This is a genomic window from Massilia jejuensis (genome assembly GCF_042656795.1).
GTDB classification, from domain to species: Bacteria; Pseudomonadota; Gammaproteobacteria; order Burkholderiales; family Burkholderiaceae_D; genus Telluria; species Telluria jejuensis.
This window is the reverse complement of record NZ_JBHSMS010000023.1, coordinates 230,687-284,580: the sequence shown is the minus strand read 5'-3', so window position 1 is coordinate 284,580 and position 53,894 is coordinate 230,687. Positions and strand designations below refer to the sequence as shown.

Sequence of the window (53,894 nt, the reverse complement as noted above, 5' to 3'; positions counted from 1 at the left end):
CCATCTCGGCCACCGTCGGCACGTCATGCATCAGGCCCACGCCCTGGCCCGCGCCCCAGATATCGCGCCAGGCCTTGGCTTTCGAGCCGCCGTCGCCGAAGCTCATCTTGCTCTTGTCCGATTCCGGCAGCGCCTCCGGATCCAGGCCCGCGTTGACGATCGATTTCTTCAGGTAGTTGCCGTGCACGCCCGTGAACAAATTCGTGTAGACCACGTCGGCCGCGCTCGACTCGACGATCGCGTCGCGGTATTCGTCGCTGACGTTCGATTCTTTCGTGGCCAGCCAGCGCGAGCCGATGTAGGCGAAATCGGCGCCCATGGCCTGGGCGGCCAGGATGGCGTCGCCGGTGGCGATCGATCCCGACAGGGCGATCGGACCGTCGAAGAATTTACGCACTTCGCCCACCAGTGCAAATGGCGACAGGGCGCCGGCATGGCCGCCGGCGCCGGCCGCCACCAGGATCAGGCCGTCGACGCCGGCTTCCAGCGCCTTCTGCGCGTGGCGGATCGAGACCACGTCGTGCAGCACGATGCCGCCATAGCTGTGCACGGCATCGAGCATCGCTTTCGGCGGCGCGCGCAGGGAAGAGATAATGATCGGCACCTGGTGCTGCACGCAGACGTCGACATCGTGCTCGAGGCGCGTGTTCGAGGCGTGCACGATCTGGTTCACGGCGATCGGGCCGATCTTCGCGCCCGGGTTGGCGGCGGCGTAGTCGGCCAGTTCCTTCTGCAGGTCGGTCAGCCAGGTATCGAGCAGCTCGGCCGGGCGGGCATTCAGGGCCGGGAAGGATCCGACGATCCCCGCCTTGCACTGGGCCGCGACGAGGGCCGGACCGCTGGCGATGAACATCGGCGAGGCGATCACGGGTAAGGAAAGGTCTTGCAGTACGGTTGGCAGCGTCATGGGCGGCTTTCGGCGTGGATTGATCGGCGTCGTCGATTATAGGGTCAAAAAAGCACGATCGTGCTAGATCGATGGCTCTAAATTCACCGGTCGACGAGATAATCGCCCTCGATGCCGGCGGCCTGGGCGCGGACCAGGGCGGCGATGGCCCAGTTGGCGAGGCTGAGATAGGGGTCGCGTACCGGTTCCGAGGCGCCGCCGTGCGACGCTGCGTCGAACGCGCGCTCATTGGCCATGGACGCCATGTCGATGCAGCGCATGGCGCTGCCCACCACCGGAATGGCTGCCAGCAGCCCCGGCACTTCCTGCAACCGGATCCGCTGGCGTTCGAGCAGCAGGAACTTGACCAGCACCTTGACCGCATTTTCCGCATTGCGCCTGGGGTCGGCCGCCAAGTAATCGAGCCGCGAATAAGCACGCCGCAAGGCTCCGGCCACATCGGCAAACATCCGCCCATGCCCGGGAATGACCACCCGCGCATCGAGCGCGGCGATCAGGTCGAGCGTCGCGCGCGCCTCGAGGAAACCGGATTCGCCGTCGAGCTCCGGAAAAATCACGCCAAAGCCATTTTCCCAGAGCGCATCGCCCGAAATCAAGATGCCCTCGGCTGGACAAAACAGCAACAAGGCATGCGGATCGTGCCCGGGCGCGCCCAGCACCTCCCATGCCATCGCGCCCAGCTCCAGCCTTTGCCCTGGCTGCAACAGCGCATCGAAGCTGAAGCGTGTGCATTGCTGGCCGGTCGCGCGGAAAGAGAGCGCTTCCTCGTCCCAGGCGGCGACCTTGCCGGCCTCCAGCCTCGGGATGGCCGTATGGCAGCCGTACGCGGCCTGCAGAGCGGCATTCCCGCCGCAATGGTCCGAATGCAAATGGGTATTCAAAAGGCGATCCAGCGGCTGGCTGCCAAGCGCGTGGCGCACCAGCGCCAGCGTTTGCGGCGCGTGCGTCAGGTAGCCGCTGTCGACCAGCGCCGTCTCGCTGCCTGTAAACAAAACATTGTTCGAAGACAGCCAGCCGCGCTCGAACAGGCGCATCGTGGCGGGCAGGCGCGGCGCCAGGTCAGCCAAAATCGAGGTCCGCTTCACGGCGCCGGATGTCAAGCCAGATCGCGCGCTTGAGCTCGTCGCCGGCACTGCCCCAGGCAACGATCTCGTCGATCGTGCGCAGGCAGCCGCGGCACAGGCCCGTTGTCTGGTCCATCTCGCACAGGTTGATGCAGGGCGAAGGGACCGGGGTTTGCAGTTCGGGCGGCGCCAGGTTCATGCCGCCTCTCCATGCGCCTGACGCTTATCCGCAACACGCCGATTGAAGCGTTCGACATCGATCACGCAGCGCTCGTGGGTGCCCTCGCAGACGCGTTCCCGCTCGTCCCAGGCTTGTACCTCGAAGCGCACGCGCCGGCCCTGGACCTCGGTCACCTCGCCCTCGATGCGCAGCGTCATGCCGGGCGGCGTCGGCGCCAGGTGCCGGAAACTGACCATCGTGCCCAGGCTCTGTTCGCGCGGCCAGTCGAGGAAAGGACGCATCCCGTGCACGCAGGCCAGTTCCATCATGCCGACCAGGTAGCCGGTGGCCAGCACCTCGGGCATGTCGAGGCAGAACGCGGTGTCGTGGTAGAGCTGGGGAACGGTGGCGCGCGCGGGCACCGTGTACTGCCACGCGAAGCGCAAGCCGGGTTGTAATTCTGGACTCATGGAGAAAGAGATTACCCGATTCAATCAAATCGCGCTTGACCTTGGAACCCAAGCGCGTAGACTTGGCGTTCTGCGAAACCATCCATGTGGATGGTAAGAGGATGGTTTGAAAGGATGGTGTAAGCAATGCGGAGCCAAATGATGACTGTTAACGAAGTCAAACCGAAGCTGGCTGACACGGAAAAGATCACGATCAACCTGGGCATGATCGACCTGGGCCAGATCGACCTGCTGGTCAGCGAAGGGTTTTACAGCAACCGTACCGACCTGATCCGCACGGCCATCCGCAATCAGCTCAATACGCACGCGGACGTGGTCCGGCAAACCGTTGCCCGCCGCAGCCTGGTGCTGGGGTTGCACCATTATTCCCGGGCCGACCTGGAAGCGGCGCAGCAAGCCGGTATCCGCCTGCAGATCCAGGTGCTCGGCATGGCCAGCATCGCCAGCGACGTCACGGTCGAACTGGCCCTGGCCACCATCGAATCGATTTCGGTCCTCGGCGCGCTGCATGCAAGCACCGCCATCAAGGCCGCATTGGCAGAGCGCATCAAATAAGCGCACAAAAAGGAAGCCAAATGAAACTGAATTTAAATATGAACAACAAACTATTCGCGCAAATGCGTGCCGCTAGCCGCAACCTGGTCAAGAAGCCCCCGCTCGACACCAACAAGGTGATCCAGGACGCGCTGAAGAACGCCTCGGCCATGACGCAGGCGGCGCAAGCCCAGATGAGCGGCTTCTCGCAAGCCAATGGCATGCAGCACCTGCGCACGCCGTCGGAGGTGCCGGACATGCTCGCCGAACTGAGCCGCACCTTCGGCCATGGCGGCGCCGCCGCCAACGAGCCGGCCGTGCTGCTGCCCGGTACCTTCAGCGACGGCAGCTTCAGCAACCGCGCCGGTACCCGCAGCTATAAGCTGTATGTGCCGAGCTCCTATCAGGCAGACAAGCCGGCAGCCCTGGTCGTGATGCTGCATGGCTGCACCCAGGATCCGGACGATTTTGCCAGCGGCACGCAAATGAACGCGCTGGCCGAGGAGACCGGCTGCCTCGTCGTGTATCCGGCACAATCGCGCCAGGCCAATTCCTCGCGCTGCTGGAACTGGTTCAGCGACGTCGACCAGAAGCGTGACCAGGGCGAGCCTTCGATCATCGCCGGCATCACGCGCGAGATCATGGACCGGCACAGCATCGACCCGGCCCAGGTGTATGTGGCCGGCCTGTCGGCCGGCGGCGCCATGGCCACCATCATGGGCACGCTCTACCCGGAGCTGTACGCGGCCGTCGGCGTGCACTCGGGCCTGCCTTACGCCTCGGCCCACGACCTGCCCTCGGCCCTGGCCGCCATGCAGGGCCAGCTCCAGCGCCAGAACAAGCCCGGCAAGGCGATCCCGATCATCGTCTTCCACGGCGACCAGGACCATACCGTGCACCCGACCAATGGCGACGAGCTGATGGTGCATGCGCGCGACGCCGCCGCGATCATGGCGGTCGAGCCGGGCCGGGTGCCGGACGGCCATACCTACACCCGCACCATGCACAAGCATGCCGACGGCAAGGTCCATGGCGAGCACTGGGTCATCCACGGTGCAGGCCATGCCTGGTCGGGCGGCAGCGCCCGCGGCAGCTATACCGACGGCAAGGGACCGGATGCGAGCCGCGAAATGCTGCGCTTTTTCGCCACGCACCGTTGAGCGGCCACCGGCGGCGCTCGGACGCCGCTGCCGGCGCCGCTCAAGCGCCGACCTGTTTTTCGCCAGGCAGGTCGGCGGTCGCGGCAATATGCGCGCGCAGGCAGGCCGGGCACCAGCAGGCGGCATGCGCACCCGGCAGCGGCACCACGGCAGGCAGTTCGGTGCACCAGCACGGTCCTGGCGCAGCATCGGCCATGGCACAGCCAAAGGCGGCGCCGCAACGGCTGCATTGGCTCATGGCGCAGCCTTGCGACAGCAATTATTCGTCATGTGTAATATCGTAGTGGCATTCATCGGCAGCGATCCTGACCCGGTCACACGATAAAATACAACAAATGCGACCCAGAATGCCTACAAGGGCGCCCGTGTTGCCTGTAAAATCTCCGCCACATTCATTTCGGACTCCCCATGAACGCTCACGTGACCAGCTTGAAAACCGAGGAACCATCGAGTGACCTGACCGCGGTTTCGCCGCAGATCAAGGCGCAGATCCTGGCCGAGGCGCTTCCTTATATCCGCAACTTCCATGGCAAGACGATTGTCATCAAGTACGGCGGCAATGCCATGACCGACGAACGCCTGAAGCACGGCTTCGCGCGCGACGTCATCCTGCTGAAACTGGTCGGCATGAACCCGGTCGTGGTGCACGGCGGCGGTCCCCAGATCGACAACGCCCTGAAGAAAATCGGCAAGCAGGGCAGCTTCGTGCAGGGCATGCGCATCACCGACGAAGAAACCATGGAAGTGGTCGAGTGGGTACTGGGCGGCGAAGTGCAGCAGGACATCGTCATGCTGATCAACCACTACGGCGGCCAGGCTGTCGGCCTGACCGGCAAGGACGGCGGCCTGATCCGCGCACGCAAGATGAGCATGCCGGACAAGGAAAAGCCGGGCGAATTCGTCGACATCGGTTTTGTCGGCGAAATCGAGGCGATCAATCCGGCGGTCGTCAAGGCGCTGCAGGACGACGCCTTCATTCCGATTATCTCTCCGATCGGCTTTGGCCAGGACGGGCAAGCCTATAACATCAATGCCGACGTCGTGGCCGGCAAGATCGCGGAAATCCTGAAGGCGGAAAAACTGATCATGATGACCAACATCGCCGGCGTGCAGGACAAGGCCGGCAATCTGGTGACGGACTTGTCGGCGCGTGAAATCGACGAGATGTTCGAAGACGGCACGATCTCGGGCGGCATGCTGCCGAAGATCTCGTCGGCGCTCGACGCGGCGAAGTCCGGCGTGAACACCGTGCACATCATCGATGGCCGCATCGAGCACTCTTTGTTGCTGGAAGTCTTGACCGAACAGGCTTTTGGCACTATGATCCGCTCGCACTAAATAAATCTCGTGGCGGCGTCCATGCCGCCATGCCAGTACCGCCCTTTTAGCTCAGTGGTAGAGCACTCCCTTGGTAAGGGAGAGGCCACGTGTTCAATCCACGTAAAGGGCACCATCTCCCCCGCAGCGCACTGGCCTCAATATATCCGTTCCACCTGCATGCCGCGCTGGCGCAACAGCACCGGTACGCCGCCCTTTCCCAGCAAGTGCATCAAGCCGATCGCGGCCACCGCATTGTCGTCGCGCGCCAGCAGCGCGGCCAGTCGTTCGGCCATCGGCCCGTTGCGTTCGTCCAGCACGATCTCGCGCACGAACTTGCCGCTGACGCTGTCGTCGCTGTCGATGCGCGCGGCGATGCGCTCGAGCGCCTGCCGGTCGGCGCGCTCGTAGGCCTCGAACAGTTCGCGCGCCTCGCGCAGCTGGCGCCCCGACGCCATGTGGGCCAGGGTTTCTTCGAGCAGGTCCCATTGCATCGCGAGCGGCAGCCGGTCCAGCAGCGCCGCCTGGTACTCGCTTGACTCCAGCTCGGCGATGCGGGCCTTGCCGCGCGCCAGGCCGGCCAGGTGCGCATCCACGCCGAAGGCCGGGTCGTAGCCCAGTCGGGCCAGGTCGCGCACCGTCAGCATCGTCGCCAACATCCAGGGTTTCAACTGCATCACGGCGGCCAGGTCGACACCTTGCTGCTTCAAGGCCGCCTCCAGGCGCCGGCGTCGCTCGCCGGGCAGGCCCGCATAGCCCGGGCTGCCGGCCGCGAACACGCCATGCCGGGCAAAAGCTGCCTGCACGGCGCCGGGGTCGCGCGCCGTATCGACTTCCAGCGCCAGCGTGGGCGCGGCCGCGACGGCCTTGGCGATGTGCGGCTCGAGCGGGTAGTAGTCGGGTTTGCCCGCGTGGATGGTTCCATACAGGTACAAGGTATGGCCATGGCCGCTGACCTTGAACAGCGCACCGCGTTCGGCGGCCAGCACCTGGCACGCCATGAGAGCGAAGCTGAAGAAGGCCACTATAATCGGACGTCGCATCCATCTCTCCTGTTCAGTAAAAAAACCGTGCCACATCCTATCCCCGCCTCTCCGGTCTGGCTATTTGACCTCGATAACACCCTGCACGACGCATCGCACGCGATTTTCCCGGCCATCAGCGCCAACATGAACACGTATATCGCGCGCGTGCTCGACGATGGCGTGACGCCGGTGACCCGGGCCCAGGTCGATGCCGCGCGCCTGGGCTACTGGAAGAAATATGGCGCCACCCTGCTCGGCATGATGCGCCACCACGGGGTCATCGCGGCCGATTTCCTGCGCGAGACGCACCAGCTGCACGACTTGCGCGCGATGATGCGCGCCGAGACCGGCCTGGGCCGGCTGCTGCAGCGCCTGCCCGGCAAGAAAATCCTGTTGACGAATGCGCCGCGCGCGTATTCGACGCATGTGATGCGCCACCTGAACCTGGGGCGCCATTTCGCACACCACATCGCGATCGAGCAGATGCAGGTGCACGGCCGGCTGCGCCCGAAACCGTCGAAGCTGATGCTCGCTCGCCTGCTGCGCCGCCATGGCGTGGCCGCGCGCGATTGCATCCTGGTCGAGGACACGCTGGCGAACCTGAAGAGCGCCAAGCAGCTGGGCCTGCGCACCGTGTGGGTGACGCAATACCTGCGCCGCAGCCACCCTGGCGCGCCGGTGCCGGCCCGGCCGCGCATGCTGATTTCTCCTCACTACGTCGATGTCAAAGTAAAATCCGTGCGGCAGTTGCCGAAGCGGCTGCAGCGGCTCTGCCCATCTACCTGATGACTCGACCAATTCTTCTTTCGGAATCCCATGGCAAGCACCAAGCCAGGCCAGCGTAAGTTGCAAATCCTCCAGGCCCTGGCGGCCATGCTCGAGCAGCCGAAAGGTGAAAAAATCACCACCGCCGCGCTGGCGGCGCGCCTGTCCGTGTCGGAAGCGGCGCTCTACCGCCACTTCGCCAGCAAGGCGCAGATGTTCGAGGGGCTGATCGAGTCCATCGAGGCCAGCGTGTTCGGCGTCATCAACCAGATCACGGACCGGGAAGAACGCGGCCTCGACCAGCTGCAGGCGATCCTGCAGATGCTGCTCGCCTTTGCCGCGAACAATCCGGGCATGACGCGCGTATTGATCGGCGACGCGCTGGTGGGCGAGGATGAACGCCTGCAACTGCGCATGAACAGTTTTTATGACCGCGTCGAGCTGGCCTGCAAGGGCGCCCTGCGCCTGGCCGCCAGCCAGGGCCACGGCATCGAGGACGACGTCGCCGCGCGCGCCAGCCTGCTGGTCAGTTATGTGACCGGACGCTGGCACCGCTACGCCAAGAGCGGCTTTCGCCAGCACCCCGCCGACGCGACGGGCGTACAATTGTCGCTCCTGTTGGCCGCCTGACGTTCACCATGCACAGTGTCTTTGCACTGCTCGACGATGCGAGCGCGGAAGGTCACGCGCAGGCACGCTCGCGCCTGTACACGGGCCATGCCGGCACCCTCGCCTGCCTCGACGGCGCCGGCTGGGAAGGCGTGCTGCAGGCGCTGCAGGACGCCCTGGCCCGCGGCCTGTACGCCGTGCCCCTGCTGACCTACGAGCTCGGGGCGCACCTGCTCGGCATCCCGAGCAAGCCCCTGCCCGGGCCGCTGGCCCAGGTGCTGCTGTTCGAGCGCTGCGAACTGCTCGGCGCCGACGAGGCCCGGGCCTGGGTCACGGCGCGCGCGGCCCATGACTCGCCGGCCGGCGTGGCCGGCATCCACGCCAGTGTCGACCAGGCGCGTTTCGTGGACGCCATCGACCGCATCCGCGACTACATCGCCGCCGGCGACACCTACCAGGTCAATTACACCTACCGCCTGCGCTTCGACGCCTTCGGTTCGGTGTTCGCCTTGTACGCGCGCCTGCGCGCGCGCCAGCCGGTGCCCTACGGCGCCCTGGTCGGCCTGCCCGACGGCGGCGCGCTGCTGTCGTTCTCGCCGGAGCTGTTCGTGCGGCATGCGGGAGAGACCCTGCTGGCGCGCCCGATGAAGGGCACCGCGCCGGCCAGCGACGACCCGGACACCGATGCCGCGCGCGCCGCCGCGCTCGCGCACGACCCCAAGAACCGGGCCGAGAACCTGATGATCGTCGACCTGCTGCGCAACGATCTCGGGCGCGTGGCGCAGACCGGCAGCGTCACCGTCCCGAAACTGTTCGAGGTCACGCGCTTCGGCGCCGTGCTGCAGATGACCTCCACGGTGCAGGCACGCTTGCGCGACGACGCGACCCTGGCCGAGGTGTTCGCGGCCCTCTACCCGTGCGGCTCGATCACGGGCGCGCCCAAGCGCAGAACGATGGAAATCATCGATGAACTCGAACCCGACCCGCGCGGCATCTATACGGGCGCGATCGGCTGGTTCGATCCGCCGGGCGATGGGCGCGCCTTCGGCGACTTTTGCCTGTCGGTGCCGATCCGTACGCTGGCGCTGGCGCCGGGAGAGGGCGTGCGCCGCGGCGAGCTCGGAGTCGGCGCCGGCATCGTCTTCGACAGCGACCCGGTGGGCGAGTTTGCCGAATGCCAGCTGAAAGCGCGGTTCCTGACCGGGCTGCCGAACGAGTTCGACCTGTTCGAGACGATCAAGGCCTCGTGGCACGACGGTCCGCGCCACCTCGACCTGCACTTGGCGAGAATGGGCGCGTCGGCCGCCTACTTCGGCCGGCCCTTCGACGCGGCGGCGGCGCGCACGCTGGTCGTCGACGCCTGCCTTGCCCTGCCGCCGCAGGCGGGCGTGCACCGCCTGCGCCTGGCGCTGGCGGCAAACGGCGGCCTGACCGCCACGTCGGCCCCGCTGGCGCCCTTGCACGCGCCGGTGCGCGTGGTTCTGGCCGACACGCCGACGCAGTCGAACGACGTCTTCCTGCGCCATAAGACGTCGATCCGGTCGCGCTACGACGCGGCCTGGCGCGCGGCCGAAGCGGCAGGCGCCTTCGACGCCCTGTTCTTCAACGAGCGCGGGGAATTGACGGAAGGGGGACGCAGCAACGTGTTCGTGCGCCTGGAGGGCCGCTGGTATACGCCACCGCTGTCCTGCGGCCTGCTGCCGGGCGTGATGCGTACGATCATGCTGGGCGCGCCGGGCTGGGATGCGCAGGAACGCGTGATCACGCGCGCGATGCTCGAACGCGCCGAAGGCGTCGTGGTGTGCAATGCGCTGCGCGGGCCGCTGCTGGCGATCGTGGAAAAGCGCGGCGGCGGGAACTGAAGCGGCCGCGGCGCCCGAGGTCTACAGCGCCGCTTCGATCTTGCCGAGCAGTTGCGCGTCTTCCGGCGTGATCTTGCTCGGGAAGTGCTCGATCACCTTGCCGTCGCGGCCGATCAGGTATTTCGTGAAATTCCACTTCGGCTCCTTGCCGGTTTGCTGCGCCAGCGCCGCATGCAGCGGGTTGGCCTTGGCACCGGTCACGGGCGTGGGTGCGAACATCGGGAACTTCACGCCATAGGTGTTGTAGCACAGGTCGGCGATTTCCTTGGTGCTGGCCGCTTCCTGTTTAAAATCGTTCGACGGGAAGCCGAGGACCACCAGGCCGCGCGGGCCGTATTTCGCGTACAGCTTTTCCAGGCCCTCGTACTGCTTGGTGTAACCGCAGTAGCTGGCCGTGTTCACGACCAGCACCACCTTGCCGGCGTACTGGCACAGGTCCTGCGGCGCTTCGTCCTGCAAGCGTCTGAAACTTTGTTTCAGCAGGGCCGGACAGGCGGCCGGGGCCGCGCTTGCGGCGGCCTGCGGGCGCGGCGGCGCCACCGCGGTCGGCTGGGCATGGACCGAGGCCACGGCGGCCAGCAGGGAAAGGGACAAGACGGTTTTCAGCATGATGGGTCCAGGTTGGATCAGCCGTTGAGCTGGCGGTGTTCGATTTTCAGGCAGTGGTTCATCACGACATCCAGGCCGGCGGCGCGGGCCATGTCGGCGGCGGCCTGGTGCTCGATCTCGAGCTGCATCCACAGGCAGCCGGCGCGCACCGCGATGGCATCGCGCGCAATGGGCGGAATGTCCTGCGACTTGCGAAAGCAATCGACGATGTCGATGCGCTGGCCGCTCGGGGCCAGGGCGTCGGCCGCTTCCTGCAAGGTGGCGTGGACGCGCTCGCCGAGGATCTCCTGGCCGGCATAGGCCGGGTTCACCGGCAGGATGCGGTAGCCTTGACCCTGCAGGTATTCGGCCACGCCGAAGCTGGGCCGCTCGGGCTTGGCGGAGAGGCCGACGACGGCGATGGTTTTGCTGTCTTGCAGGATTTGGGCAATCGTTCTCATGGTCGCATGGAGGTAGCTGGTCTTGCTAGCTTAACAGGTTTGTTTGCCGCGCCGGGTTTGCGTGAACCCGCCCGCCTGTGAAAAGATGGCGCTTTCCCTTGTTGCGGACTCCTCCATGAAAATCGCGCCGCGCGCCGGGCCAGGCGATCCCATCGCGGGCGCGACATCGCCTACGCGGGCCGGTCGCGCACATCGCCAGCCACCGCGACCATGCGGACAAGACCGTGTGGCCGGGAGCGCACCTGTACCGCTACGTGCAGAGCGGATATTTCCACAAGCAAGTCGCGCTGCGCTTGCGACAGCAGCCAGCGGCGCGCCGGACGCGTCCATAAAAAAAGGCAGGGCCGCAGCCCTGCCTTTCTTGCTCACCGCTTGAAGAATCAGCGACCGCGCGAACGCAAGCGCTGGATCGCCGCCAGCTGGGCAATCGCCGAGGCCAGTTCGGCCTGCGCTTTCGCGTAGTCGATCTTCGACTCCTGCGACTGCATCAGTTCTTCGGCCGCCTGCTTGGCCGCGGTCGCTTTCGCTTCGTCCAGGTCGCCGCCGCGGATGGCGGTGTCGGCCAGGACCGTCACGCCGTTCGGCTGCACTTCGAGGATACCGCCGGCCACGAAGACGAACTCTTCGCCGCCGTCGGCCTTCTCGATGCGTACCGCACCCGGGCGGATGCGCGTGATCAGCGGGGTGTGCTTCGGGTAGATACCCAGCTCGCCCGCTTCTCCCGGCAACGCGACGAAGGTTGCTTCTCCGGAGAAGATTTGCGCTTCCGCCGAGACCACGTCAACGTGAATTGTGTTTGCCATGTGTGTCCTTCAGGTTGAAGACGCCGACTTAGGCAGCCAGTTTCTTGGCTTTTTCGACCGCTTCTTCGATGGTGCCGACCATGTAGAACGCTTGCTCCGGCAGGTGGTCCAGTTCGCCCGATGCGATCATCTTGAAGCCCTTGATCGTGTCTTTCAGCGAAACGTACTTGCCCGGCGCGCCCGTAAACACTTCAGCGACGTGGAATGGCTGCGACAGGAAACGCTGCATCTTGCGAGCACGTGCAACCAGCAGCTTGTCTTCCGGCGCCAGTTCGTCCATACCCAGAATGGCGATGATGTCGCGCAGTTCCTTGTAGCGCTGCAGGGTGCCCTGGACGGCGCGCGCGGTGTCGTAGTGTTCCTGGCCGACGACGAGCGGGTCGAGCTGGCGCGAGGTCGAGTCGAGCGGGTCGACCGCAGGGTAGATACCGAGCGAGGCGATGTCACGCGACAGAACGACGGTCGAATCGAGGTGGGCGAAGGTGGTCGCCGGCGACGGGTCGGTCAAGTCATCGGCAGGGACGTAGACGGCCTGGATCGAGGTGATCGAACCGGTCTTGGTCGAGGTGATGCGCTCTTGCAGGCGGCCCATCTCTTCGGCCAGGGTAGGCTGGTAACCCACCGCCGACGGCATACGGCCCAGCAGTGCCGAGACTTCGGTACCGGCCAGGGTGAAGCGGTAAATGTTGTCGACGAAGAACAGAACGTCTTTACCCTCATCGCGGAAGGCTTCGGCCATGGTCAGGCCGGTCAGCGCGACGCGAAGGCGGTTGCCTGGCGGTTCGTTCATCTGGCCGTAGACCATCGCGACTTTCGAGTTTTCAGGCGTTTCCAGGTCGACGACCTTGGCGTCCGCCATCTCGTGGTAGAAGTCGTTGCCTTCGCGGGTACGCTCACCGACGCCGGCGAACACGGACAGACCCGAGTGCGCCTTGGCGATGTTGTTGATCAGTTCCATCATGTTGACGGTCTTGCCGACGCCGGCGCCGCCGAACAGGCCGACCTTGCCGCCCTTGGCGAACGGGCAGACCAGGTCGATGACCTTGATGCCGGTTTCGAGCAGGTCTTGCGATGGCGACAGCTCATCGTAGGCAGGCGCGGTGCGGTGGATCGATGCCATGCGCGCGTTGCTGACCGGGCCGCATTCGTCGATCGGATTGCCCAGCACGTCCATGATGCGGCCGAGCGTTGCGACGCCGACCGGCACCATGATCGGGGCGCCGGTGTTCTGGATCATCATGCCGCGACGCAGGCCTTCGGAGCTGCCCAGCGCAATGGTACGGACGATGCCGTCGCCGAGCTGCTGTTGTACTTCCAGGGTCAGTTCGGAGCCTGCCATTTTCAGTGCGTCGAAAACTTTCGGCATGGCGTTACGCGGGAATTCCACGTCAACCACTGCGCCGATACACTGAACGATTTTGCCATCAGCCATGTTCGTTCCTTCAGATATGATTAAATTCTTATTTAGACCGCTGCCGCACCGGCGACGATCTCGGAGAGTTCTTTGGTAATCGCTGCCTGGCGGGTCTTGTTATAGATCAGCTTCAGCTCGCCGATGACACTGCCTGCGTTGTCGCTTGCCGCTTTCATCGCGACCATGCGCGCCGACTGCTCGGACGCCAGGTTTTCCGCGACGGCCTGGTAGACCAGGGCCTCGACATAACGCACCAGCAGCTCGTCGATCACGACTTGCGGTTCCGGTTCGTAGATGTAATCCCACGAAATCGATCCGGTTTCCGCTTCCAGGTGCTTGGCCGGCAACGGGAGCAGCTGTTCGATCACCGGTTCCTGCTTCATCGTGTTGATGAACTTGGTGTAGCACAGGTAGACGGCGTCGAGTTGGCCATCCTGGTATGCGTCGAGCATGACCTTGATCGGGCCGATCAGCTTGTCCAGGTGCGGGGTGTCGCCGATTTGCGTCGCATGCGACACGATCGGCACGCCGACGCGGTTCAGGAAGCCGAGGCCCTTGTTGCCGATGGCAACAGCCTCGATACGGCTGCCCGCTGCGTCGAATTCCTTCGACTTGAGCGTCACCTGGCGCAGGATGTTGGTGTTCATGCCGCCGCACAGACCCTTGTCGGTCGTGACGACGATGAAGCCGACAGCTTTTGCCTGCACGTGCTTGGCTTGTGCCATGAACACGTGCGTGTACTCCGGGTTTGCGCCGGCCAGATTGGCGGTGATGTTCCGGATTTTTTCACTGTAGGGACGGGCGGCGCGCATCCGGTCCTGCGCCTTGCGCATTTTCGATGCGGCGACCATTTCCATCGCCTTGGTGATCTTCTTCGTATTCTCTACGCTCTTGATCTTGCCACGAATCTCTTTGCCTACTGCCATGAGTCCTTACTCCTTCCGGTATCCGGCACTGCATTCAACGATGCAGTGCCGGACTATCCATTTTTATTTAAAATGCGCCGGATTTTTTGAAATCAGCAATGGCGGCGGCGAGTGCTGCTTCGGCGTCCTTGTCCAGTTGCTTGGTTTCTTCGATCTTCGACAGGAGCGCAGCCTGCTTGGTCTTCAGGTAGCCGTGCAGGCCAGCTTCGAACGGCAGCACTTTCTTGACTTCGATGTCGTCGAAGTAGCCCTTGTTGACGGCGAACAGCGATGCAGCCATCAGCGAGATCGGCAGCGGCGAGTATTGCGGCTGCTTGAGCAGCTCGGTCACGCGCGCGCCACGGTCGAGCTGCTTGCGGGTCGATTCGTCCAGGTCCGATGCGAACTGCGCGAACGCGGCGAGCTCACGGTACTGCGCCAGGTCGGTACGGATACCGCCCGACAGGTTCTTGATGACCTTGGTCTGGGCGGCGCCACCGACGCGCGACACCGAAATACCGGCGTTGATCGCGGGACGGATACCGGCGTTGAACAGCGAGGTCTCCAGGAAGATCTGGCCGTCGGTAATCGAAATGACGTTGGTCGGCACGAAGGCCGAGACGTCGCCCGCTTGCGTTTCGATGATCGGCAGCGCGGTCAGCGAGCCGGTCTTGCCGGTGACTTCGCCGTTGGTGAAGTGCGACACGTAGTCGGCGTTCACGCGTGCCGCGCGTTCGAGCAGGCGGCTGTGCAGGTAGAACACGTCGCCCGGGTAAGCTTCGCGGCCCGGTGGACGGCGCAGCAGCAGCGAAATCTGGCGGTAGGCGACAGCCTGCTTCGACAGATCGTCGTACACGATCAGGGCGTCCTGGCCGCGGTCGCGGAAGTATTCACCCATCGCGCAGCCGGAATAGGCCGAGATGTATTGCATGGCGGCCGATTCCGATGCGGAAGCGGCGACGACGATCGTGTATTCCATCGCGCCGTGCTGCTCGAGCGAGCGCACGATGTTCTTGATCGTCGAGGCCTTCTGGCCGATCGCGACATACACGCAGGTCACGTTCTGGCCGCGCTGGTTGATGATCGCATCGACGGCCACGGCCGACTTGCCGGTCTGGCGGTCGCCGATGATCAGCTCGCGCTGGCCACGGCCGATCGGCACCATCGCATCGATCGACTTGATGCCGGTCTGCATCGGCTGCGAGACCGATTCGCGCGCAATGACGCCTGGCGCGATCTTTTCGATCGGGGCGGTCAAGGTGGTGGCGATCGGACCCTTGCCGTCGATCGGCTGGCCGAGGGCGTTGACCACGCGGCCACGCAGTTCGGGACCGATCGGCACTTCCAGGATGCGGCCGGTGGTCTTGACGATGTCGCCTTCCGAGATGTGCTCGTATGCACCCAGGATGACCGAACCGACCGAGTCGCGCTCGAGGTTCATGGCCAGGCCGAAGGTGTTGCCCGGGAATTCCAGCATCTCGCCCTGCATCACGTCCGACAGACCGTGGATCCGGCAGATACCGTCGGCGACGGAAATCACCGTGCCTTGATTGCGAACGTCAGCCGAACCTTCGAGGCCCTGGATGCGGCTCTTGATCAGTTCGCTGATTTCAGATGAATTAAGTTGCATGAGTGCTAACTCCTAATAGTTTCTTGATGCGTAGGCAAGGACTGAGATGCCGGCCAGACGTGAAAGTTCGGGTGCGCCGTGCGCTTACGCGACCAGGGCAGCGTGCATCTGCTGCAGCTTGGCGCGTACCGAGGTATCGAGCACTTCATCACCGACCAGCACGCGCACGCCACCGATCAGCGACGGGTCGACGGTGACGGTCGGGTTCAGCTTGCGGCCAAATTTCTTTTCCAGCGCAGCGACCAGCCCGGCCACCTGGGCATCGCTCAGGGCAAACGCGCTGGCGATGTCCGCATCGGCGGCACCGAGCTGGGTATTTTTGAGCACCTGGAACTGCGCGCCGATTTGCGGCAGCAGCGCGATCCGGCCATTTTCAGCCAGCATCGTCAGGAAGTTCGTTGCCTCCGGGGTGACCGGCGCCTTGACCAGCGAGGCCAGGGCGGCGACCAGGTCGGGAGCGGCCAGGTTCGGGTTGGCGGCAAACGCCTGCACATCAGGGTTGGCCCCGACTTGTGCCAGTTCGGACACCAGTTCGGACCAGGCTGCCATGTCGCCTTGTTGGGCGACACGGAACAGCGCTTCGGCGTAGGGACGGGCGACGGTTGCGAGTTCGGCCATGATTACAGCTCGGTCGAGAGTTGCGACAGCAGGGCGGCGTGCGCTTCTGCGTTCACTTCGCGCTTGAGGATCTGCTCGGCGCCTTGCACTGCCAGGGCAGCGACCTGGCCACGCAGTTCTTCGCGCACGCGCGTCACTTGCTGCTCGGCGTCGGCGCGGGCGGCGGCGACGATCCGGGCGGCTTCCTCGGCGGCCGTCTTCTTGGCGTCGTCGATGATCATCTGGGCACGCTTTTCGGCGTCGGCAATGCGCTTCTGGCCTTCGTCGCGGGCACCGGCCAGTTCGGCCTGCACGCGCTTTTCGGCGGCAGCCAGGTCGGCCTTGCCACGGTCGGCGGCGGCCAGCCCATTGGCGATCTTCTCGGCGCGCTCGTCGAGCGCTTTCATCAGCGGAGGCCACACGAATTTCATCGTGAACATCGCGAGGATGAAGAAGACAGCGAACTGGGCAAACAGAGTTGCGTTAAGGTTCACGGTATTTTCCTTCTCACAAAAACGGATGCCGAACCGCGATGGTTCGGCCCTTCATTACCTGAAATGCGTTGTCTTAGCCGGCGACGAACGGGTTCGCGAAAGCGAACAGCATGGCGATACCGACGCCGATCAGGAATGCCGCGTCGATCAGGCCGGCCAGCAGGAACATCTTGGTTTGCAGGGTGTTCATCAGTTCTGGCTGACGTGCAGAAGCTTCGAGGTATTTACCGCCCATGATAGCGATACCGATACAAGCACCGATAGCACCCAGGCCGATGATCAAACCGCAAGCCAGTGCAACAAAAGAAAGGTCAGTCATGATTACTCCAAAAAGTGAATTTAAAAAAAGCTAGATTAAAAACTACTACTTCGTTACTACTACTATTCTGTTCGATGCTAGCTGCGCCGATCAGTGGCCTTCGTGGGCCTGACCGAGGTACACCAGCGTCAGCATCATGAAGATGAATGCCTGCAGGAATACGATCAGGATGTGGAAGATCGCCCAGATCGAGCCGGCAATCACGTGGCCGACGAAACCGAAGACGGTTGCCGCCGAGCCAAGCAAGGCGATCAAGAGGAACAGCAGCTCACCGGCAAACATGTTGCCGAACAGTCGCATACCGAGCGACACCATTTTTGCTGCGTATTCGATGATGTTCAGGAGCAGGTTGAACGGCGCCATGTAGATGCCGAACGGGGCTGCGAACAGTTCGTGGATCCAGCCGCCGAAGCCCTTGATCTTGATGCCGTAGTAAATCATCAGGACCAGCACGCCGAGCGAGATGCCGATGGTGCCGTTCAGGTCGGCGGTCGGCACGACGCGGTGATACGGGAACACGTGCTCGACGCCAAGCCATTTGAAGGCTTCCGAGAACAGGTCGACCGGCAGGAAGTCCAGCGAGTTCATCAGGGCAACCCAGACGAACACGGTCAGGGCTGCCGGGGCGATGAAACTGCGGTCACCGTGGACGATGGACTTGGCCTGGTTGTCGACCATCTCCACGACGATCTCGACGGCAGCCTGGAAACGGCCGGGCACGCCGGCAGTGGCGCGGCGCGCGGCCGTCCACATGAGCAGGCAACCGATCACGCCCATCAGGACCGACCAGAAGATGGTGTCATAGTGGAGGATCGAAAAATCGACCGGTCCATTCTGGTGATGGTTCGACAGGTGACCCAGGTGGTGCTTGATGTACTCTGATGCGGTGGGCGCGTGATTTGCTGCGCCTTCTACGGTTGTCGTCATATCAGTGCCTAAATAGTAAGAATATGTAACTTTTCAGCGACACGACGAACCCGGCGATCAGCGCCAGCCAGTTCAGGTCGTGGTACAGCGTGGCGGTCATCCATAACAGGGCAACCGTCAGGGCAATCTTAATAAATTCCCAGATGAAAAACGTTGCAGGATTAGCCCCGCCCGCCTTTTGCGCGCTGGCGAACAGCCGCGCCGCCATGATGCCGTTGGGCACGACACAACAAATTCCACCGAGTACCGCCGAGAACATCGCAGCCCATCCCCCCAACAGGGCGGCGAGCACGCCGACGACTGCTGTTGCAATTAATTGCAGGGAGACCAGGCGCAACATTTTTATTCTTCTGCCTTGGCCATTTGTAACGAGTTACGGTGTGGTAATTACATGAATCAGCGGGATTATAAGTTCGTTAGTGCATCGGAGTCAAACAATTCCGGCTGTGTTCGGTGTAGGACAGTAGCGCGAAATGTCACACAAATATTGTGTTAAACGCTGATTTTCGCGGTAGTTCGCGGCAAGAGATACAGACGTGGTGACATGGATGACGCCGCCGAATGCGACGGCAGCCGCGTTTTTATGTTGTATTGGAGGAAACGCCCGGCTTGCTGCTATGCGCCGGTTTTATTGCTCGCCGAGCCACATGGACGGCTTGGAGGCTGCTCGGTTTTGGTGCGCGCAGCGGCCCTGCTGGAGGCCATTGTCCACCGGCTGCCCACAGCGTGCACACCCGCTGTCGACATGCTTGTCCACAGGTTTATCCACGGTTCGTTGACCCGATAGCGCCTGCTGTGGCCGGTGTTGCAGGGTGGAGATTGCGGGCGAAGCCCTTGGGCGCCTGCTTTTGAAGCCGGGTGCCGCGATCGCGGCCGGGGAGAGTGAGGACGCGCGTCCGGCGTCGCAGCGTCTTGCCCCCCCTTTTCCACAAGCACCCACATCGATGCGCACAGCCTTGTCCACACGCTTATCCACGGCAGGCAGGCCTTGCGAGGCTCACGCGCGCAATCGCGCCAGCACGCCTTCGAGAATATCGAGATCGGCAAAGTCGATGATCATCTGGCCCTTGCCCTTCGCCCCCATCTTGAATGCGACCGGCGTGGCCAGCTTGTCCGACAGTTCCTCTTCCAGGCGCACGATATCTCCCGGCTTGTCCTTGGCGCGCGGCGCGTTGGCGGAACTGGCCTGCTCCTCCAGTGCACGCGCCACCAGTTTTTCGGTCTCGCGTACCGACAGGCGTTTGGCGACGACGTGGTTGGCGAGCGCAATCTGGCTGGCATTGTCCACTGACAACAGTGCGCGCGCATGGCCCATGTCGATGTCGCCCGCCATCAGCATGGTCTGCACGGGCTGCGCCAGGTTCACCAGGCGCAGCAGGTTCGATACCGCGCTGCGCGACCGGCCGACGGCGGTGGCGGCCTGTTCGTGGGTGAAATCGAAATCCGAGATCAGGCGCGCGATGCCCTGGGCTTCTTCGAGCGGATTCAAGTCTTCGCGCTGGATGTTCTCGATCAGGGCCATTGCCGCGGCAGCCTGGTCGTCGACTTCGCGCACCAGCACCGGGATTTCTTCCAGGCCCGCGAGCTGGGCCGCACGGAAGCGGCGCTCGCCGGCGATGATTTCATAGCGGCCGCCCGCGACCGGACGCACCAGCACCGGCTGCATGATGCCCTGGGTCTTGATCGAGGCGGCCAGCTCGTTCAAGGCCCCCTCGTCCATCCGGGTACGCGGCTGGTATTTGCCCGCCTGCAGCGTCGATAGCGCAAGCGAAGACGGTGCCCCCGGGGCAGCGGGTACGTCGTCCATGTCCCCGCCGAGCAATGCATCGAGACCGCGGCCGAGGCCCTTGAGTTTTTTCGTCGCCATTGTGGATAACTCTCTGTGCTCAGTGATTGATTACATTGTCTTGATGCGTTCGACCATTTCGGCCCCGAACGCGATATAGGCCTGGGCGCCTTTCGAGGACGGATCGAAGTTCACCCCCGGTACGCCATACGAAGGCGCTTCGGCCAGGCGCACGTTGCGCGGGATGATCGTCTTGAAGACCTTGCCGCCGAAATGCTGTTCGAGCTGGGCCGAGACTTGCTGCGACAAGGTCATGCGCGGATCGAACATCACGCGCAGCAAGCCGATGATTTTCAAGTCCGTGTTCAGGTTGGCGTGCACTTTCTTGATCGTGTTGACCAGATCCGACAGGCCCTCGAGTGCGTAGTACTCGCATTGCATCGGGATGATCACGCCGTGCGCGGCGCACAGGCCGTTCAAGGTCAGCATCGACAATGCTGGCGGGCAATCGACCAGGATGAAATCGTAGTCGGCATCGACGCTCGCCAGGGCGTGCTTGAGCCTGCGCTCGCGGTGATCGAGTTCGACCATCTCGACTTCGGCGCCGGCCAGCTCGCGGTTGGCCGGCAGCACGTCGAAGCGCCCCGCCGCCGAGCGCTGGCGCGCATCGGTCACTTCGGCCTCGCCCAGCAGCACCTGGTAGGTGGACGCCTCCAGGGACGCCTTATTGATGCCGGCGCCCATGGTCGCATTGCCCTGCGGGTCGAGGTCGACCAGCAGCACGCGCTGGTCCAGCTTGGCCAGGCCGGCCGCCAGGTTGACGCTGGTGGTCGTCTTGCCGACGCCGCCCTTCTGGTTTGCAACACAAAATATCTTTGCCATCTGTTCTTTCCGGACGCGACAATCAAAGTCGTACCGTTCATATTAAATAAACCATTAGTTCGGTTTATATGAAATAAACGGTATAAACCATTTATATTGTTAGGATGTTTGTTCAGCTCGTTCGATGAAAACCAGGTGCCGCTCCGCTTCCAGTTTCGCCACCCGTATCGGCCGTGATTCCGTCACCTTCCATGCGCCTGGCAGCCTTTCCTGCTCCTCGCTCGGCGCCGTGCCTTTCAAGGCGATGAATTGCCCGCCCTCGGCCAGCAGGTGTCCCGACCAGGTGACGAAATCGGAGAGGTCGGCAAAGGCGCGCGAGGTGATGACGTCGAAGGGCCCCGCTGTCAAATCCTGCACCTTCATCGTGTAGACGGTGACGTTTTTCAATCCCAGCTCGGCCTTGACCTGCGTGAGGAAGGCGGTTTTCTTGTGCACGGTGTCGATCAGGGAGACCTGCAACTCGGGCCGCGCGATCGCCAGCACGATGCCGGGCAAGCCGCCCCCTGCGCCGACGTCGAGCACCTGCCTGGCGTGCGCGAACGCCGGCACGGCGGCCAGCGAATCGAGCAGGTGATGGGTGACCATCTGCAGCGGGTCGCGCAGCGAGGTGAGGTTGTAGACGCCGTTCCACTTGGCCATCAGGGCCAGGTAATCCATCAATTGTTCGCGCTGGGCCGCCCACAGTGGCAAATCCATCTCGTCGATGCCGTCGCTCAGGACGTGCATCAGTTTCTCGCGGTCAAAACCCTTCACTGTGCGCCCTCCTCGTTGCTGGCTGGCATCGCCGCAAACCCGCTGGCGCCGCGTTTTTTCAGGTGGACCAGCAGCAGGGAAATCGCTGCCGGCGTCACGCCAGAGATGCGCGACGCCTGGCCCAGGGTTTCCGGGCGCTGCCTGTCGAGCTTCTGGCGCACCTCGAACGAGAGCGCCGTGATGTCCAGGTAGGCCAGGTTTTCCGGCAATTTCAGGTTTTCATAATGGTCGTGGCGTTCGACTTCGCGCGCCTGGCGCTCGATATAGCCGGCGTATTTCAGCTGGATTTCGACTTGCTCCTGGACTGCCGGATCTTCCACGCCGGGGCCGGCCAGCGCCTGCCCTTCGACGCCCTGCATCGTCATCAGGGTCGGATAGGCAACCGCCGGGCGGCGCAGCAGATCGGCCAGGTTGTACTCGCGTTCGAGGGCCTGGCCGACGACGCGCTGCGATTCGGCTGCCGCCAGGATGCGCGGGTTGACCCAGGTCGAACGCAGCCGCTCCAGTTCACGCGCCACCGCTTCGCGCTTGCGTTCGAAAGCTTCCCATTGGACGTCGCCGACGACCCCGAGCTTGCGGCCGATTTCCGTCAGGCGCATGTCGGCATTGTCTTCGCGCAGCGATAAGCGGTATTCGGCGCGGCTGGTAAACATCCGGTAGGGTTCGGCCACGCCCTGGGTGGTCAGGTCGTCGACCAGCACCCCCAGATAGGCTTCGGAACGGCCCGGCGTCCAGGCCTCTTGCCCCTGTGTTTGCAAGGCGGCGTTCATGCCGGCCAAGAGCCCCTGGGCGGCGGCTTCCTCGTAGCCGGTCGTGCCATTGATCTGGCCGGCGAAAAACAGGCCGCGGATCGATTTCGTTTCCAGCGACGCCTTCAGGGCGCGCGGGTCGAAATAATCGTATTCGATGGCGTAGCCCGGGCGCAGGATGAACGCGTTTTCCATGCCTTGCATCGAGCGCACCAGGGCCAGTTGCACGTCGAACGGCAGGCTGGTCGATATCCCGTTCGGATAGATTTCGTGCGTCGTGAGCCCTTCCGGTTCCAGGAAAATCTGGTGCGATTCTTTGGAGGAAAAGCGGTGGATCTTGTCTTCGATCGAGGGACAATAGCGCGGGCCGACGCCTTCGATCACGCCGGTGTACATCGGGCTGCGGTCGAGACCGTTGCGGATGATGTCGTGGGTCCGGGCATTCGTATGCGTCACCCAGCAAGGCACTTGCTTCGGATGCATGGCGGCATTGCCCATATAGGAGAACACCGGCACCGGATCGAGGTCGCCCGGTTGCTCGGCCAGCCGCGAGAAATCGATGCTGCGTCCATCGATGCGCGGCGGCGTGCCGGTTTTCAAGCGCCCTTGCGGCAGCTTCAATTCTTTCAGTCGGCTCGACAGGGAGACGGCTGCCGGGTCGCCAGCGCGCCCGGCCGTGTAGTTTTGCAGGCCGACGTGAATCTTCCCGTCCAGGAAAGTACCGGCCGTGAGCACCACGGCGCGGGCACGGAATCGCAGTCCGATCTGGGTCACGGCACCGACGACACGGTCGCCCTCGACCATCAGGTCGTCCACCGCCTGCTGGAACAGCCACAGGTTCGGCTGGTTCTCGATGCGCGAACGGATCGCTGCCTTGTAGAGGATGCGGTCGGCCTGGGCGCGCGTGGCACGCACGGCCGGGCCCTTCGACGAATTCAGGATGCGGAACTGGATGCCGGCCTCGTCCGTGGCAATGGCCATGGCGCCACCGAGGGCGTCGACCTCCTTGACCAGGTGGCCCTTGCCGATGCCGCCGATGGACGGATTGCAAGACATCTGGCCGAGGGTTTCGATGTTGTGGGTAAGGAGCAGCGTCTTCTGCCCCATGCGTGCGGACGCGAGTGCAGCCTCGGTGCCGGCATGGCCGCCGCCGACGACGATCACGTCGAATTCAGTTGGAAATAGCATGATGGAGGTGTAAGGCGAGGAAGGCTAATGCGCGATTATAGGATCTTTTGTGCGCCTGAACTCAGCGCGGCCAAAAAACAGCGAGCCTTTTGTTTCACGTGGAACACACCGGATTGCGACCGAGCGCTGTTTCACGTGAAACAATCCGGGTAGCCTCCATGATGTCGAGGGTAAAAAAAGCCGGACGGCGTGTGCCCATTCGGCTCGGTTCCACGTGAAACAATCTAGCCTGCCAAGCGCGTCGCCGCATCGACGCCGGTTTTGACGATCAGCGTCGATACCACGACCAGGAACAATTGACGTACGAACGCGCTGCCGTACCTCATCGCAAGGCGCGTGCCGATTAACGAACCGCCAATCTGGCACGCGGCCATCAACAAACCCAGCTGCCACAACAAATGACCGCTGTAGCCAAACCACATCAGCGCCGACAGGTTGCATGCAACATTCACGATTTTCGCGGCCGCCGAAGCGCTGAGAAAATCGAAGCCGAAACAACGCACGAACAAAAAAATCAAAAAGCTGCCCGTCCCTGGCCCAAAGAAACCATCGTAGAAGCCGATGGCAGCGCCAATGCCGATCGCCCACCAGCGCTCGGCCGTCCCGCTGTGGACGGGCGCATGCACCTTGCCCAGGTCCTTCTTGCGAAACGTGTAAAAGGCAACGGCCAGCAACACGAACGGGAGCAGGCTGCGCACGAAGTCGCCCGGTACCCGGGTCACGGTCCAGGCGCCGGCAAAGGACAAGGCAAATGCCGCGACGGCCGCCGGCGCCGCCGTACTCCACGCGACGCGCACGCGGCGGGCATAGTTCACGGCCGCTGCGCTGGTGCCACAAATGCTGGCCAGCTTGTTCGTGCCGAGCAGCGTCGCAGGCGCTTCTTTCGGCAAGAAGGAAAAGATCGCGGGCACCTGGATCAAGCCGCCACCCCCCACCACGGCGTCCACCAGCCCGGCAAGAAAGGCTGCGCCGCCGAGCCATACGAAGTCGATCATCACCTGCTGTTCCCGTCCTGTTTTCGAAGCGAAATTGTACGGCAACTCGGCGGTACCCTGCCCTCAAGCCTGCCATTTCTGGTGTAAGCTGGCTCCACTATTCGAACGAATCCGGGGAGACCATGACTGCCTTTGCCTTCAACACCGTGGCCAGCATCGTGTCGGAAGCGGGCGCCGCCGCCCGCCTGGGGGAGCAGGTCGCCGAGCGTTTTCCGGACGCGCGCCGCGCCCTGATCGTCACCGATGCCGGCTTCCTGCGTACCGGCCTGCTCGCGCCGGCGCAAGCCAGCCTGCTTGCACACGGCTTGTCGGTCGATCTCTTTTCGGAGGTCGTCGCCGATCCGCCCGAGCAGGTGGTGCTCGACGCCGTCGGCTGCGCGCGCACCAATGGCGTCGACCTGGTGATCGGCTTCGGTGGCGGCAGTTCGATGGATGTGGCCAAACTGGTCGCGGTCCTTGCCGCCAGCGAGCAAACCCTGGCGCAGGTGTATGGGATCGGCAACGTCCGTGGCCAGCGCCTGCCACTGGTCCAGGTACCGACCACGGCCGGCACCGGTTCCGAGGTGACGAACATCGCCATCGTCACCACCGGCGCGACGACCAAGATGGGCGTCGTCGCTCCCCAGCTGTATGCGGACCTGGCCCTGCTCGACGCCGGTCTGACGCTGGGCTTGCCGCCCCTGGTGACGGCGGCCACCGGCATCGATGCGATGGTGCATGCGATCGAGGCTTACACCAGCAAGCACAAGAAGAATCCGCTGTCGGACAACCTGGCACGCGAAGCGCTGCGACTCCTGTCGGCCAACCTGATGACGGCGGTCGAAGATGGCGCCAACCTGGCAGCGCGGCAAGCGATGCTGCTCGGCGCCTGCCTGGCGGGCCAGGCCTTCTCGAATGCACCGGTGGCGGCCGTGCACGCCCTCGCCTACCCGATCGGCGGCATCTTCCACGTCCCGCACGGGTTGTCGAATTCGCTGGTGCTGCCCCATGTGCTGCGCTTTAATGCCTCGCACGCGGCGCCCTTGTATGCCGAACTGGCCGACATCGTCGTGCCAGGCTGCGTGGGCAGTGCCGAAGCCAAGACCGAGCTCTTGATTGCTGCGATGCAGCAGATCGCCGCGCGCACGGGTATCCAGACGCGGCTGGAAGACATGGGGATAGCCGAGGCCGACCTGGACCGGCTGGCGGACGACGCCATGCTGCAAACCCGCCTGCTCGGGAATAACCCGCGCCCGCTCACCCGCGCCGATGCACGCGCGATCTACGCCGCAGCGCTGTAGTCAAGCTGTCGTGGCGGGGACGCCAAAGAAGTCGAGCAGCAAGGCATTCACTTGCTCGGGGGCGCACACTTGCAACCAGTGGTCGGCGCACTCGACGCGTTCGTAGCGGAAGCGGCCGGCCACATAGCGCGCCGAGTCGCGCATCTGGGTTTCGCCCAGAAACGGGTCGCCGCTGCTCCAGACGCCCATGGACGGCACCTGCACAGGCGTCTGGCGATGGCCATGCACGATGCCGCGCGGAATGTTCGCACGGTAAACATTCAAAGCCGCCGTCATGCGGCCCGGCTCGCGCATGCTGCGTTTCCAGTGGCTGACCTGGGCGCGGTCGGTCGTCAAGCGCTCCAGCAGATAGCCATCGCCGGCCAGCAGTGCACGCTCGGCCAATCCGGGCGGCAACAACCACATGATGTAGCTCGATCGCAAGTATTGCAGCAGGCCGGCGCGCGCCAGCGCGGCCGGGTGGCCGACCGACAGCGCCACGTATTGCACGATGCGCTGCGGCGCCTGCATGCACAGCAGCCAGCCGATCACCGCGCCCCAATCGTGTCCGACCACGCGCGCGCGCTCGATGCCGAGCAGGTCGAGCATGGCGATCACGTCGGCGCACAGGTGGTCCAGGCGGTAGGCGTCGATGGCGAGCGGCGCGTCGCTGCCGCCATGCCCGCGCAGGTCGGGCGCGAGGACCCGGAAACCCGCCGCCACCAGCGGCGCGACCTGCTTGCGCCAGACGACGTGGGTATCCGGAAAGCCGTGCAGCAGCACGACCGCGGGTCCCTGGCCCACGCTCTGGACCTGCAGGTGCAGGCCATTCACGTTCAGGCGCAGGGACGCTTGCTTCATGCCGTTTCCCGGTCGGCCGGGGCCGCGACACGGTTGGCGGCGTCGGGCGCCTTTTTCCCCATCCGTTCCAGCAGCGCGCCGATTTCTCCGACGATACCGCGGCGGAACAGCAGCACGCAGACGATGAAGATCAAGCCGGTGACCATGCCCACCGATTCGCCCAGGGTCGAGAACCAGCCGATGCCGGTCGTTTCGGCCAGAAAATTGCCGACTTCACCGAGCTTGTTTTCCAGCGCCACGATGATGAAGGCGCCGATGATCGGGCCGGCCATGGTGCCCATCCCGCCCACCAGGGTCATCAGCACTACCAGGCCCGACATGGTCCAGTGCACGTCGGTCAGGGTTTCAAAGCCCAGCACCAGCGTCTTGGTAGCCCCTGCAAGGCCTGTAAGGGCCGCTGAGAGCACGAACGCGAGCAGCTTGTAGCGATCCGCGTCGTAACCCAAAGAAATGGCGCGTGGCTCGTTTTCCTTGATCGCCTTGAGCACCTGGCCGAAGGGCGAGTGCACCGTGCGGTTGATCAGGGCGAAGCCGCCGACGGCGATCGCCAGCACCACGTAGTACAAGGTCAGGTCGTTGGACAAGTCGATCATGCCCAGCAGTTTGCCGCGTGGCACGCCTTGCAAGCCGTCCTCACCGTGCGTGAACGGGGCGCGCAGGGCGGCGAAGTACACCATCTGCGCCAGGGCCAGGGTGATCATCGAAAAATAAATGCCCTGGCGGCGGATCGCGAGCGAACCGATCACCAGCCCCAGCACGGCGCTGGCGGCGACCCCGGCCAGGATGCCCAGTTCGGTGGGCAGGCCGGCGCTCGAGAGCAGGTAGCCGGTCGTGTAGCCGGCGCTGCCGAAGAAGGCGGCGTGGCCGAAGGAGAGCAAGCCGGTAAAGCCGATCAGCAGGTTGAAGGCGCAGGCGAACAGTGCGAAGCACAGCAGCTTCATCAGGAACACCGGATAGCCGAAGAAGGGCGCGGCCAGGGCGACCGCCAGGGCCAGTGCGTACAGGATTTTCTTGTTCATCGCTTATTTCTCCTTACCGAACAGACCGGCCGGGCGCAGCAGCAGCACGATGACCATGACCACGAACACGACGACCTCCGAGCCTTCCGGATAGAAGACCCGGGTCAAGCCTTCGATCACCCCCAGCAGCAAGCCGGTGATGATCGAGCCGAGAATCGATCCCATGCCGCCGATCACGACGACGGCGAACACGACGATGATGAGGTTCGAGCCCATCAGCGGCGTGACGTTGATCACCGGTGCCGCCAGCACGCCCGCCAGGCCGGCCAGGGCGACGCCGAAACCGTAGGTGAGGGTGACCATGCGCGGCACGTTGATGCCGAAGGCTTCCACCAGTTTCGGGTTTTCGGTACCGGCGCGCAGGTAGGCGCCCAGGCGCGTTTTCTCGATCACGAACCAGGTGCCGAGGCAGACGGTCAGCGAAGCGGCCACGACCCAGGCGCGGTAGTTCGGCAAGACCATGAAGCCGAGGTTGGTCGCCCCTTGCAGCTGCTCGGGCACGTTCAGGGTCTGGCCGGAGACGCCGAAGAAGGAGCGGAACACGCCTTCGAGCAGCAGCGTGATGCCGAAGGTCAGCAGCAGGCCGTACAGGTGATCGAGTTGATAGAGCCAGCGCAGCATCGTCTTTTCGACGACGATGCCGAACAGGCCCACGGCGAGCGGCGCGAGCACCAGCATCATCCAGTAGTTCAGGCCGTATTCGGTGACGCCGATGTAGGCCATGAAGGCCCCCATCATGTACAGCGCACCGTGGGAAAAATTGATGACGTTGAGCAGGCCGAAAATGACGGCCAGGCCGAGCGAGAGCATCGCATAGAAGGAACCATTGACCAGACCCAGCAGAAGCTGGCTCATCATGGCTTGCAGGGGAACTCCGAAAATTTCCATAGATACCCAAAGCAAAAAGTCGGGATGGCGGTCAGCCGGGGCGGCCGGACCGGCCAAGGAGAATTGGTGAAGCATGCCGCAATGCATGCGCCCGTTGCGCGCGTGGACGGGAGGCCCCGTCCACCCTGCCTGACCGCAGGGACAAGGGGTGGACGGCTATGCCGTCCACGCGTTCAAGCGACGCTGGCGTTACGGCGAAACTGACGACACCGCGCGCAATGCGCGGCCTTGCTGCATCACTTCCAGGCCGCGCACTTCGTCTCGGACTTCTTGGTGAACGCCTGCTCGCCCGGGATGGTCGCGACGACCTTGTAGTAATCCCATGGATACTTCGACTCGGCCTTCGATTTCACTTGCATCAGGTACATGTCGTGCACCATGCGCCCATCTTCGCGGATGACGCCGTTCTTGGCGAACATGTCGTTGATCTTGGTCGACTTCAGCTTGGCCATGACCTTGGTCGCGTCGTCGGTGCCGATTGCCTTGACCGCGTTCAGGTATTGGGTCGTTGCCGAATAGTCGGCCGCCTGCAGCATCGACGGCTCTTTCTTCATCTTGGCGAAGTAACGCTTCGACCAGGCGCGGGTGTCGGCGTTCATGTCCCAGTACCAGCCATCGGTCAGGTACATGCCCTGGGTCGCGTCCAGTCCCAGGGTGTGGACGTCGTTGATGAACACCAGCAGGCCGGCGATTTTCATGCCCGGGGTGATGCCGAATTCCTTGGCCGCCTTGATCGAGTTGATCGTGTCGCCGCCGGCATTGGCCAGGCCCAGCACCTGTGCCTTGGACGCTTGCGCCTGCAGCAGGAAGGACGAGAAGTCCGAGGCCGACAGCGGGTGCTTCACGCTGCCCAGGACGGTGCCGCCGTTGGCCTTGACCACTTCGGTGGTGTCCTTTTCCAGCGACTGGCCGAAAGCATAGTCGGCAGTCAGGAAGTACCAGCTCTTGCCGCCCTGCTTGAGCACGGCCGAGCCGGTGCCGCGCGCCACCGCCACGGTGTCGTAGGCGTAGTGCACGGTGTAGGGCGAACACTGTTCGTTGGTCAGCTGGGCGGTGCCGGCGCCGATCGAAATGAACACCTTTTTCTTCTCGGCCGCGATTTTCGCCATGGCCAGGTTGGCGCCCGAATTGGTGCCGCCGATCAGCATGTCGAGGCCTTGCTGGTCGAACCATTCGCGCGCCTTGGAGGCGGCGATGTCGGGCTTGTTCTGGTGGTCGGCCACCACGAACTGGACTTTCTTGCCGTTGACGGCGCCGCCCATGTCGGCGATCGCCATGCGCACGGCTTCGGCGCCGCCATTGCCGTCGACGTCGGAATAGACGCCGGACAGGTCGGTCAGCAAGCCGATCTTGATCGTATCGCCGCTGATTTGCGCGTGGGCGGGAGCGGCCAGGGCGAACAGGGCGGCGCTGGTGGCGAGGGCGAGGGCTGTGCGTTTCATTATTGTGTCTCCGTTCTTGTGGTTGATGGTGCTATTGGTACTTTTTACTGAGTACTGCATTGCCTATACGCCGAGCAGTTCGGTCAGCACCGGCATCCGGGCCTGGAGGTCTTGCGCCTCGATGGTCTCGACGATCTGGCCATGCTCGACAACGTGGAAACGGTCCGCGAGGGGCGCGGCGAAGCGGAAATTCTGCTCGACCATGATGATCGTGTAGCCCTTCGCCTTGAGCATGGTGATCATGCGGGCCAGGCCCTGCACAATGACCGGCGCCAGGCCCTCGGAAATCTCGTCGAGCAGCAGCAGGCGCGCGCCGGTGCGCAGGATGCGCGCCACCGCCAGCATCTGCTGCTCGCCGCCCGACAGGCGCGTGCCCTGGCTGTGGCGGCGCTCTTTCAGGTTCGGGAACATCTCGTAGATCTCATCGATCGACATGGCCGCGCCGCCGCCTTTCAGGGCGGGCGGCAGCATCAGGTTTTCCTCGGTCGACAGCGACGAGAAAATTCCGCGCTCTTCCGGGCAATAACCGACGCCGAGGTGGGCGATGCGGTGGGTCGGCAAGCCGACCGCCTCGACGCCATTGATGCGGATCACGCCGCTGCGGCGCCCCGTCAATCCCATGATGGCGCGCAGCGTCGTCGTGCGGCCGGCGCCGTTACGGCCTAACAGGGTCACGACTTCGCCCTGCGCGACCGACAGGCTGATGCCGTGCAGGATGTGCGATTCGCCATACCAGGCTTGCAGGTCGATAATTTCCAGGGCGGCCGTCATGCGTGCCCCGCTTCGAGTTCGCCGCTGGTGGTGCCCATGTAGGCTTCCATCACTTGTGGATTGTTCGACACCTCCACATACGTTCCTTCGGCCAGCATGGCGCCGCGCTGGAGGACGGAAATGCGGTCGCAAATGCCGGCGACGACGCTCATATTGTGTTCGACCATCAAGATCGTGCGTCCTTGCGAGACTTTCTTGATCAGGGCCGTCACGCGGTGCACGTCTTCGTGGCCCATGCCCTGGGTCGGCTCATCGAGCAGCATCAGTTCCGGTTCCATCGCCAGCGTGGTGGCGATCTCGAGCGCGCGCTTGCGGCCGTACGGCAAATCGGCGGTGACGGTATCGGCAAAACCGGACAGGTCGACTTCGTCGAGCAGCGCCATGGCACGTTCGTTCAGGGAAGACAGGGAGGCTTCGCTGCGCCAGAAATGAAAACTCGTCCCCAGCTCGCGCTGCAGGCCGATGCGCACGTTTTGCAGCACGGTGAGATGCGGAAACACGGCGGAAATCTGGAACGAACGGATGATGCCGCGACGCGCGATCTGCGCCGGTTTGTCTTCGGTGATATCGCGGCCGTTGAACAGGATCTGGCCCGAGGTCGGCACCAGGAACTTGGTCAGCAAATTAAAACAGGTGGTCTTGCCGGCGCCGTTCGGGCCGATCAAGGCGTGGATGTGCCCGCGCTGGACGCGCAGGTTGACATCATTGACTGCTGTAAAACCCTTGAACTCTTTGGTCAAGTTTTTCGTTTCAAGAATGACGTCTGCCATCGTGTCTCCAGTGCGTGGATGTGCTGCGTCGAACACAACTTGGCAAATATTACACAGATTAGGTCTTTACACAATACAACGCTAACCTGTGCAGGGAAGCACAACATCACCGCTTACGCAGACCGCCTGTGCAAAATTACACAGGGCGTTTTTGCGCGCCAACGATCAGGGCGGCTGCCTTTTCGGCAATCATCAGGGTCGGGGCATTCGTATTGCCTGACGTAATGAACGGCATCACGGAAGCATCGACCACGCGCAAGCCGCCGACCCCGATCACGCGCAGCGCGCTGTCGACCACCGCGCCCGGGTCGGTCGGCTTGCCCATCTTGCAGGTGCCTACCGGATGGAAGATCGTGGTGCCGATCAAGCCTGCCGCTTCGGCCAGTTCTTCCTCGGTGCGGTAGTGGATGCCCGGCTTGAATTCCTGCGGCTGGTAGCGCGCCAGGGCCGGGGCGGCGACGATGCGGCGCGTCAGTGCCAGCGCGGCGGCCGCTGTTTTCCGGTCTTCCTGCGTACTGAGGTAGTTGGGCGTGATCTTTGGCGGCGCATAACTGTCGTGCGTTGCAAGGCGCACATGCCCGCGCGCGGTCGGACGCAGGTCGCAGACGCTGGCGGTGAACGCGGGGAAACCGTGCAAGGGATCGCCGAATTTTTCCAGGGACAGGGGCTGGACATGGTATTGCAGGTTGGGCGTGGCGTGCTCGGGTCCGGAACGGGCAAAGGCGCCCAGTTGCGAAGGCGCCATCGACATCGGCCCGCTACGCAGGAAGGCATACTCGAGTCCGATTTTCATCTTGCCGAACCAGTTGGCGGCGCTTATGTTCAGGGTTTTCACGCCCTGCACCTTGTAGACCATGCGCAGTTGCAAATGATCCTGCAAGTTTTCGCCCACGCCAGGCAATTCGACGACCGGCTGGACGCCGTGACGATGCAGGTGGTCGCCGGCCCCGATGCCCGACAATTGCAGGATGTGAGGCGAACCGATGGCGCCGGCGGCGAGCAGCGTTTCGCGGCGAGCGCTGGCGCTATGGGCGCGCCCGCCGCCGGTAAATTGCACGCCGCGGCAGACGGCGCCGGTTGCCGTCGTTTCCACGATCAGGCGCTCGACGTGGCAACCGGTCATGATGGTCAGGTTCGGGCGCTGCGCGGCCGGCTTCAAGAAGGCCTTTGCGGTATTCAAGCGAATCCCGCGCCGCTGGTTGACTTCGAAATACGCGCTACCGGCATTGTCGCCGCCATTGAAATCGTCGACCTTGCCAATGCCGACCTCGGCCGCGGCATCGCGGAAGGCGTCCAGGATCTTCCAGGATAGCCGCTGCTGTTCGACGCGCCACTCGCCGCCGGCGCCGTGGACCTCGCTGGCGCCGCGATGGTGGTCTTCGCTTTTCTTGAACAGCGGCAGCACCTCGTTCCAGCGCCAGGAATCGTCGCCGCTGACCTCGGCCCAGCGGTCGTAATCTTCCTTCTGGCCACGCATGTAGATCATGCCGTTGATCGACGAACTGCCGCCCAGTACTTTGCCGCGCGGATAGATCAGGGCACGCCCGCCGAGGCCTGCGTCCGGTTCGGTATTGAACAGCCAGTCGGTGCGCGGATTGCCGATGCAATGCAGGTAACCGACGGGAATGTGGATCCAGAGGTAATCGTCGCGCGCGCCCGCTTCGATCAGGAGTACCTCGACCTGCTGATTTTGCGTCAAGCGATTGGCCAACACGCAGCCAGCGGTACCGGCCCCCACGATGATGTAGTCGTATTCTCCAGCCGATTCCACGCTATCTCCTCAAGTCTGCAATTCGGAAGCCAACAACTGCACGAGTTTCCCTGCCGGCATCGGCCGCGCCCGCGCAAATTCAGTGCCGGCCCACATCGACATCAATTCGGTGTCGCCCTGCTTTGCGGCAGCGGCGCGGATGCTGGCGGTGAGCGCATTCTGGACCGGATACGGCGGCACCAGCGCTTCCACGGCTTGCATCTGCCGCATGAAGCGGTTTTCCAGGCCGCGTGCATAGCGCCCGGAAAAACTGCGCGTCAGGCGCGTGCGCCCTTCCCCGCTCAGCAGGCGCGCCTTGTACGCCGGGTGCAGCGCCGCTTCGTCGGTGACGAGGAAAGCAGTGCCCATCTGCACGGCGCGCGCCCCCAGCGCCAGCGCCCGCTTGATGTCGGCGCCGCTCATGATGCCGCCGGCGGCAATCACGGGAATCTTGACGGCCGCCGCGACCGCCGGCCACAGTTCCGGGCCCGAGAGCACCGCATCTTCCTGGCGTCCGATGAACGTGCCACGGTGTCCGCCAGCCTCGATGCCCGAGGCCACCACCGCATCGGCGCCGATCGCTTCCCAGGCCAGGGCCTCTTCCACCGTGGTGACGGTGCCGATCACCTGAATACCGGCCCCATGCAGGCGTTCGACTTGCACACCTTCCAGGATGCCGAAGGTAAAACTGGCGGCTGCCGGACGCAGGTTCAGCAGCATCTCGAACTGGGCCGCGAAATCCTCGCACCAGGCGGCCGGGACCGGCAAGCCATCCCAGCCCAGGCTTTCCCATACCGGGCGCAGCAGTTCGACCGCGCCTTCCAACTCGGCGCGGCTGGGCTCGGGTTTGCTCTGGATGAAAAAATTCAGCAGGAACGGACGCTCGCTCAGGCTGCGGATGCGCGCCACCTGCTGTGCGATCGTCGCGGGAGCGAGGAGCGAACAGGGCAAGGCGCCGAGCGCGCCGGCCTCGGACACGGTGGCAACCAGTTCCGGCGTGCACGCGCCCCCCGCCATCGGTCCCTGGACCACCGGTACCTGGAACAAGCCATCGATTCCCATGTCCGCCCCCCGCATTGTCGAATCAGAAAGCCAAGCTTACCAGATCGTAAACTTCGCGCCAGTAGCTCATCTGTGGATAAGCCTATTGATATCCACAGGAACGCATTGTGCAAAAACGCGGCTTTGGCGTGGCGCCGACATCTTGTCCAGATTTGCCACGGCGTCGATACAGCCGGCATCACAGGTTTATACCGCATGTAAACCGATGATTTCGCGTTCATTAACGGACTTATCCACAAAAAAGGCCACTTGTTAACACTATTACTACCGTTGTATACCTATGTAGGTTGTAAACCTGTACAGCGCAGCGGGAACAGGAAATTTTTTTTATGGCCGCCCTCGAATTGTTGGCGCCAGGCGTCAAATTCTTCCGGCCGAACCCGTCTGTCACTGCACGGGCCTGGCCCTCCTCGCTCTTGCCCGCCAAGCAAGCGGCAAGCCAGCGCCGCTTTCCTGCCTGCACAGGGTGTGGACAAACCCATGCATATCCACAGGAGTGAATGTGCAAAAGCCCGGTTCGTGCCGACGCTGAAGAATCTGTACACGTTCGGTGCAAGCGCGATACAGCGCTTGTACGCGACATCGAAACGCAGGTAAGCCATTGACGCTGTGGAGAAAATCCACTTTATCCACAGTAAACGGCCGCGTTTACTACTACTACTATTTTTATATCTATCTCTTTTAATTAAATAGATAGCAGAGGCGCGCTGTGAAAAACCGGTGGGCGACAGCCGCTGGCCGGGGCCAGCCCACGGGTTCGGGGGCGGCAAGCGTTGGGCAGGAAGAAAGCGAAGCCAGCACGTCGCCATCGGGCGTGCACCTTGCAAGCGCCGTCAACAAAAATCGGCATGCGCCGGTCGGCGACCAGGGAGCCCCTTTATTTATCCACGGGTTTCGGGTTTGGCAGGAAACACCATGTCGGCGTATGGAACAGGAAGTCCTGTCCGGCCACCTTGCCGGCCGGGGTGATGGATCGAGCCGGGCGACGCCATCGTGGCGAACAACCGGCTAGTCGTCAAAAATCGGCGGGCCGCGTCCCGCGGGCTGTGGACAAGCCACTGCATATCCACAGGAGCCTATGTGCAGAACGACGTTTACTGAAGGACCGCTTTTTTTTCTCCAACATCGGTGCAGGGTCGATACAATCTTTGTCCAGCTCGATTGTGATGCCGCAAGCCGCTGATCTTGTGGAGTAAACCGCTCTTATCCACAGTAAACTGCGCGTTTACTATCACTACCAATTTGTATACATACCTTTATTACTGTAAACAGAGAACAGGGTGAACGGCGTGGAAAACCCGTCCAGCACGATGCAACCAGGCTGAACTCGGTCTCCCGCCTCCTTACTGCCCTTGTTTTTAAAGAAAATCATGCGTCTCGGGATCATCAGTGCACTGTCTGAAGAACAGCAGGGGCTCGTGGAGGCCATGCAGGGGCCCCACAAGCTCATCCATGGTCAGCGCGACTACTGGGTCGGACGACTGTGGGAAATCGACGCTGTATGCGTCCTGTCGCGAATTGGCAAGGTTGCCGCTGCGGTGACGACGACGGTGCTTGTGGAGAAGTTCGGAGTTACCCACATTCTCTTTACGGGCGTTGCCGGTGCCGGCGCCAGGACGATCGCCGTGGGCGACATCGTGGTGGCCGAATCGCTGGTCCAGCACGACATGGATGCCAGCCCCCTGTTTCCCCGCTTCGAGGTGCCGCTCACGGGGCTAACCCATTTCCCGGCCGACCACGCGCTGGGCACGCGCCTGCTGGAAGCGGCCTCCGGTTTCCTGGACGAAGACTTTGTCGATGCGATCGATCCGCGCGAGCGGGCGGCATTCAATTTGACCCGGCCCCGGATCCACCGCGGCTTGATTGCCAGCGGCGACCAGTTCGTCGACGACCGCGCCCATATCAATGACTTGAATGCGGCCCTGCCGGGCCTGGTGGCGGTCGAGATGGAAGGAGCGGCGGTGGCGCAGGTGTGTCACGAGCTGGGCGTTCCCTGCGCCGTGCTGCGGACCATTTCCGACAATGCCAATGAAGACGCGGCCACCGATTTTTTACGTTTCGTAAAATCGGTGGCCGCGCGCTATGCCTTTTACATTGTCAGGCGTTTTTGCCTGCAGACTCATTTCAGCAGCGAATCGGCCGGCACATAGTCGTAACCGAGCGCTGTCGCGACCGCTTCATACGTGACCTTGCCCAGGCAGACGTTGAGCCCCTGGCGCAAATGCGCATCGTCCAGCAGGGCCCGGCGCCAGCCCTTGCTTGCCAGGGCCAGGGCATGGCCGATGGTGGCGTTGTTCAGCGCAAAGGTCGAGGTGCGGGCCACGGCGCCCGGCATGTTCGCCACGCAGTAATGGACCACGCCATCGACGACGAAGGTCGGATCGGCATGGGTGGTGGCGTGCGACGTTTCGAAGCAGCCGCCCTGGTCGATCGCCACGTCGACCACGACCGCCCCCTTCTTCATGCGCGAAATCATCGCTTTCGTCACCAGCTTCGGCGCCGCCGCACCCGGCACCAGCACGCCGCCGATGACCAAATCGGCCGCCAGCACCGCTTCCTCGATCGCTTGGCCCGTCGAATACACGGTGGCGATGCGGTTGCCGTACACCAGGTCGAGCTGGCGCAGGCGCTCGATGTTTTTGTCGAGCACCGTGACCCGGGCGCCGCTACCGACCGCCATTTGCAAGGCATTGGTGCCGACCACGCCGGCACCGATGATGACGATGTGGCCAGGCGCCACGCCCGGCACGCCGCCCAGCAGCAGTCCCATGCCGCCCTTGGATTTTTCCAGGTGGGCCGCGCCGGCCTGGATCGACATGCGCCCCGCCACTTCGCTCATGGGCGCAAGCAGCGGCAAGCCGCCGCCGCCGCCGGTAATCGTTTCGTAGGCAATGCAGACCGCCTTCGAGGCGACCAGCGCCGCCGTCTGTTCCGGATCCGGCGCCAGGTGCAGATAGGTGTACAGAATCTGTCCTTCGCGCAGCATCGCGCATTCGCCCGGTTGCGGTTCCTTGACTTTGACGATCATGCCGGCCCGGGCAAAGATTTCTTGCGCGCTGTCGACGATCGTGGCGCCGGCCTTCATGTATTGCTCGTCCGACAAGCCGATCTCCGCGCCGGCGTTCTTCTGGACAATCACCTGATGCCCCCGTGCGACCAGTTCGTGCACGGAAGGCGGGGTCAGGCCGACCCGGTATTCATGGTTTTTGATTTCTTTTGGAACGCCAACTAACATGTCTTCCTCCCATTGAACGAAACGAACGACCTTTACTTCACCATCATTACAGTCCCAGCGTCATCAGGCTTGCGTTGCCCCCAGCGGCCGTCGTGTTGATGCAAACGGCGCGTTCCGCCACCAGGCGCCAGATGGCCACCGGCGCCTGCGCACTGGTGTCGACGATGCCGACGATGGCGCCGTCCTTGGCCGCCAGCTGCGAGCGCAGCTGGCCCGGCATGCCGGCTTCGATCAGGGCGATGCCGGCTTCGCAGTCGCCCACCTCGGCCGCGCCGATCAAGCGGATGCGCTCGCGCACCTCCGGCGGCAAGTTTTCCGGCACCACCATGTGCGCGCTGGCCAGGATGAAGGCGCGGTTGCCCGTTGCCAGCACCGCTGCCAGTTGATTGAGCATGCCCTTCAGTGAATGCGCGGCGCACAGCACGCCGCCGCGCGGGACAAAGGACAGGCGGTTCGTTTCGCCGGTCGGGCCCGGCAACGCCAATGTCGTGCCGCTCAGCTGGGTGCGCGCATAGGCGTCACCCAGGGCAAAAATGTCTTGGTGACCATTGTTACGTGCCCAGGCCAGCAGCGCGGACAGTGCCGCATACGCGCGGTTCGCGTGGGTCGGCAAGGGCGCCGCCTGGCGCTGCAGGCGCTTGATGTACAGCGGACCGCCCGCCTTCGGACCGGTGCCGGATTTGCCCTCGCCCCCGAATGGCTGGACGCCGACGACGGCGCCGACGATATTCCGGTTGACGTAGATATTGCCGACGTGGGCGCGGGTGATGACGAAATCGATGGTTTCGTCGATGCGCGAATGCACGCCCAGGGTCAAGCCGTAGCCGGTCGCATTGATGGCATCGACCACCTTGCCCAGATCGGCGCGGCGGTAGCGCACGATGTGCAGCACGGGGCCGAAGACTTCCTGTTTCAGTTCCGACAAGGAACCGATTTCCAGCACGGTCGGCGCCACGAAGCTGCCGTGCGCCGTCACCGAGTCTGGCAAGTCGAGCGCGAAATGCTGCCTGGCGGTTGCGCGCATGCGCGTGATATGGGCCAGCAGCGTGCCCTGGGCCTCGGCGTCGATGACGGGACCGATGTCGGTCGCCAAGCGGTCGGGGCTGCCGACGCGCAGTTCGTCGAGCGCACCCTTTAACATTTGGATCGTCTTATCGGCAATCTCCTGCTGCAGGAACAATACCCGCAGCGCCGAGCAGCGCTGGCCGGCGCTGTCGAAGGCTGAACTGAGCACGTCCTGCACGACTTGCTCCGGCAGCGCCGAAGAGTCGACGATCAGGGCGTTCTGGCCGCCCGTTTCCGCGACCAGGGGAATGTCGATGCCCTCGGCGTCGGCGCGCTTGGCCAGCGTACGGTTGATCAGTTGCGCCACTTCGGTCGAGCCCGTAAAGATGAGGCCTTTTACACGCGCGTCGGCGCTGAGGGCGGCGCCGACGACTTCGCCTCGGCCCGGCAGCAATTGCAGGGCGGCACGCGGGATGCCGGCTTCGTGAAACAGTGCGACGGCGCGCTGCGCGATCAGCGGCGTCTGCTCGGCCGGTTTTGCGAGCACGACATTGCCGGCGGCCAGGGCCGCGGCAACTTGACCCGTAAAAATAGCGAGCGGGAAATTCCAAGGGCTGATGCAGGTGACCGGTCCCAAGGCCTGCATTTGCGGCGCATCCTTCACCTGGGCGCCGTAATAACGCAAGAAGTCGACGGCTTCGCGGATTTCGGCAATCGCGTTCGGCAAGGATTTGCCGGCTTCGCGCACGGCCAGGGCCATCAGCTCGGCGCAGTTTTCCTCGAATAAGTCGGCCACGCGCTCGAGGATGGCGGCGCGTTCGCGGTTCGCGCTGTTGTTCCAGTCGCCGGCAAACGCGGCGGCGGCCAGCAAGGCGGTCTCGACGTCGGCCTGGGACGCTTCGGTGATGTGGCCGACAATATCGGCGTGCTGCGCAGGATTGACGACGGCCAGCGTGGCGGCGCCTTCCACCTTGCCGGCGATCAGCGGCGCGGCGCGGTAAGCACGCTGGCGCGACAGCGCGCTCCCCAGCGTGCGCAGCGCATCCTCGTTCGTCAGGTCGATGCCGGCCGAGTTCTTGCGTTCGGTACCGAACAGCGCGCGCGGCAGGGCGATCCCCGGGTGCGGCTTGCCGCCACTGGCGCGCGCCTCTTCGAAGGGATCCTTGAGTAATGTTTCGATGGCGACCTTTTCGTCGACGATCTGGTTCACGAACGAGGAATTCGCCCCGTTTTCGAGCAGGCGGCGCACCAGGTAGGCGAGCAGGGTTTCGTGCGAGCCGACCGGCGCGTAGATACGGCAAGGCTTGTTCAAGTTATCTCGACCGACCACCTGGTCGTACAGCGTCTCGCCCATGCCGTGCAGGCACTGGAATTCATAATGCTCGACGCCGCGTTCCTTGGCCCAGGTGTAGATCACGGCCAGGGTATGCGCGTTATGGGTGGCGAACTGGGAGTAGATGACATCGGTCGCGCCCAGCAGTTTTTCGGCGCAGGTCAGGTAGGACAGGTCCGTATGCACCTTGCGCGTATAGACCGGGAAGCCCGGCATGCCGTCGACTTGCGCACGCTTGATCTCGGCATCCCAATACGCTCCTTTGACCAGGCGCACCATGAATTTCCGGCCGCTGCGTCTGGCCAGGTCGATCACGTGATCGATCACGAAGGGGCAGCGCTTTTGATAACCCTGCACCACCAGGCCGATGCCGTCAAAACCTTTCAGATCTGCATCGAAGGCCAGTGCTTCGAGCATGTCGAGCGAGATCTCGAGGCGGTCGGCTTCTTCGGCGTCGATGTTCATGCCGATGTTGTACTGTTTGGCCAGTAACACGAGGCTGCGCACGCGTGGCAGCAGTTCGTTCATCACGCGGCTCGACTGCGCGCGGCTGTAGCGCGGGTGCAGGGCCGACAGCTTGATCGAAATGCCCGGGCCGTTCTGGATGCCGCGCCCGTCCGACGCCTTGCCGATCGCGTGGATCGCCTTTTCGTAGGACGCGTAATAGGCTCGGGCGTCGGACTCGGTCAGCGCCGCTTCACCCAGCATGTCGTAGGAATATTGATAACCGCGCGCTTCGTTCGGCTGGCTGTTTTTCAGGGCTTCGTCGATGGTCTGGCCGGTGACGAACTGGTTGCCGAGCATGCGCATGGCCAGATCGACGCCCTTGCGGATCACGGGTTCGCCGCCCTTGGCGATCAGTTTCGTCATGGCCGCACCGAGTCCGCGCTCGCTGTTGCTCGCCACTAGTTTGCCGGTAATGAGCAAGCCCCAGGTGGCGGCGTTGACGAACAGCGAGGGCGATTCGCCCAGGTGGCTTTTCCAATCGCCGCGGCTGATCTTATCGGCGATCAGGCGGTCGGCGGTGGCGCTGTCGGGAATGCGCAGCAAGGCTTCCGCCAGGCACATCAAGGCCACGCCTTCTTCCGACGACAGCGAAAATTCGTGCATCAGGGCGTCGACCCCGGAGGCGCGCGTGCGTTTTGCGCGCACCGCGCAGACCAGCCGGTGCGCCAGCGGTGTCGCACCCGCAGCCGGACGCGCCCCCTGGGCCAGCAACCATTGCACGGCTTCGGCCTCGTCGCGCCGGTAAGCGGCCGTGATGGCGGCGCGCAGGGGCGGCTGCTCCGGCTTGAGTTCGGACTGAAAAACATCGAAGGGAACGAAGGTGGCGGCGTTCGTTGCGGCGATCTGCATGACGGGTCTTTGCATTGGAAAAGAAGGTGACATCGGGAAAAGCGCACGGCAAAACGCGCCGCTCTGCCAGGAGAGCTGGCGCGGGTTCCAGCCATGCTTCAATCGTTTGATTGTAGAAGGATTTCTTCTGGATTAATTCTGTTTTTACGGAGTACTAGCAATAGATAGTTTTTGGTGCGAGAATTCGACCAAATAATATTTATGTAGAAGAGAGACGGCATGCTGGACAAGATTTCAAAGAAAATTCTCGCAGAGCTACAAAACGACGGCCGCATCAGCAACGTCGAGCTCGCCACCCGGGTCAACCTGTCGCCGGCAGCCTGCCTCGAGCGCGTTCGCAAGTTGCACGAGTCCGGCTACATCATGGGCTATACCGCCCAGTTGAACCCGCAGCTACTGGATGTCTCGCTGCTGGTGTTTATCGAAGTCGTGCTCGACCGCACCACGCCGGAAGTGTTCGACGCCTTCAAACAGAGCGTGCAGCTGATTCCGGAAGTGCTGGAATGCCACATGGTGGCCGGCGGCTTCGACTATCTGGTCAAGGCGCGCGTCAAGGATATGGCGGCCTACCGCGAATTCCTGGGCAAGACGCTGCTGCAGAAAGGCGTGCGCGAAACGCATACCTATGCAGTGATGGAAGAAGTCAAGAATACGACGAAGTTGCCGATCCGCTAACGCGCCCGCCCGGTGCGCGCCCTGGCGCGTTCGTATCAGGCCGCCACGCGTTCGCCCTTGGGCGCGGTCGCCGTGGCCGCCGTCGCTTCCAGGTTATTCCGCAGCCAGCGGTGCGCCGGGCTGCGGCTGTCGCGTTCGTGCCAGAGCATGTCCAGGTGCACGGCCGGCAGCGCGAAGGGCAGTTCGCGCCAGACCAGGGACTCGGTCATCCCGGTCGACACCATCAAGTGTTTCGGCAGTACCGTGATCAAATCCGAATTCGCGACCACCCGTCCCGCCGTGAAAAACTGGTTCACGGTCAACAGGATGCGCCGTTCACGTCCGATCTGCGACAGCGCCTCGTCGACCAGGCCGTGGGCGCGGCCGGAAAAACTCACCAGCAAGTGGTTGGCCTTGCAATAGGTATCGAGATCGAGCTTCTGGTTGACCAGCGGATGGTTCTTGCGCATCACGCATACGTATTGGCCGGAATACAGGCGCTCATGGCGGATCGGGGAACCGGTTTCATACGACAGTTGGGCTGCGACGCCGGGAAAGAAGCCGACCGCGAGGTCGATATCCCCGCGCAGCAGCATCGGGCGCGGTTCGCGCGTGGTCAGCGGCACCATGCGGATGTTCACCCCCGGCGCTTCGCTTTCGATCGAGCGCATCAGCGAGGGCAGCCAGTAGGCGGCGGTGGCGTCGGCCATCGCCATGCGGAAAGTCGCTTGCGCCTTCGAGACATCGAAGGTTTCCGGCATCACGGCCGCTTCCAGCGATTGCAGCGCTGCACGCACGGCCGGCCACAAGGCTTCGGCGCGCGGTGTCGGCTTCACGCCATAGGCGGTGCGGATCAAGAGTTCGTCGCCCAGGCTTTCACGCAGTCGCTTGATCGCATTCGACACTGCCGGCTGGGTCATCGCCAGATGGCCGGCAGCGCGCGTCAGGTTTTGTTCGGTCATGACTGCGTCGAACACGCGCAGCAAATTCAGGTCGAGTGTCAAGAAGCTCATGGAAGTATCTCGTCAGCAATATAGGGACAACTATTGGTCTGCATCAAAGTGTACCTCATTTCATTCACAATCAATATAAGGGCCATCAGGAATCGGAATTAGATTTATATGTTGCAATGCACTATAGTCAATGAAATCAATATATTGTGATCAAAGATTAGGTAATTCATGGCATTCGCTAACGTTCTTTCCTTGTTTTTCCTGCTGCCGCTGGCCGAACTCCTGCGCGGCGCGCTGGTGCTGGCGCTGCTGGCGGGCGTCCTGGTGTTTTTCCGTCCCCTGCTTTCCGGCCTGGTGCGCGCCTTCCTGCTGATCGTGCGCCCACGCCTGGCCCGTTCCCGCCCCTGATCCGCTTGGCGTCCATGAAAAAACGCGGCGTCCGGTCACCCGGCGCCGCGTTTTTTCATGGACGCCAGCCTGTGGCGCGCGCCTTCAATCCAGGTGAGACTTGTCGTGTTCGTGATCGCGTTCGATCGCTTCGAGCACGGTGCTGGTGTCGGCCGAGTGGGACAATTCGTCGGCTTCGGCATCGACCCGGTCGGGCAAGTGGGGCGAATCGCGCCGGATATCCTCGAGCATGGCGATGATCTTGCTGGTCTTTTCTTCCGCCAGCAAGCTGATTTGCAGGTCGAGGTGGGCATTTTGTTCAGCCAGCTTCGACATGCGGTTCTGGCGGATCAGCACGGTAGTGGAAATGATGAAGGCATTCAGGCTGACAAATCCTTGCAGCCAAAAGAAAGGCGGTTCATCGAACTGGGTCAATCCGAATTCGGGCGCGGCCAGGTTCAGGACGATCCAGAGGACGATGAAGACGACATTGGCCGCGACATAAGCGGGGCTGCCGAGAATGACGCTCAGCTTCTCGATGAGCGCCTGGGCACGCGTCATGTTTTCTTCATGGCGCGCGTAGTAGTCGGCGATCGTGCTGAGGTTTTCGTTGACCGAACTTGGCAGCCTCGTTCTCAGTTCGTCGTCGTGTTTGCCCATGGCGCCAGCATAGCATGGCGCCCCGCTGGACCGGCATACGCCTGGCGCCGCCCAGCCGGTGTGCGGAGACGCGCCGGGCGGCGTGGCTCAGGCGGCGCTCTTACCGGCCGTCAATCGCTCGTACTTGGCCAGCAGTTCCTCGCGCGTTTCGCGCCAGGCCGGATTGAACGGGATGCAGGCGACCGGGCACAGGGCCTGGCACTGCGGTTCGTCGAAGTGGCCGACGCATTCCGTGCATTTATGCGGATCGATCTCGTAGATCTCCTCGCCCATGGAAATAGCGTCGTTCGGGCACTCGGGCTCGCACACGTCGCAATTGATGCATTCGTCGGTAATCAGTAAGGCCATGGCGCAGCTTTTATTCCATCGATACCGTCAGGCTTGCGGTGCGGCCATGGATGCAATCTTGTTTTGCAGCCAGCGGTCCACCGACGGGAACACGAATTTCGAGACGTCGCCGCCGAGCATCGCGATTTCGCGCACGATGGTGCCCGAAATAAATTGATACTGGTCGGACGGGGTCAGGAACAGGGTTTCGACGTCCGGCAGCAAATAGCGGTTCATGCCGGCCATCTGGAACTCGTACTCGAAGTCGGACACGGCGCGCAGGCCGCGCACGATCACGCGCGCATCGTGCTTGCGCACGAAATCCTTCAACAGGCCGGAAAAGCTCTCCACCTGCACGTTCGGGTAATGGCCCAGCACCTCGTTGGCGATCTCCAGGCGCTCCTCGAGCGAGAAGAATGGCTTCTTGTTCTTGCTGTCGGCAACACCGACGACGAGCATGTCGAACAGACCGGATGCACGGCGGACCAGATCCTCATGGCCGCGGGTGAGCGGATCGAAGGTACCTGGATAAACGGCTACTACCATTGCTGCTCCCTGAAAGAAACCCCTGTGTTGGAACGCGCATTATGCCTGAAATTCCGGCAGTTGCCCCAGCCTGGCCCCCTCGTTGCCCGGAAATTGGGCAAATTTGAAGGAATTAAGCCTTGTTTTCGTGCAAGTTATCGTTCAGCTTGAGCAAATGATAGTAAACCATGCCGGCCTTATCGGCGCGAACTTGTTCCCAAGGAAAAAGCCAGTCCGGCGTCTGCTCGCCCTGCGGCAATCCGAATTCGGCTTCGACATATACCATGCCGTCTTGTTTCAACAGCGGCACGCACAGCGGCAATGCCTTGGCAATGAAGTCTTGCTGGTAAGGCGGATCGAGGAAGATGACATCGTAGCGCTGGGCGCGCGTTGCCATATCGGCGGCGACGCTGAAGGCATCGCCGCGCAGGATGGTGACATTGTCCGCTTTCAGCAATGCCTTGTTTTCTTGCAGCTGGCGCGCTACCGGGCCATTGAAATCGAGCATGGTGACCGAGCGCGCGCCGCGGCTGGCCGCCTCGAAGCCGAGGGCGCCGCTGCCGGCGAAGAGGTCGAGGCAATCGATGCCTGCCCAGTCGCCGCCGACCTGGTGCCGCAGCCAGTTAAAGACGGTTTCGCGCACGCGGTCGGGCGTGGGGCGCAGGCCGAGCGCGTCGACCACCGGCAGCAAGCGCCGTTTCCATTCGCCGCCGATGATGCGCACCTGCTGCGGCGCGAGGCGCGGACGGCCGTGCTGCGCCTGGGGTGGTTTAATGGGCTTTCTTGGCATGGCGCGCACTATATCAGAGCCTGTCCTTTCCTTATTTCTTCATTTCGCTTCTTTTGCCAGCACATTGAAATCGTCGATCCAGCCCTGCATGCGTTTATGCGCATGGGCTTTCTGGGCCGGCGTGGCGATCTTGATCGCGGCCAGGATATAGGCGGTGGTGGCGTCGATATAACTGTCATAAAAACCCTTGCGGTCGGGCGCGTCCATGCGGCCGAAGAATTCGCGCAGCAGCGCGCTGATCATGGCGCCGGTTTGTTCCTTGCTCGGCTTTTCTTGCTCAATCTTGCGTGCCAGGGCCAGGATTTTGCGCTGGCGATAGATGCGTTCTTCGAGCCAGATATTGCCGTCGAGCGGGCGCGCGTCCGAGGCGCGGCGCAATGCCTTCTCCTGGTCGTCGCTGAATTTGCCGAACCAGAGCTTGAATTGTTCCATCGATTTATCGTAACGCGCTTCCTGGCGTTTTTCGGCGCTGGCGACGACGAACTTGCGGCGGTATTCGGCGTTCTTCTTCTCGAACCGTTCTTCCATTTGTTCGATCTGCTCCGGCGTGAGCGAACGCGCCAGATCGACCATGTCGGGCACGGCTTTCATGGCCAGCACTTCGGTGCGGCGGCGCAGCTCGCGGTAACCGGCCAGTAGATCGGCCTGGGTCGGATTGCCGGCCAGCTGGCGCTGGAAAGTGGCGAGCAGGCTCGCGTAATCGTTCAGCTGGGTATTGCGGTGCCACTGGAACAACGCGTCGATGTCGCGTTTGACCCACGCGGATTGCTCGCCTTCGAAATCGACATAGGCGTCCAGCCACCAGTACAGTAAGGTATCGCCATGGTTGTAGCTCAACCGGATCGAGCTGCAGGCAGCCGTCAGGGCCAGCAGCGCGATCAGGAACAGTGCACGCGTGCGCTGCAGGAGGGAACCGTGCGAGGTGTCATGCATGCTAAACTTTTTCATCTTATTAACTCTAATTGAATTCGGCCTATGAACGTTGTCATCCTTGCCGCCGGCATGGGAAAGCGCATGCAGTCCGCGCTGCCTAAAGTGTTGCATCCGCTGGCTGGGAAGCCGCTCTTGCAGCATGTGATCGATACGGCTCGCTTGCTGCGGCCGAGCAAATTATGCGTGATTTACGGACACGGGGGCGCAGCGGTGCCGTCGATGGTGGCGCAGTTGGCGCGCGCGGGTGAAGCCCCGATCGACACCGCCCTGCAGCAGCCGCAGCTGGGCACCGGCCACGCCGTGATGCAAGCGGTGCCGCAACTGGACGAGGCCGTGCCCACCCTGGTGCTGTACGGCGACGTGCCGCTGACGACGGCTGACTCGTTGCGCCGCCTGGTCGAGGCCGCCGCTAGCGACAAGCTCGGCATCCTGACCGTCGAACAGGCCGATCCATTCGGCCTGGGCCGCATCGTGCGCGAAGGCGGCCGCATCGTGCGCATCGTCGAAGAAAAAGACGCCAACGACATCGAGCGGGCAATTTGCGAAATCAACAGCGGCATCCTGGTGGTGCCGACCCGCCACCTGAAACGCTGGCTGGCCGCGCTGTCGAACAACAATGCACAGGGCGAATACTATCTGACCGACATCGTGGCGCAAGCCGTGGCCGATGGCGTGGAGGTGGTGTCCGCTTCCCCGCGCGGCGAATGGGAAGTGGCGGGCGTCAACAGCAAGGTGCAATTGGCCGAGCTCGAGCGTCGCCATCAGCTGAACATTGCCAATGCCTTGCTGGAACAAGGCGTGACCCTGATGGATCCTAGCCGCATCGACGTGCGCGGCGAACTCGTTTGCGGACGCGACGTGACGATCGACGTCGGCTGCGTATTCGAAGGACGCGTGGAACTGGCCGACGGCGTGACGGTCGGCCCGCATTGCGTGCTGGTGAATGCGACCATTGGCGCCGGCGCCAGCATCAAGCCGTTCTGCCATATCGAGCAGGCCAAGGTGGGCCCGGCATCGCAGATCGGCCCGTACGCGCGCCTGCGCCCGGGCACGGACCTGGGCGAGGATGTCCACATCGGCAATTTCGTGGAAATCAAGAATAGCCAGGTCGCCGCGCACAGCAAGGCCAATCACCTGGCCTATGTGGGTGACGCCACGGTCGGGGCGCGCGTCAACATCGGCGCCGGCACCATCACCTGCAATTACGATGGCGCCAACAAGTTCCGCACGGTGATCGAGGATGATGCCTTCATCGGCAGCGACAGCCAGCTGGTGGCGCCGGTGACCGTCGGCAAGGGCGCCACGCTCGGCGCCGGCACCACGCTGACGAAAGACGCGCCGGCCGGCAAGCTGACCATTTCCCGTCCCAAGCAAATGACCATCGACGGCTGGAGCCGTCCTGTGAAAAAGCCGAAGTAATCGACCGCTTAAAAGGCGGAGGACTTGTCCGGAAATAAGTGAATATTGGCAAACGGAACCGGATGCGGCGCAAGCACGCAGCAACGCGCCGGTTCGGGCAGCCAACAACACCAGTTTTTTTGGAAGAGTACCTGGTTCACCGCACAAACCACAGGGCTCTCCACCGCCTCATCCCACTGGATAGCCGACCGACTTGCACACAGTCATCCACAACATTATCCACAGGCATTGGCCATGTCGTCAGACGGCAATGCGCGTATCGAATTTGCTGCGGAAGGTAGAAAAATAGGCCTTCACGTTGCGCACGTTGGCATGCGTGGCGAACAGGCGGTGCGCCAGCGCGTGATAGGCCGGCATGTCGACCAGCTGGATGATCAAGACGAAATCCGGCCCCGGCGCGACCCGGTAGCACTGCATGACCGCGTCCTCGCCGGCTGCCAGCTGCTCGAATTGGTCGAGCCGCTCGGCCGCTTGCACGTCGAGCGTGATCTCGACGATGGCCGTCAGGCGCGCCCCGACCTTGTCGGGATCGACGAGCGCGACTTGCCGTGCGATAACACCATTCTCGGTCAGCTGCTTGACGCGGCGCAGACAAGTCGGTGGCGAGACATGAACTTGCTCGGCCAGCTCTGCATTCGTCTGCGATGCGTCAGCCTGCAAGAAATTCAGGATGCGACGATCAAGGTCATCGAGTGTCACAGGATCATTTATCATAAAATTTTTATAAAATATCTAGTTATAAATGAAATAATATTTCATTCATGGTGTCCAATGAAATTTTATAACAAAAATAGCCGCGCTCTGAAAGCATATTTCATGCGTATTGCCGTAGCATACGCTTTATTGCTAATTTTTTATAATGAGGTTTTTCATGTGCGGTATTGTCGGCGCAGTTGCTCAACGTAATATCACTCCTATCCTGATCGAGGGTTTGAAGCGCCTCGAATACCGCGGCTACGATTCCTGCGGCGTGGCCCTGCACGTCGAAGGCCGTCTGGCCCGCTCGCGCAGCACGTCGCGCGTGGCCGACCTGGAAACCCAAATTGCCGGTACCGGCCTGCAAGGTTTTACGGGCATCGCCCATACCCGCTGGGCCACCCACGGTGCCCCGGCCTCGCACAACGCGCACCCGCACTTTTCGCCAGCCGAAGAAAACGCGCGCATCGCGCTGGTGCACAACGGCATCATCGAAAACCACGATGAATTGCGCACCGAACTGACCGGCCTCGGTTATGTCTTCACGAGCCAGACCGACACCGAAGTGATCGCCCACCTGGTCGAGCACATGTATAACGGCGATCTGTTCGACACGGTCCAACAAGCCGTAAAGCGCCTGCATGGCGCCTATGCGATCGCCGTATTCTCGCGCGAAGAACCGCACCGCGTCGTCGCCGCGCGCCAGGGCTCGCCCCTGATCCTGGGCGTGGGCGAAGGCGAAAACTTCGTCGCCTCCGACGCCATGGCGCTGGCCGGCACCACGAACCAGATCATCTATCTGGAAGAAGGCGACGTCGTCGACCTGCAGCTGTCGCGCTACTGGATCGTCGACGCTGACGGCCGTCCGGTCGAGCGCGAAGTAAAAACCGTGCACGCCCACACCGGCGCGGCCGAGCTCGGCCCATACCGCCATTACATGCAGAAGGAAATCTTCGAACAGCCGCGCGTCATCGGCGACACCCTCGAGGGCGTCACCGGCATCATGCCCGAACTGTTCGGAGAAAATGCCCGCGCCGTGTTCAAGGACATCGACCGCGTGCTGATCCTGGCCTGCGGCACCAGCTACTATGCCGGTCTCACCGCCAAGTACTGGATCGAATGCATCGCCAAGCTGCCGGTCAACGTTGAAATCGCCAGCGAATACCGTTATCGCGACAGCGTGCCGCACCCGAACACCCTGGTCGTGACGATCACCCAGTCGGGCGAGACCGCCGACACCCTGGCCGCGCTGAAGCACGCCCGCAGCCTGGGCATGCCGCACACGCTAACCATCTGCAACGTCTCGACCAGCGCCATGGTCCGTGAATGCGAACTGGCCTACATCACCCGCGCCGGCATCGAAGTCGGCGTCGCCTCGACCAAGGCGTTTACGACCCAGCTGGCCGCCCTGTTCCTGCTGACCCTGACCCTGGCGCAAGTCAACGGCCGCCTGAGCGCCGATCAAGAAGCCGCGCACCTGAAGCAGATGCGTCACCTGCCGCTCGCCATTTCCGCCGTCCTGGCGCTTGAGCCGCAAGTGATCGCCTGGGCCGAGGAATTCGCGCGCAAGGAAAACGCCCTGTTCCTGGGCCGCGGCATGCATTACCCGATCGCGCTGGAAGGCGCCTTGAAGCTCAAGGAAATCTCGTACATCCACGCCGAAGCCTATCCGGCAGGCGAACTGAAGCACGGCCCGCTGGCGCTGGTCACCGAAGAAATGCCGGTCGTCACCATCGCCCCGAACGATGCATTGCTGGAAAAACTGAAATCGAACATGCAGGAAGTGCGCGCCCGTGGCGGCCAGCTATACGTGTTCGCCGACGTCGACTCGAGGATCACGTCGGGCGAAGGCTTGCACGTGATCCGTCTGCCGGAACACTATGGCGACCTGTCGCCGATCCTGCACGTGGTAGCGCTGCAACTGCTGGCCTATCACACGGCACTGGCACGGGGCACCGACGTCGACAAGCCGCGTAACTTGGCGAAGTCGGTGACGGTGGAGTAAAAGGCGCAGGATGGCCGGTTGTTAGTTTGTGGCGAACTAATATAGTTCGCCACAAACTAAAAAAGTTAGCCACAACGGCAGCGACCCGTAGAGCATTTATTCCGCTACTTGTCCTGAGAGCAACGTCGCCGTGCACTGAGTCATTCCGAACGTCCCCTATCAGTTCCGGCTGTGTACAAACGCGCAGCCGGCACATTTAACCGAGCTGCTCTACTAGTACAGCCGGCGCTTTAGCGGGCGGTATTGTTCATGCTTGCCACATTTCTTTAGCTCGAAAGATGTCATGCACGCGATTTTCTTTAAATGGAAAGTGAGCGCGGGACGTGAACGAGAGTTCGAGCGCGCCTGGTTCGAGCTTACGGAACTCATACGCGATGAGCGGGGTGGGCTAGGTTCGCGCTTGCATCGGTGCGCCGACAACCACTACTTCGCATATGCACAATGGCCGTCTGAAGCTTCTTGGGCTGCGCAACGGGAGCCGAATCCACAAATTGTTGATTTACGGGACCGGATGCGCGAGCTCGCCGTGATCGTGGACGGTCCACTACACGGGGACGTCGTTGCCGACCTCCTAGTAACGCAAGCAGCAATGTAATTTCATAGGCGTGAGAGACCGCGATGAAGCGCATCCGCCGCTCGTGACAGTCTGGCTCTATCTCATGTCGTACGAAAGTTTGGAAAACTCGACTTCAGCTTGGCTCCGCAGCTGGTTACGTCATCCTCGAAAGCGATCGAAATACCGTTAATTCGATGACGCGAAGAACCGCTGGTGATCGTGCAGCCGGTGTGGCCGGAGATGGGGCAGGTGCAAGGATCGCCGACGCAGGCAACTGGAATACCACCCACCTTGAAGTGGGTAGCGCGGGTACTGATCACCTTGCCGCCGTGGGATGTGGTATCACCTAAACGAATGACCTTGCGCATTTTTGCCCTATCCTCCACTGGTTTAAACATTACTGCTTTGACGCGCTCTTTTACTCGACGCCCATTGCCTCTCCGGTTTGCAGGACTGCCCCGACTGTCGGCGGCTTGTAGTTTTCCGGGTCGATCGCCGGCTGTACCTGGTGCTTGAACAGGTCGCGGCCCTTCTGCGCCTCGCGCCGCTGTTGCGAGGGAGGGCTGATGAAGACGATGCTGGCTCCGGAAGGATCGCGCAGGTTAACGGCGGCCGAGCTGCCACCCTCGTAGTAGCTCCCCATCACGCCGACCGCCATCTGCACGAAGAAGGTGCTGGCCCCGGTGTTGCCGAAGCGATGGTCGGTGTTGATGAACTGCGCCGTCTTGCTGGTGTCGATCTCGGGGCCTCCTTGCGCCGCATAGCTGTGCAGGGTGCCTTCGAACGCGAGCTGCTGCTCGACCTGCTCGCCGAAGGCGCCGATGATGCGGGCCGGGCCTTTCGCGCGCTCGGCAGCCGGCAAGGTTTGGAGGGCCTGTTGCCAGCCTGCTTCCAGGATCTTCTGGCGCGCCTCGCGGCGCTTGACCGGCTGGCCGTGCTCGTCCTCGAATTTGACGAAGACTGGACGGTGGATGAAGCCCAGCGAAGGCAAGTTGTCGAATGCCTCCATTTGATTGCGGTTCCATGGCACCGGGAACCACGGCGTCGGTTTCCAATCCTTTGGCGGGTCGTTCAGCCAGCGGCGGAAAGCCGCCAGGGAGATGTCTGCTTTGTCCTTGTCGAATACCGGGCGCTTGGCGAATGCCGCTGCGGCTGTCAGCCATTCGGCGACAGTTGGATTACGGCCGCCATGGAATTTTTCCGGGTTCGCCAACTTTTCGGGCGTTGGCACCGATTCTTTGAGGCCGTAGTACATCATCCGCAAGTTCTCTTGCAAATAGTCGTTGTTCGGATCGTCCCACACGTACGGGCGCAGTGGCTCGACGCGTTCGCGCCGCGCTAGCACGAAAACGGCGGTGGAGTCGGGCATCTCAGGAATGTAGTAACCGTCTTCGATGAGCGGAGCGGAACCAGGCGCAAGGGAGGCGTCACGGGTTGCACTACTGTCGTCTGCCAGAAGGACAACGTAGGGCAAGTCCGGGTGAGCATCAAAAAATTCGAACACCTGTTCCAGTAAGCGGTCAGGGCGCTCGCCGAGCTGCCATGGCCCGGTCACGAACAAATGCCAGGCCATTCCCGTACCCTCTGCGCTGGCGGCCAGACCCGACATAGGAGATATCTCACTTGGTTGGTATGCCGGATGATGTATTGGGCTACCTGCATAAAAGGTAGGTACTCCCCAGAACATTAGAGACAGATCTGCGCCGTTCTCCAGCGCATCGCAGGCGCGGCTTCCACTCACCCCAATTTTGTCATTCTTTGCCCACTCATACTTCTTCGGATCGGGCTCACGGATGCTGGTGAATGGCGTCCCCTTTTGCAGGGCTTCCCACAGCTTGCCTTGCCGGTATTTCTCGACCGTGACGCCCAGGCCGATTACTTCCAGCACGTATTCCCGGCGCGCTTGCTCAGTGCTCGCTGCGGTCTCCTGCGCCTTGAGCTGCTGTGTTTTCTGTTGCCACTCGCGTTCCCGCGCGTCCGCCTTGAAGGACCCAAACAGCCAGCTGCCGCCGAACAGGAGCGCAACGGCCGCCAGCGGCACCCCGAACCAACGTATCTTGTCCATCGTGGTCTCCACGTTAACATTCACCAGTTCCGGGTTGAGAACTCGGAAATCGAAAATTAGCCACAGCATGAGCAAGAGCGGGTAGGCGACAACCGCGCCGGCAAGATATCGCCACGTCGTAGGCCGCTTTACTGCCGCCTCGTCAAGCAAGGCCGGGGCGCTCATGCTTTCTCCTTCGGCGTCGTCCGCGAGATCCGCGTTCCCGTCGTTTCCGACACCACGATATCTAGGAGCTTGCCTGTCAACAGCGGCAGGCAGGCGGGCAAAGTGCCGTCGGTGTAGTACTTCATGTTGCCTTCGATGAGTTCACGTCGCCATTGCGGTTCGCACTCGAGGTAGATACCAAACTGCTTGACGAACTTATCCCAAGTAAGTATTCCTGAACGCGGTTTATCGTTGATGTTTTCCGGCTTTTTCAACCGCCAGTCCGCGACCGCGCACAGGTAAGCGTAGAAATTCGGATCCGTACTCGCCTTTCCCCTGCCGATGGCCACGTCGTAGGCGGTAACCTGACTATGATTTTTGCGGCTATCGAAAATGGCGCTGTGGAAGGACTTGGCACTGACCTCATGCTGCCAGCGCCGCCGCGCAGCGTCCCGGCTTTCCCGCACCATCGCAACCACCTTGCCATCTGGGTAGCGCATCGCGCGCACGATGGTGAACTTGTTTTCTTCGGTGGTACCGTTTGGATTCTTCTCGGCGTTGTACGCCACCTCGATGCGGTCCAAGTCATGTTTGGGAATGGGTACCTGGACGCCCGGGTCACTGACTCTACCCGTCGGGTCGGGCCGTACTTCAGGATTGATGCG

At 62.7% G+C, this 53,894-nt stretch carries 55 protein-coding genes and 1 tRNA gene (1 of these 56 cut by a window edge); 14 read left to right on the top strand and 42 right to left on the bottom strand.

Going from position 1 to position 53,894, the window contains the following annotated elements:
• The 4 genes from ACFPOU_RS06960 to ACFPOU_RS06945 form a co-directional block, all read right to left on the bottom strand.
• On the bottom strand, positions 1-907 hold a 907-nt coding region (locus ACFPOU_RS06960; RefSeq protein ID WP_379718645.1), incomplete at its 3' end, for an NAD(P)H-dependent flavin oxidoreductase.
• An 83-nt stretch (positions 908-990) separates the two neighbouring features.
• Entirely contained in the window at positions 991-1,941 is a 951-nt protein-coding gene (locus tag ACFPOU_RS06955) for an MBL fold metallo-hydrolase (RefSeq protein WP_379718642.1), read from the bottom strand.
• A 25-nt stretch (positions 1,942-1,966) separates the two neighbouring features.
• Positions 1,967-2,170, bottom strand: coding sequence for a DUF1289 domain-containing protein (locus ACFPOU_RS06950; protein ID WP_379718640.1), 204 nt, complete (start codon positions 2,168-2,170; stop codon positions 1,967-1,969).
• Positions 2,167-2,601 (bottom strand): thioesterase family protein, encoded by a 435-nt coding sequence (locus tag ACFPOU_RS06945; protein WP_379718637.1) that lies wholly within the window; start codon positions 2,599-2,601, stop codon positions 2,167-2,169. Before ACFPOU_RS06945 ends, ACFPOU_RS06950 begins: the two co-directional genes overlap by 4 nt.
• Before the next feature lie 141 nt (positions 2,602-2,742).
• Here ACFPOU_RS06945 and ACFPOU_RS06940 point away from each other — a divergent pair, with 141 nt between their 5' ends.
• Both ACFPOU_RS06940 and ACFPOU_RS06935 read left to right on the top strand, forming a co-directional pair.
• On the top strand, positions 2,743-3,156 hold the full coding sequence (locus tag ACFPOU_RS06940; protein ID WP_379719020.1) for a CopG family transcriptional regulator: 414 nt from the start codon (positions 2,743-2,745) through the stop codon (positions 3,154-3,156).
• Positions 3,157-3,194: 38 nt separating this feature from the next.
• The gene (locus ACFPOU_RS06935; RefSeq protein WP_379718634.1) at positions 3,195-4,295 is read left to right on the top strand and encodes an extracellular catalytic domain type 1 short-chain-length polyhydroxyalkanoate depolymerase; all 1,101 of its coding nucleotides are present in this window, start codon (positions 3,195-3,197) and stop codon (positions 4,293-4,295) included.
• 40 nt (positions 4,296-4,335) lie between these two features.
• On the opposite strand, the gene ACFPOU_RS06930 is transcribed toward ACFPOU_RS06935, so the two are convergent.
• A complete protein-coding gene (locus ACFPOU_RS06930; protein ID WP_379718632.1) occupies positions 4,336-4,533 on the bottom strand; it encodes a cysteine-rich CWC family protein in 198 nt (65 codons plus the stop codon).
• Positions 4,534-4,703: 170 nt separating this feature from the next.
• Here ACFPOU_RS06930 and argB point away from each other — a divergent pair, with 170 nt between their 5' ends.
• On the top strand, positions 4,704-5,633 hold the full coding sequence (gene argB / locus ACFPOU_RS06925) for an acetylglutamate kinase (protein ID WP_379718629.1): 930 nt from the start codon (positions 4,704-4,706) through the stop codon (positions 5,631-5,633).
• Between the two features lie 40 nt (positions 5,634-5,673).
• A tRNA-Thr gene (locus tag ACFPOU_RS06920) sits at positions 5,674-5,748 on the top strand.
• 22 nt (positions 5,749-5,770) lie between these two features.
• Here ACFPOU_RS06920 and ACFPOU_RS06915 read toward each other — a convergent pair.
• Complete coding sequence (locus ACFPOU_RS06915) at positions 5,771-6,655, bottom strand: TraB/GumN family protein (RefSeq protein WP_379718626.1); 885 nt, start codon at positions 6,653-6,655, stop codon at positions 5,771-5,773.
• 27 nt (positions 6,656-6,682) lie between these two features.
• On the opposite strand from ACFPOU_RS06915, the gene ACFPOU_RS06910 reads away from it, so the two are divergent.
• The 3 genes from ACFPOU_RS06910 to pabB are packed head-to-tail and all read left to right on the top strand — an operon-like array spanning position 6,683 to position 9,873.
• The gene (locus tag ACFPOU_RS06910; RefSeq protein ID WP_379718623.1) at positions 6,683-7,423 is read left to right on the top strand and encodes a pyrimidine 5'-nucleotidase; all 741 of its coding nucleotides are present in this window, start codon (positions 6,683-6,685) and stop codon (positions 7,421-7,423) included.
• Positions 7,424-7,453: 30 nt separating this feature from the next.
• The gene (gene slmA / locus ACFPOU_RS06905; RefSeq protein ID WP_379718620.1) at positions 7,454-8,032 is read left to right on the top strand and encodes a nucleoid occlusion factor SlmA; all 579 of its coding nucleotides are present in this window, start codon (positions 7,454-7,456) and stop codon (positions 8,030-8,032) included.
• Positions 8,033-8,040: 8 nt separating this feature from the next.
• Positions 8,041-9,873, top strand: a complete 1,833-nt coding sequence (pabB, locus tag ACFPOU_RS06900; RefSeq protein ID WP_379718617.1) for an aminodeoxychorismate synthase component I — start codon at positions 8,041-8,043, stop codon at positions 9,871-9,873.
• 21 nt (positions 9,874-9,894) lie between these two features.
• Here pabB and ACFPOU_RS06895 read toward each other — a convergent pair whose 3' ends face one another.
• The 16 genes from ACFPOU_RS06895 to ACFPOU_RS06820 all read right to left on the bottom strand — a co-directional run bounded on the left by ACFPOU_RS06895 (position 9,895) and on the right by ACFPOU_RS06820 (position 24,364).
• A complete protein-coding gene (locus ACFPOU_RS06895; RefSeq protein ID WP_379718614.1) occupies positions 9,895-10,482 on the bottom strand; it encodes a glutathione peroxidase in 588 nt (195 codons plus the stop codon).
• Positions 10,483-10,499: 17 nt separating this feature from the next.
• Positions 10,500-10,922 (bottom strand): CoA-binding protein, encoded by a 423-nt coding sequence (locus ACFPOU_RS06890; protein WP_379718611.1) that lies wholly within the window; start codon positions 10,920-10,922, stop codon positions 10,500-10,502.
• A 380-nt stretch (positions 10,923-11,302) separates the two neighbouring features.
• Positions 11,303-11,725, bottom strand: a complete 423-nt coding sequence (locus ACFPOU_RS06885) for a F0F1 ATP synthase subunit epsilon (protein WP_379718609.1) — start codon at positions 11,723-11,725, stop codon at positions 11,303-11,305.
• 28 nt (positions 11,726-11,753) lie between these two features.
• Positions 11,754-13,157 carry a F0F1 ATP synthase subunit beta gene (atpD, locus tag ACFPOU_RS06880; RefSeq protein WP_379718606.1) on the bottom strand — a complete coding sequence of 468 codons (1,404 nt, stop codon included), beginning with the start codon at positions 13,155-13,157 and terminating at the stop codon, positions 11,754-11,756.
• A gap of 32 nt (positions 13,158-13,189) precedes the next feature.
• A complete protein-coding gene (gene atpG, locus ACFPOU_RS06875; RefSeq protein WP_379718604.1) occupies positions 13,190-14,065 on the bottom strand; it encodes a F0F1 ATP synthase subunit gamma in 876 nt (291 codons plus the stop codon).
• 67 nt (positions 14,066-14,132) lie between these two features.
• Complete coding sequence (gene atpA / locus ACFPOU_RS06870) at positions 14,133-15,674, bottom strand: F0F1 ATP synthase subunit alpha (RefSeq protein ID WP_379718601.1); 1,542 nt, start codon at positions 15,672-15,674, stop codon at positions 14,133-14,135.
• Between the two features lie 84 nt (positions 15,675-15,758).
• On the bottom strand, positions 15,759-16,292 hold the full coding sequence (locus ACFPOU_RS06865) for a F0F1 ATP synthase subunit delta (RefSeq protein ID WP_379718598.1): 534 nt from the start codon (positions 16,290-16,292) through the stop codon (positions 15,759-15,761).
• A gap of 2 nt (positions 16,293-16,294) precedes the next feature.
• A complete protein-coding gene (locus ACFPOU_RS06860) occupies positions 16,295-16,765 on the bottom strand; it encodes a F0F1 ATP synthase subunit B (protein ID WP_379718595.1) in 471 nt (156 codons plus the stop codon).
• A gap of 73 nt (positions 16,766-16,838) precedes the next feature.
• Positions 16,839-17,084 carry a F0F1 ATP synthase subunit C gene (atpE, locus tag ACFPOU_RS06855; RefSeq protein ID WP_325515356.1) on the bottom strand — a complete coding sequence of 82 codons (246 nt, stop codon included), beginning with the start codon at positions 17,082-17,084 and terminating at the stop codon, positions 16,839-16,841.
• 90 nt (positions 17,085-17,174) lie between these two features.
• The gene (gene atpB / locus ACFPOU_RS06850) at positions 17,175-18,011 is read right to left on the bottom strand and encodes a F0F1 ATP synthase subunit A (protein ID WP_379718592.1); all 837 of its coding nucleotides are present in this window, start codon (positions 18,009-18,011) and stop codon (positions 17,175-17,177) included.
• A gap of 1 nt (position 18,012) precedes the next feature.
• On the bottom strand, positions 18,013-18,351 hold the full coding sequence (locus ACFPOU_RS06845) for an ATP synthase subunit I (protein ID WP_379718589.1): 339 nt from the start codon (positions 18,349-18,351) through the stop codon (positions 18,013-18,015).
• Positions 18,352-19,008: 657 nt separating this feature from the next.
• A complete protein-coding gene (locus ACFPOU_RS06840; protein ID WP_379718587.1) occupies positions 19,009-19,878 on the bottom strand; it encodes a ParB/RepB/Spo0J family partition protein in 870 nt (289 codons plus the stop codon).
• Between the two features lie 30 nt (positions 19,879-19,908).
• Entirely contained in the window at positions 19,909-20,679 is a 771-nt protein-coding gene (locus ACFPOU_RS06835) for a ParA family protein (protein WP_379718584.1), read from the bottom strand.
• Between the two features lie 99 nt (positions 20,680-20,778).
• Positions 20,779-21,432 carry a 16S rRNA (guanine(527)-N(7))-methyltransferase RsmG gene (gene rsmG, locus ACFPOU_RS06830; RefSeq protein ID WP_379718582.1) on the bottom strand — a complete coding sequence of 218 codons (654 nt, stop codon included), beginning with the start codon at positions 21,430-21,432 and terminating at the stop codon, positions 20,779-20,781.
• Positions 21,429-23,369 carry a tRNA uridine-5-carboxymethylaminomethyl(34) synthesis enzyme MnmG gene (gene mnmG / locus ACFPOU_RS06825; RefSeq protein WP_379718579.1) on the bottom strand — a complete coding sequence of 647 codons (1,941 nt, stop codon included), beginning with the start codon at positions 23,367-23,369 and terminating at the stop codon, positions 21,429-21,431. The genes rsmG and mnmG overlap by 4 nt, the downstream gene beginning before the upstream one ends.
• 224 nt (positions 23,370-23,593) lie before the next feature.
• Positions 23,594-24,364 carry a sulfite exporter TauE/SafE family protein gene (locus tag ACFPOU_RS06820; protein ID WP_379719017.1) on the bottom strand — a complete coding sequence of 257 codons (771 nt, stop codon included), beginning with the start codon at positions 24,362-24,364 and terminating at the stop codon, positions 23,594-23,596.
• A 122-nt stretch (positions 24,365-24,486) separates the two neighbouring features.
• On the opposite strand from ACFPOU_RS06820, the gene ACFPOU_RS06815 reads away from it, so the two are divergent.
• Complete coding sequence (locus tag ACFPOU_RS06815; RefSeq protein ID WP_379718576.1) at positions 24,487-25,644, top strand: iron-containing alcohol dehydrogenase; 1,158 nt, start codon at positions 24,487-24,489, stop codon at positions 25,642-25,644.
• On the opposite strand, the gene ACFPOU_RS06810 is transcribed toward ACFPOU_RS06815, so the two are convergent.
• The 8 genes from ACFPOU_RS06810 to ACFPOU_RS06775 all read right to left on the bottom strand — a co-directional run bounded on the left by ACFPOU_RS06810 (position 25,645) and on the right by ACFPOU_RS06775 (position 34,186).
• Entirely contained in the window at positions 25,645-26,484 is an 840-nt protein-coding gene (locus tag ACFPOU_RS06810) for an alpha/beta fold hydrolase (RefSeq protein WP_379718573.1), read from the bottom strand. It abuts the gene before it with no gap.
• Complete coding sequence (locus ACFPOU_RS06805; protein WP_379718570.1) at positions 26,481-27,503, bottom strand: branched-chain amino acid ABC transporter permease; 1,023 nt, start codon at positions 27,501-27,503, stop codon at positions 26,481-26,483. Before ACFPOU_RS06805 ends, ACFPOU_RS06810 begins: the two co-directional genes overlap by 4 nt.
• A gap of 3 nt (positions 27,504-27,506) precedes the next feature.
• Complete coding sequence (locus ACFPOU_RS06800) at positions 27,507-28,391, bottom strand: branched-chain amino acid ABC transporter permease (protein WP_379718567.1); 885 nt, start codon at positions 28,389-28,391, stop codon at positions 27,507-27,509.
• A 236-nt stretch (positions 28,392-28,627) separates the two neighbouring features.
• Positions 28,628-29,833 carry an ABC transporter substrate-binding protein gene (locus tag ACFPOU_RS06795; RefSeq protein WP_379718564.1) on the bottom strand — a complete coding sequence of 402 codons (1,206 nt, stop codon included), beginning with the start codon at positions 29,831-29,833 and terminating at the stop codon, positions 28,628-28,630.
• A gap of 63 nt (positions 29,834-29,896) precedes the next feature.
• Positions 29,897-30,604, bottom strand: a complete 708-nt coding sequence (locus ACFPOU_RS06790; RefSeq protein WP_379718561.1) for an ABC transporter ATP-binding protein — start codon at positions 30,602-30,604, stop codon at positions 29,897-29,899.
• Positions 30,601-31,374, bottom strand: a complete 774-nt coding sequence (locus ACFPOU_RS06785) for an ABC transporter ATP-binding protein (RefSeq protein ID WP_379718559.1) — start codon at positions 31,372-31,374, stop codon at positions 30,601-30,603. The genes ACFPOU_RS06790 and ACFPOU_RS06785 overlap by 4 nt, the downstream gene beginning before the upstream one ends.
• Before the next feature lie 136 nt (positions 31,375-31,510).
• Entirely contained in the window at positions 31,511-33,145 is a 1,635-nt protein-coding gene (locus tag ACFPOU_RS06780; RefSeq protein WP_379718556.1) for a GMC family oxidoreductase, read from the bottom strand.
• A 9-nt stretch (positions 33,146-33,154) separates the two neighbouring features.
• The gene (locus tag ACFPOU_RS06775; protein WP_379718553.1) at positions 33,155-34,186 is read right to left on the bottom strand and encodes an NAD(P)H-dependent flavin oxidoreductase; all 1,032 of its coding nucleotides are present in this window, start codon (positions 34,184-34,186) and stop codon (positions 33,155-33,157) included.
• A 1,370-nt stretch (positions 34,187-35,556) separates the two neighbouring features.
• Between ACFPOU_RS06775 and ACFPOU_RS06770 the strand changes: the two genes are divergently transcribed.
• Positions 35,557-36,336 (top strand): 5'-methylthioadenosine/adenosylhomocysteine nucleosidase, encoded by a 780-nt coding sequence (locus ACFPOU_RS06770; RefSeq protein ID WP_379718550.1) that lies wholly within the window; start codon positions 35,557-35,559, stop codon positions 36,334-36,336.
• On the opposite strand, the gene ald is transcribed toward ACFPOU_RS06770, so the two are convergent.
• Complete coding sequence (ald, locus tag ACFPOU_RS06765) at positions 36,306-37,421, bottom strand: alanine dehydrogenase (RefSeq protein ID WP_379718547.1); 1,116 nt, start codon at positions 37,419-37,421, stop codon at positions 36,306-36,308. The two genes, ACFPOU_RS06770 and ald, sit on opposite strands and share 31 nt — an antisense overlap.
• Positions 37,422-37,467: 46 nt before the next feature.
• Entirely contained in the window at positions 37,468-41,115 is a 3,648-nt protein-coding gene (putA, locus tag ACFPOU_RS06760) for a trifunctional transcriptional regulator/proline dehydrogenase/L-glutamate gamma-semialdehyde dehydrogenase (protein ID WP_379718543.1), read from the bottom strand.
• A 219-nt stretch (positions 41,116-41,334) separates the two neighbouring features.
• Between putA and ACFPOU_RS06755 the strand changes: the two genes are divergently transcribed.
• Positions 41,335-41,790, top strand: a complete 456-nt coding sequence (locus ACFPOU_RS06755; protein ID WP_056340766.1) for an Lrp/AsnC ligand binding domain-containing protein — start codon at positions 41,335-41,337, stop codon at positions 41,788-41,790.
• Positions 41,791-41,825: 35 nt separating this feature from the next.
• On the opposite strand, the gene ACFPOU_RS06750 is transcribed toward ACFPOU_RS06755, so the two are convergent.
• Positions 41,826-42,782, bottom strand: coding sequence for a LysR family transcriptional regulator (locus tag ACFPOU_RS06750; RefSeq protein ID WP_379718539.1), 957 nt, complete (start codon positions 42,780-42,782; stop codon positions 41,826-41,828).
• A 168-nt stretch (positions 42,783-42,950) separates the two neighbouring features.
• Here ACFPOU_RS06750 and ACFPOU_RS06745 point away from each other — a divergent pair, with 168 nt between their 5' ends.
• Positions 42,951-43,130: a hypothetical protein gene (locus tag ACFPOU_RS06745; protein WP_379718536.1), complete on the top strand. Its 180-nt coding sequence runs from the start codon at positions 42,951-42,953 to the stop codon at positions 43,128-43,130.
• Between the two features lie 84 nt (positions 43,131-43,214).
• Here ACFPOU_RS06745 and ACFPOU_RS06740 read toward each other — a convergent pair whose 3' ends face one another.
• From ACFPOU_RS06740 to ACFPOU_RS06720, 5 genes are all read right to left on the bottom strand, one after another.
• Positions 43,215-43,769, bottom strand: coding sequence for a DUF1003 domain-containing protein (locus tag ACFPOU_RS06740; protein ID WP_379718533.1), 555 nt, complete (start codon positions 43,767-43,769; stop codon positions 43,215-43,217).
• 87 nt (positions 43,770-43,856) lie between these two features.
• On the bottom strand, positions 43,857-44,117 hold the full coding sequence (locus ACFPOU_RS06735; protein ID WP_379718530.1) for a YfhL family 4Fe-4S dicluster ferredoxin: 261 nt from the start codon (positions 44,115-44,117) through the stop codon (positions 43,857-43,859).
• A gap of 27 nt (positions 44,118-44,144) precedes the next feature.
• Entirely contained in the window at positions 44,145-44,642 is a 498-nt protein-coding gene (coaD, locus tag ACFPOU_RS06730) for a pantetheine-phosphate adenylyltransferase (protein ID WP_379718527.1), read from the bottom strand.
• Between the two features lie 112 nt (positions 44,643-44,754).
• Positions 44,755-45,411: a 16S rRNA (guanine(966)-N(2))-methyltransferase RsmD gene (rsmD, locus tag ACFPOU_RS06725; RefSeq protein WP_379718524.1), complete on the bottom strand. Its 657-nt coding sequence runs from the start codon at positions 45,409-45,411 to the stop codon at positions 44,755-44,757.
• 39 nt (positions 45,412-45,450) lie between these two features.
• Positions 45,451-46,359: a DUF6279 family lipoprotein gene (locus ACFPOU_RS06720; RefSeq protein WP_379718521.1), complete on the bottom strand. Its 909-nt coding sequence runs from the start codon at positions 46,357-46,359 to the stop codon at positions 45,451-45,453.
• 27 nt (positions 46,360-46,386) lie between these two features.
• Between ACFPOU_RS06720 and glmU the strand changes: the two genes are divergently transcribed.
• Positions 46,387-47,763, top strand: coding sequence for a bifunctional UDP-N-acetylglucosamine diphosphorylase/glucosamine-1-phosphate N-acetyltransferase GlmU (gene glmU, locus ACFPOU_RS06715; protein WP_379718517.1), 1,377 nt, complete (start codon positions 46,387-46,389; stop codon positions 47,761-47,763).
• A 240-nt stretch (positions 47,764-48,003) separates the two neighbouring features.
• Here the strand turns inward: glmU and ACFPOU_RS06710 are convergent, their stop codons facing one another.
• Positions 48,004-48,477 (bottom strand): Lrp/AsnC family transcriptional regulator, encoded by a 474-nt coding sequence (locus ACFPOU_RS06710; RefSeq protein WP_379718514.1) that lies wholly within the window; start codon positions 48,475-48,477, stop codon positions 48,004-48,006.
• Between the two features lie 157 nt (positions 48,478-48,634).
• On the opposite strand from ACFPOU_RS06710, the gene glmS reads away from it, so the two are divergent.
• Both glmS and ACFPOU_RS06700 read left to right on the top strand, forming a co-directional pair.
• Positions 48,635-50,464, top strand: a complete 1,830-nt coding sequence (glmS, locus tag ACFPOU_RS06705; protein ID WP_379718511.1) for a glutamine--fructose-6-phosphate transaminase (isomerizing) — start codon at positions 48,635-48,637, stop codon at positions 50,462-50,464.
• A 283-nt stretch (positions 50,465-50,747) separates the two neighbouring features.
• A complete protein-coding gene (locus ACFPOU_RS06700; RefSeq protein ID WP_379718509.1) occupies positions 50,748-51,059 on the top strand; it encodes an antibiotic biosynthesis monooxygenase family protein in 312 nt (103 codons plus the stop codon).
• Positions 51,060-51,121: 62 nt separating this feature from the next.
• On the opposite strand, the gene ACFPOU_RS06695 is transcribed toward ACFPOU_RS06700, so the two are convergent.
• The 3 genes in view from ACFPOU_RS06695 to ACFPOU_RS06685 are tightly spaced (at most 50 nt apart) and all read right to left on the bottom strand, a layout consistent with a single transcriptional unit that may run on beyond the window.
• A complete protein-coding gene (locus ACFPOU_RS06695; protein ID WP_379718506.1) occupies positions 51,122-51,388 on the bottom strand; it encodes a PAAR domain-containing protein in 267 nt (88 codons plus the stop codon).
• 50 nt (positions 51,389-51,438) lie between these two features.
• The gene (locus ACFPOU_RS06690) at positions 51,439-53,250 is read right to left on the bottom strand and encodes a type VI lipase adapter Tla3 domain-containing protein (RefSeq protein WP_379718503.1); all 1,812 of its coding nucleotides are present in this window, start codon (positions 53,248-53,250) and stop codon (positions 51,439-51,441) included.
• Positions 53,247-53,894, bottom strand: partial view of a T6SS effector phospholipase Tle3 domain-containing protein gene (locus tag ACFPOU_RS06685; RefSeq protein WP_379718500.1) — the final stretch only. The gene runs 1,632 nt beyond the window's last position; only the last 648 of its 2,280 coding nucleotides appear in the window; the start codon falls outside the window, past its right edge; its stop codon occupies positions 53,247-53,249. Before ACFPOU_RS06685 ends, ACFPOU_RS06690 begins: the two co-directional genes overlap by 4 nt.

What these genes read in the sequence shown, in the direction of transcription:
- ACFPOU_RS06865 (WP_379718598.1), bottom strand. Translation starts at nt 16,292, where the DNA reads ATGGCCGAACTCGCAACCGTCGCCCGTCCCTACGCCGAAGCGCTGTTC.
- ACFPOU_RS06930 (WP_379718632.1), bottom strand. Translation starts at nt 4,533, where the DNA reads ATGAGCCAATGCAGCCGTTGCGGCGCCGCCTTTGGCTGTGCCATGGCC.
- ACFPOU_RS06785 (WP_379718559.1), bottom strand. Translation starts at nt 31,374, where the DNA reads ATGGCAGACGTCATTCTTGAAACGAAAAACTTGACCAAAGAGTTCAAG.
- putA (WP_379718543.1), bottom strand. Translation starts at nt 41,115, where the DNA reads ATGCAGATCGCCGCAACGAACGCCGCCACCTTCGTTCCCTTCGATGTT.
- ACFPOU_RS06945 (WP_379718637.1), bottom strand. Translation starts at nt 2,601, where the DNA reads ATGAGTCCAGAATTACAACCCGGCTTGCGCTTCGCGTGGCAGTACACG.
- ACFPOU_RS06940 (WP_379719020.1), top strand. Translation starts at nt 2,743, where the DNA reads ATGACTGTTAACGAAGTCAAACCGAAGCTGGCTGACACGGAAAAGATC.
- pabB (WP_379718617.1), top strand. Translation starts at nt 8,041, where the DNA reads ATGCACAGTGTCTTTGCACTGCTCGACGATGCGAGCGCGGAAGGTCAC.
- ACFPOU_RS06740 (WP_379718533.1), bottom strand. Translation starts at nt 43,769, where the DNA reads ATGGGCAAACACGACGACGAACTGAGAACGAGGCTGCCAAGTTCGGTC.
- ACFPOU_RS06770 (WP_379718550.1), top strand. Translation starts at nt 35,557, where the DNA reads ATGCGTCTCGGGATCATCAGTGCACTGTCTGAAGAACAGCAGGGGCTC.
- ACFPOU_RS06700 (WP_379718509.1), top strand. Translation starts at nt 50,748, where the DNA reads ATGCACGCGATTTTCTTTAAATGGAAAGTGAGCGCGGGACGTGAACGA.
- atpB (WP_379718592.1), bottom strand. Translation starts at nt 18,011, where the DNA reads ATGACGACAACCGTAGAAGGCGCAGCAAATCACGCGCCCACCGCATCA.
- ACFPOU_RS06915 (WP_379718626.1), bottom strand. Translation starts at nt 6,655, where the DNA reads ATGCGACGTCCGATTATAGTGGCCTTCTTCAGCTTCGCTCTCATGGCG.
- atpE (WP_325515356.1), bottom strand. Translation starts at nt 17,084, where the DNA reads ATGACTGACCTTTCTTTTGTTGCACTGGCTTGCGGTTTGATCATCGGC.
- argB (WP_379718629.1), top strand. Translation starts at nt 4,704, where the DNA reads ATGAACGCTCACGTGACCAGCTTGAAAACCGAGGAACCATCGAGTGAC.
- ACFPOU_RS06840 (WP_379718587.1), bottom strand. Translation starts at nt 19,878, where the DNA reads ATGGCGACGAAAAAACTCAAGGGCCTCGGCCGCGGTCTCGATGCATTG.
- atpD (WP_379718606.1), bottom strand. Translation starts at nt 13,157, where the DNA reads ATGGCTGATGGCAAAATCGTTCAGTGTATCGGCGCAGTGGTTGACGTG.
- ACFPOU_RS06835 (WP_379718584.1), bottom strand. Translation starts at nt 20,679, where the DNA reads ATGGCAAAGATATTTTGTGTTGCAAACCAGAAGGGCGGCGTCGGCAAG.
- ACFPOU_RS06950 (WP_379718640.1), bottom strand. Translation starts at nt 2,170, where the DNA reads ATGAACCTGGCGCCGCCCGAACTGCAAACCCCGGTCCCTTCGCCCTGC.
- ACFPOU_RS06810 (WP_379718573.1), bottom strand. Translation starts at nt 26,484, where the DNA reads ATGAAGCAAGCGTCCCTGCGCCTGAACGTGAATGGCCTGCACCTGCAG.
- ACFPOU_RS06795 (WP_379718564.1), bottom strand. Translation starts at nt 29,833, where the DNA reads ATGAAACGCACAGCCCTCGCCCTCGCCACCAGCGCCGCCCTGTTCGCC.
- glmU (WP_379718517.1), top strand. Translation starts at nt 46,387, where the DNA reads ATGAACGTTGTCATCCTTGCCGCCGGCATGGGAAAGCGCATGCAGTCC.
- coaD (WP_379718527.1), bottom strand. Translation starts at nt 44,642, where the DNA reads ATGGTAGTAGCCGTTTATCCAGGTACCTTCGATCCGCTCACCCGCGGC.
- ACFPOU_RS06690 (WP_379718503.1), bottom strand. Translation starts at nt 53,250, where the DNA reads ATGAGCGCCCCGGCCTTGCTTGACGAGGCGGCAGTAAAGCGGCCTACG.
- ACFPOU_RS06755 (WP_056340766.1), top strand. Translation starts at nt 41,335, where the DNA reads ATGCTGGACAAGATTTCAAAGAAAATTCTCGCAGAGCTACAAAACGAC.
- ACFPOU_RS06845 (WP_379718589.1), bottom strand. Translation starts at nt 18,351, where the DNA reads ATGTTGCGCCTGGTCTCCCTGCAATTAATTGCAACAGCAGTCGTCGGC.
- ACFPOU_RS06895 (WP_379718614.1), bottom strand. Translation starts at nt 10,482, where the DNA reads ATGCTGAAAACCGTCTTGTCCCTTTCCCTGCTGGCCGCCGTGGCCTCG.
- ACFPOU_RS06935 (WP_379718634.1), top strand. Translation starts at nt 3,195, where the DNA reads ATGAACAACAAACTATTCGCGCAAATGCGTGCCGCTAGCCGCAACCTG.
- ACFPOU_RS06710 (WP_379718514.1), bottom strand. Translation starts at nt 48,477, where the DNA reads ATGATAAATGATCCTGTGACACTCGATGACCTTGATCGTCGCATCCTG.
- ald (WP_379718547.1), bottom strand. Translation starts at nt 37,421, where the DNA reads ATGTTAGTTGGCGTTCCAAAAGAAATCAAAAACCATGAATACCGGGTC.
- ACFPOU_RS06805 (WP_379718570.1), bottom strand. Translation starts at nt 27,503, where the DNA reads ATGAACAAGAAAATCCTGTACGCACTGGCCCTGGCGGTCGCCCTGGCC.
- ACFPOU_RS06720 (WP_379718521.1), bottom strand. Translation starts at nt 46,359, where the DNA reads ATGAAAAAGTTTAGCATGCATGACACCTCGCACGGTTCCCTCCTGCAG.
- ACFPOU_RS06775 (WP_379718553.1), bottom strand. Translation starts at nt 34,186, where the DNA reads ATGGGAATCGATGGCTTGTTCCAGGTACCGGTGGTCCAGGGACCGATG.
- ACFPOU_RS06815 (WP_379718576.1), top strand. Translation starts at nt 24,487, where the DNA reads ATGACTGCCTTTGCCTTCAACACCGTGGCCAGCATCGTGTCGGAAGCG.
- ACFPOU_RS06890 (WP_379718611.1), bottom strand. Translation starts at nt 10,922, where the DNA reads ATGAGAACGATTGCCCAAATCCTGCAAGACAGCAAAACCATCGCCGTC.
- ACFPOU_RS06800 (WP_379718567.1), bottom strand. Translation starts at nt 28,391, where the DNA reads ATGGAAATTTTCGGAGTTCCCCTGCAAGCCATGATGAGCCAGCTTCTG.
- ACFPOU_RS06885 (WP_379718609.1), bottom strand. Translation starts at nt 11,725, where the DNA reads ATGGCAAACACAATTCACGTTGACGTGGTCTCGGCGGAAGCGCAAATC.
- slmA (WP_379718620.1), top strand. Translation starts at nt 7,454, where the DNA reads ATGGCAAGCACCAAGCCAGGCCAGCGTAAGTTGCAAATCCTCCAGGCC.
- ACFPOU_RS06695 (WP_379718506.1), bottom strand. Translation starts at nt 51,388, where the DNA reads ATGCGCAAGGTCATTCGTTTAGGTGATACCACATCCCACGGCGGCAAG.
- glmS (WP_379718511.1), top strand. Translation starts at nt 48,635, where the DNA reads ATGTGCGGTATTGTCGGCGCAGTTGCTCAACGTAATATCACTCCTATC.
- atpG (WP_379718604.1), bottom strand. Translation starts at nt 14,065, where the DNA reads ATGGCAGTAGGCAAAGAGATTCGTGGCAAGATCAAGAGCGTAGAGAAT.
- ACFPOU_RS06820 (WP_379719017.1), bottom strand. Translation starts at nt 24,364, where the DNA reads ATGATCGACTTCGTATGGCTCGGCGGCGCAGCCTTTCTTGCCGGGCTG.
- rsmD (WP_379718524.1), bottom strand. Translation starts at nt 45,411, where the DNA reads ATGCCAAGAAAGCCCATTAAACCACCCCAGGCGCAGCACGGCCGTCCG.
- ACFPOU_RS06955 (WP_379718642.1), bottom strand. Translation starts at nt 1,941, where the DNA reads ATGCGCCTGTTCGAGCGCGGCTGGCTGTCTTCGAACAATGTTTTGTTT.
- ACFPOU_RS06745 (WP_379718536.1), top strand. Translation starts at nt 42,951, where the DNA reads ATGGCATTCGCTAACGTTCTTTCCTTGTTTTTCCTGCTGCCGCTGGCC.
- ACFPOU_RS06750 (WP_379718539.1), bottom strand. Translation starts at nt 42,782, where the DNA reads ATGAGCTTCTTGACACTCGACCTGAATTTGCTGCGCGTGTTCGACGCA.
- ACFPOU_RS06735 (WP_379718530.1), bottom strand. Translation starts at nt 44,117, where the DNA reads ATGGCCTTACTGATTACCGACGAATGCATCAATTGCGACGTGTGCGAG.
- ACFPOU_RS06790 (WP_379718561.1), bottom strand. Translation starts at nt 30,604, where the DNA reads ATGACGGCCGCCCTGGAAATTATCGACCTGCAAGCCTGGTATGGCGAA.
- mnmG (WP_379718579.1), bottom strand. Translation starts at nt 23,369, where the DNA reads ATGCTATTTCCAACTGAATTCGACGTGATCGTCGTCGGCGGCGGCCAT.
- atpA (WP_379718601.1), bottom strand. Translation starts at nt 15,674, where the DNA reads ATGCAACTTAATTCATCTGAAATCAGCGAACTGATCAAGAGCCGCATC.